Genomic DNA, 57671 nt, shown 5'->3' on the forward strand with positions numbered 1-57671 from the left:
TAGAGACTATTAAACTTATGCATCTTCACAGTCCTGCGTTTTTGACAGGGAACAGCATTCCGTCCCAATACACTTGCGATGGTGACAATCTCTCTCCTCCTCTGAGTTGGGATAGTCCACCAAATGGTACTGTCAGTTTTGCTCTCATTATGGAAGACCCTGATGCACCCAAGGAAACATTTACTCACTGGGTTGTATATAATTTACCAGCTCATATTAAGCATTTGCCGGAAGGTGTTGTCAATCATGCCACATTGCCTGGTGGTGGTGTGCAAGGGAAAAATGATTTTGGTCAATTGGGATTTGGTGGTCCTTGTCCACCTAGCGGTACTCATCGCTACTTCTTCAAACTCTATGCGCTGGATCAAATACTAGATTTGCCACCGGGAGCTAGCAAGGCAGACGTGATCGCAGCTATGGAAGGTCACGTCTTGGAGGCTGCTGAATTAATGGGACGCTACGCTCGACAGAGCTAGTTTCACCTTTAGCCCTATTCAGTAGGAGAGTAATAATGGCTACCATTGAACAATTGCAAGCATGGCATGATTTGGCACAACAATTGCGGGTTGATAGTATTCGTGCCACCACAGCAGCTGGATCGGGTCATCCTACTTCCTCTATGTCCGCCGCAGACCTGATGGCAGTGCTGCTTGCCAAGTATCTCCGTTATGACTTCAACAATCCGCACGACCCCAACAACGACCACCTGGTTTTCTCAAAAGGCCATGCATCACCGCTATTGTACGCGATGTATCGCGCAGCAGGGGTAATTGACGATCGCGAATTGATGTCCCTCCGCAAGTTTGGCAGCCGCCTAGAAGGACATCCTACAACTGTACTGCCTTGGGTAGAAGTAGCAACGGGTTCACTGGGGCAGGGTTTACCGATCGCTGTTGGTATTGCTTTGGCTGGTGAATATTTAGACCAGCTACCTTACCACACTTGGGTTTTGTTAGGGGATAGTGAAATGGCGGAAGGTTCAATATGGGAGGCTTTTGAACACGCAAGTCATTACAAACTGGCAAATTTGATTGCGATCATTGATGTCAACCGCTTGGGGCAGCGAGGGCAAACCATGTTAGGTTGGAACACTCAGGTGTACTGCGATCGCGCCAGAGCTTTTGGCTGGAGAGCAATTGAAATCGACGGTCACAATTTAGAAGAGATTGATCAAGCATACTCAGCAGCCATACATAACCTTGACTATCCTACAGTCATTGTGGCTCGGACAAAGAAGGGCAAGGGTGTTGCACATTTAGAAGACCTTGGCGGTTGGCATGGTCAGGCATTGAAACCCGATGATGCTAAGGCAGCGATCGCCCAACTGGGTGGTGAACGTCACATCACTATTGCCGTCGAGAAGCCTGAGGAGCAGCCTCTAACAGCTACAACTGGGCAGCAAGCTCAAACTCTTCAACTTCCCGTCTACCAAGAAGGTGATTTAGTGGCAACTCGTAAAGCGTACGGAGATGCCTTGAAAGCTTTAGGAGGATCTCGACCAGATGTGGTTGCTCTTGATGCAGAGGTAAGTAACTCTACTTATGCTGAAGATTTTGCTAAGGCTTACCCTGACCATTACTTTGAAATGTATATTGCTGAGCAGCAAATGGTTGCGGCAGCAGTGGGTTTGCAAGTGCGGCAGTATAAACCCTTTGCTTCTACTTTTGCAGCGTTCTTAAGTCGGGCTTACGATTTTATCCGTATGGCTGCCATCTCTCGCGCCAATATCAAACTTGTTGGTTCTCACGCAGGAGTTTCGATTGGTCAAGATGGTCCTTCCCAAATGGCACTGGAAGATTTGGCTGCTTTGCGGGCAGTGTGGAGTAGTACTGTACTCTACCCTTGCGATGCCAATCAAACTGCTAAACTTGTCGCTGAAATGGTAGATCGTGATGGCATTGTCTATCTGCGGACAACTCGGGAAAAGACACCTGTTCTCTATGAAGTTGATGAAGACTTTCCCATTGGTGGCAGCAAGGTCATCCGCAGTTCCGATGACGATCAAGTAGCAGTCATTGCAGCAGGTATTACGGTACATGAAGCACTCAAAGCTTATGATCGCCTCAAACAAGAAGGAATTACAGTGCGTGTCATCGATGCTTACTCAGTCAAGCCAATTGATGCTGCAACCCTGCATCAGGCTGCCCGTGATACTGCTGGCAAACTTGTCGTAGTAGAAGACCACTGGAGTGAGGGTGGACTGGGTGCTGCTGTCCTTGATGCTTTTGTGGGTATAGGTACTGCTCCAGCTTATGGTGAGTTGGGGCTGAATCTAGTAAAACTGGCAGTACGGAATATGCCAGGATCAGGCACTCCAGAAGAACTACTTCATGCAGCACAAATTGACGCAGATGCTATTGTCAAGGCAGTGCGATCGCTAGTCAAACAAGCAGCTTGGATGCCAACAGAGTAATAACAAACGCTTCCCTGCTTCAGAATTATTTGTTTATATCGGTTCCCAAGTATTCGGCGCAATTCTAGCTGCTGGCATTCTCTATCTAATTGCTAGCGGTAAACCAGGATTTGATGTGATTAGTAGTGGTTTGGCAGCTAATGGCTATGGAGAACACTCTCCTGGAAATTTTTCACTGCTGGCTTGTTTTCTTGCTGAACTAGTTCTTACTTTCATGTTTTTGGTGATTATCTTGGGTGCTACTGATCGCCGTGCGCCTCAAGGATTCGCACCAATTGCCATTGGTTTGGCATTAACACTAATTCACTTGATTAGCATTCCTGTTACCAATACGTCAGTAAATCCTGCCCGTAGCCTTGGGCCAGCAGTTTTCGTTGGTGGTTGGGCACTTCAACAGTTATGGTTGTTCTGGGTAGCACCACTTTTGGGAGGATTATTAGCTGGGTTTTTCTACTCACAAGTACTAGAAGTGACTACGCCAGAAAGACAATTATCGGAAGTAAGTTAATTAATACAGATCAATTTTGATGCGATCGTTCAAAGTTTGAAACCAGGTTCTGCCTGGTTTTATTTCTATGTAGTTCATTCGACAGCAATTAATACAATCTCATTTTATCGAGATTTTGGGTCTAAACGGACGTGGAGAGATTGTAAGACTACCTAGTAGCAAGTTTCTGTGAAGCGTCAGGGAATCCTTGCTCCTTTAGGACGAGGAGGTATGTCAACACGCTACATTTAAATCACATGTAGAGACGTGCCATAGCACGTCTTTATATCTCCTATTTTCACATCCATCCCGAGTTCTACAATAAATCTATTCTGGCAAAACTAAATACTCTGTCAAAATCATATGTTTACTACTTTAGTTAGTTTTGAGACTGTGATTTCAATCGCAGGCGGGATTTTTGAACATTTGGGATGCTCCCACTATGAATGAAATATGACTGTGATTAAGGGCAGTAAGGCTAATAGAAAACTGTGCCAGGATAGCAGGTGAGATTCTGATGTGGGTTCGCTTTGTTCTAGCAAAGCTTCTATTCTCTGTTCTAAACGAGCTACGCTACTAGAACCCAATGCTGCACAGCAGATTTCTGAGGTTACAGGCGGAGTACTGATTACTAATACTAGTGATTCCGCTAGTAGTAAGGGATCTACTTGGGAAGCAGCATGAGCATCAGCACGTAGTTCGCGTAATATTAGTAGTTCTTGCCATAAAGCATCAGTATTTGGCAACCAAGCAGTACAGGAACGTACCCAACCCAGCCAAAAAAACCAGAATGTGTCTCGGTAATGATAATGGCCTTGCTCGTGTGCTAGAACTGTCTCTAAGTGAGCAGGTGAAAGAGTTTCCAGTAATCCTTGGCTGAGAACGAGCTCGGGTTGCCAAAAACCAATTTGCCCTGCAAATAATGCTCCTGTATCCAGTAGTCGGACTTGTCTACCCGCAAGGTTGACAACTGGACACTCACGTGCGGATTTTACTGATCGCCACCCTTGCCATGCTAGTTTTATGCATAGTGCTGCAAAAAAAGCAAGTAAAATTAATGCTAATACATAGCCAAACCAGCCTGCTTGCAAACCACCCATTTTACCTTGGGGTCCCATACACAGCAGGGCGATCGCTGTCATGATGATCAATAAGGGGGGAAAGAGAAAGAAAAATAGCGTTCTTTGCCACCGTTGCTTCCAGGTAGCTTGGCAATCACTCCAAGAGTGTCTGAGCCACCAAGAAATTGCTAAAGCCATCAAAATCATCAGCAGATGCATCACTATTCCTCCCTTGCTTGCCGTGCAGCTTGAATGCGTTTGGCGATCGCTTGTATTTTCTCACTAGCTGCTTCATCAAGACTATCTGCAAAAGCAGCAACAACATCGGGGTTGCCTACCGCTAAAAATCGCTGTAATTGTTCATGGGCTTTGATGACTTCGGCTTGTTGTTTTGTGAGCAACGGTCGCCAGTAAAATGCTCGTCCTTTTTTGTCGCAGACAAGCCAACCTTTTTCAGTTAGACGGCGCAACACAGTAGTTACAGAAGTATAAGCTAGTTCTCGATTCGGATCAGCCAGAATGCGATCGTGTACATCTTTGACTGTAGCGGAACCAAGTTCCCAGATGATATTCAAGATTTCTGCTTCTAACGGGCCTAGAGATAGCTGTTTTGGGTGATAGTCAGGTAAAGGTGCCATATTGATTTGGTTAGTAGCTTAGTAGTTAGTGGTTGGTAGGGGTACAAAACCTTATGCTCTACTAATTGAGTGGTTCAAACAATAAACTACTTAATTAACAAATTACTTATCACTGCTATAACTTTATTTAATAGCAAGAACAAATACACTTTATCGGTATTTGTTCTTTTTTTAGATTACCGTTGATTTCACAACTAAATTGGCTGCCATTCCAACAAGAAGATTTTTTATGTAATCACATTTGTTAAAACCAGTGGTAAGAAACTACTACTATGGTTGGTGACATCCAACTGGGTAGAATGTGATATCGGCAGTCTCAAATCAGGTGTAACCCAGCGCGTGAAGCTATTCATTTACCATACTCCGGAATTAACTCCAGTGGATAAAGTGCCAGAATGCGCGATCGCAGTTGATGTGCTGCGAGCCACTTCTACAATGGCAACAGTTTTGGCTGCTGGTGGTGAAGCAGTCCAAGTCTTCAGCGATTTAGAGCAACTTATACAAGTCAGTCAATCTTGGCCCGCTGAAAAACGGCTACTAGCTGGAGAACGCGGCGGGGCGAAAGTTCCTGGCTTCGATTTAGGTAATTCTCCTCTCGACTGTACTCCAGACAGAGTAGAAGGAAGGCGGTTGTTTATTAGTACTACCAATGGTACTCGGACTTTACAACGAGTCCAAAATGCTCAAACTGTAATTGCAGCAGCTTTTATTAATCGTGGTGCAGTGGTGAAATACCTTTTGGAGATGCAACCACAAACAGTATGGATTATAGGTTCTGGCTGGGAAGGTAGTTTTTCTTTAGAAGATACCGCCTGTGCAGGTGCGATCGCTCATGCTGTTGTAGAGCAAACTGGCTTACCAACTGATGAAATTGCTGGTAACGATGAAGTTATCAATGCGATCGCTCTTTATTGTCAATGGCAAGATAATTTATTAGGACTATTTCACCACGCCAGTCACGGTAAACGTTTGTTACGTCTGCAATGTTATGAAGACCTGAAATATTGTTCTCAAGCTGATACTTTAGATGTTTTGCCTGTGCAGAAAGAACCAGGCGTTTTAAAAAGGTATTAAGTAGAAGGATGAAGGATGAAGGATGAAGTATTAATTTTAATCCTTCTGGCTTCTGCCTTCTACCTTCTGCCCTCTGCCTTTAATTAAGATTTTGGTTGTAACAGCGGATACACACCAACAGCAAGGCTAATAAATCCAATCACTATCCACCATGTGTCACTTTGCTCGACCTGCAAATATGACTGTTTGTTATTTCTGACGAAGTTATTGATTTGGGATGCGATCGCTCGCTGCTGATTTTCATCGCTATAGCTTGTGAAGGAAGAAAATGGTACTTCACTATTACTAGTTTGGATCACAACTTTTGAGGATTCGTTATCCTTAGGACTATAAAATCTAGCTCCCTGTAATTTATTAACTGGCAATTCTTTTTCTTCAGACCAAAGAAAACCCGAACGTGCTAGTTTACAAGATGCTTGCTGCTCAGTTCGACTACAAGTCAGCTTATTTGATTGTGCAAACGAAATTAAAATAATCCCCAGTATGATAAAGCCGAGTCTCAGTTTCAATTTGACCTCCCAACATTTAAGTCAGTGATACCTCTATGCACAGAGAACACCGTTGTTTACCAGTGGTAAACTAAAATTCCATAGCAATTTTCTAGAGAAAAATAAGTAGTTTTTCTCCAAGCAAATATTGTTCAGTGGTTAGCAATAACCACTGATAAAAAGTTTAATGAGATAGCTTATTAGCTATATTTTATGTTTTAAAATCTTTGTTGTCAGCCCGAAATTATACCATTTCGATGATCAATTGTAAGGTATTGCTAATATCATTCATTCACAAAATATTACAAGAGGCAAAACCCAGAAACTAAAAGCTGGAAAGAAAATAAACTTTTATTTTCTCTTGCCATCATTTAAAACAAATACTCAATTCTTATATAATTCCTCAGTATTTTTCCTGATGATAAAGAAAATTATGTCAAGTTGTTAATTATTATTCATTTTTATTCATATTCTTACATTTTAAAAAAGAATTTATTTTTTAAAAATTTTTTTCACTTAACAAATATGCCTGCAAATTAGTTAAGAATAAAATCATCAGACTTAATTTATGAAAAATCTCATATGTATTTCTTATTTGCTCTAGTCTAGTTACTATCTGACGCCATTGCTAAACCAGCTAGATAGGCTGTTGTCCAAGCACTTTGAAAATTAAAGCCACCAGTTACACCATCGATATCTAAAATTTCTCCTGCAAAGTAAAGACCCCCAACCAACTTACTCTCCATTGTCTTAAATTTGATTTCTTTTAAGTTTACACCTCCACAAGTTACAAACTCTTCTTTAAACGCTCCTTTACCATTAATCGAAGATTGAGCTTGTGTAAGTTCTTGCACTAATTTATTTAATGTTTTGTTTGATAATTCTGCCCAACGACTTTCAGAAGAAATTCCTACACAAGAAACAATATATTGCCAGAGGCGGTGAGGTAAGTCAACAACGCGATGAGATGCGATTAAACGCTTAGGTGAATCTTTCTTAGCTGCTAACAAGTGTTGACGTACTTGTTCTTGTTTGAGGTACGGTAGCCAATTAATAACTAAAGTGGCTTGATAATTACTTGAGTGCAGCATTCTTGCACCCCAAGCAGACAATTTCAACACGGCTGGACCACTTAAACCCCAATGGGTAATCAGTAATGGGCCTGTTTGTTCTAGATGGGGATATTCTGGTACAATTAGCCGTAATTTCACAGGATTAACACTTACACCAGCCAATTCTGTCAGCTCTTTATTTTTAATATTGAAGGTAAATAAAGATGGGACTGGTGGTTCAATAGTATGTCCTAGTTGTTGAGCGATTTTATAGCCTATGGGATTGCTACCTGTTGCTAATAGTAGGCGATCGCATTGTAATTTCTCGCCCGACTTCAGAGTAATCTCGAAGCGAGAAAGGGGGAAATTTGCCCCTCCTAGCCTAGCTCCCACCGCCGCACTTCCTGTGCGTAGTTCCACCCCAGCTGCTTTGGCTGTACTCATGAGACAGTTGACGATAGTTTCGGAGCTATCTGTGGTGGGAAACATTCTGCCATCAGCCTCAGTTTTCAACTTGACACCATGAGCCTGAAACCAGGTGATAGTATCTTGGGGTTGAAAGCGTGTAAAAGCGCCCAATAAGGCTTTACCACCTCTGGGGTAATTTTTTACTAACTCTTGGGGTTCAAAACAAGCATGAGTAACATTGCAGCGTCCACCACCGGAAATACTAACCTTCGCCAATGGTTGATGACTGGCTTCTAGTAAAATCACATGAGCGTAAGGATTAACTTTGGCAGCAGCGATCGCGCCAAAAAAACCAGCCGCGCCACCACCTATAACTATAATATTTGTCATTGGTCATTGGTCAATTGTTAGTGGTTAGTTGTTAGTGGTTAGTGGTTAATGGCTTACTACCCCTCACACCCTACCCTTGCGGGAAGCCGCCCAGGCGCGTCTACACACTCCCCACCTCACTCGTCTGGTTCAAAATCGTCTTTTTTTGCCCCACATACTGGGCATACCCAGTCTTCAGGTAAATCTGCAAAAGCTGTGCCTGCTGGTATGCCAGCATCTAAATCACCTTCTGCTGGGTTATATAAGTAACCACAGACTGTACATACATATTTTTCCATTTTTCTGTTTTCTCAATTACATTTTTATATTGTTTTCATATTAATTCTATTTACTCAAAGTAGCGGCTGTTTGATTTTTACCATAATCAGAGATTAGTTTATTGATCAATGTAAACGTTTGAAAAATTATAAAATATGATTAATGAAGCAGTGATTTCCGCAGAGATTTTTATGAGAGTTTGTAAGTCTGTTTGCTTTGATGATGATAGTTTTGATTAGCTCATCTTATGCTGAATTTAGTTCAAAAATTATGCAAATATACCATTTGTTATACCAAGTGTTTAATCTTATTCTGAATATTTAAGAGAGAAAAGAGTACACAAAAGTGACCGCAAAGCCAAAGTTTCCGAATCTCATTTGTGAGTTGAGAAAAAGGCTAGGAATCTCACAGGAGCAACTAGCTCGTCAGTTGGGGGTTTCGTTTCAGACGGTCAACCGTTGGGAAAACGGTCGTGCCAATCCCTCGCCGATGGGGATAAAGCTAGTTGAGCAACTGCTGATGGAAATGCCTACTCAAGATCAAGAATTATGGGAGCAGTATTTTTCAGACCAAGACCCGAACAGATGAGAGTTTGAGGAAGGAGTCATGCCAGGAAATGAGCGGGAAAAAATACGCCACCTGTTAGTTCTCCGAGACTTGCAAGGACAGCGAACTATTCCCTTGAAAGAGGCTACATATTCTCTGGGACGGGATGTCAGAAATGCGATCGTTCTTCGTTCTCGATCTGTCTCTAGACAGCACGCCATTTTATTACGGGTAACTCTGCCAGAGACAGAGCAGTATGGCTTTCGGATCATTGATGGCAGTTTTAAAGGCAAAAGGAGTACAAACGGGCTATTTGTAAATGGTATGAAATGCTTCTCTCATGATCTCAAGCATGGAGATGTAATTGAATTTGGCAATAATCAAGTGAAAGCCAAATATTATGCGATCTCAAATTTATCAGAGCAAGCTTTTTCGGAATCTTGTGTTGCTGAAGACATATCTGGCTTCCTATCGGAACAAGCGAGTCCTGTTAATCCCTTTGAAACTTTAATTGTTCCTACAGATGGTGTCGAAGGTGCTAGTGAAGTTGCCCTTGCTCGGTTGGCTTCTTTCCCTGAATTGATTCCTAATCCAATTATTGAAGTCGATATAGGAGGAACAGTAACTTATCTTAATCCTGCTGCGGCTTTTCCCGACATTAGAAAATTAGGTGTACAGCACACAATTTTGGCAGGACTTACTAGTGCTGTTCAAAATTGCCCAGGGAATTCTTTTATTCGAGAAGTAGAAATTGGGGAAGAAGTATTTGAACAATCAGTGCACTATCTTCCAGAAAGCGATTTAATTAGAACTTTTATTGTCAGAGATATTACAGAGCAAAAGCAGGCTGAGATTGAATTACGCCAACGCGATCGCCTGCTCCAAGCAGTAGCAGAAGCTACTAATTCTTTACTCACAGAAATGAACTATGAAAAAGCCATTGATAAAGCATTAGCAGTTCTGGGTGAAGCTGCTCAAGTAGATCGAGTTTATTTGTTTGAGAACCATCCCCACCCTGTCACCGCAGAAATGGTAATGACGCTCCGATTTGAATGGAGAAGCGATTCTGTCCTATCCGAAGGTAATAAGCAAAATCCATCCTATCAAGTTTCTGAATTAGGCCACTGGTATACTGCCCTCTCTCAAGGAAAATCTATTCAGAGTTTGACTCAAGAATTAAATGCCATTGACCAAGAAATTCTCCATCGTGAAGGCATTTTATCCCTATTACTTGTACCTTTGCATCTAGATGAAAATTTCTGGGGTGTCCTTGGTTTAGCAGATTGTTGTAAGCAGCGCCAGTGGTTGAGGCACGAAGAATCTACTCTCTTGACAATGGCTGCTAGTATCAGTGGCGCTCGACGGCGACAACAGGTGGAAGAGATGATTCGTTACCAGGCTCTCCACGATTTACTAACAGGATTACCTAATCGTCTGTTATTTAAAGAGCAACTAACGAGAACTTTACCGAATGCGGCTCGTAGGAAAGAGAGCTTAGCTGTCATGTTTCTGGATTTAGATCGATTCAAAACGATTAATGATACTCTGGGACATACACTTGGTGATCAATTGCTACAAAATGTCGCCCAAAGATTACGGGAATCCCTTAGATCTGGTGATGTTGTTGCTCGTTGGGGAGGCGATGAATTCATCATCCTCTTGCCCCAAGTTAATTATGTGGAAGAGGTCGCCCAGGTAGCTCAAAGAATCCTGCAAGAACTAGAAAAAGCTTTTCATATAGAGGGACATGAACTTTATGTCAGTGCTAGCCTTGGCATTGCCCTGTTTGACGAGCATAGTCCTGATGTTGAAACTCTGATCCAACATGCGGATGTGGCTTTGTATCATGCCAAAGACGAGGGTAGGAATAATTTTCAATTTTATACAACTTCTATCAGTTCCAAAACTCCTGAAATATTGACTTTAGAAAGGAGCTTGCGCCATGCCCTAGAACGAGAAGAGTTTGTAGTTCACTACCAACCCCGGGTAAATATTGACACAGGAAAAATTACTGGTATGGAAGCGCTGCTGCGTTGGGAACATCCAGATATGGGATTAGTAGCTCCCAGTAAATTTATTCCCTTGGCAGAGGAAAGCGGATTAATTATCCCTATTGGAGAATGGGTGTTGCGGACAGCTTGTAGGCAGAATAAAGCTTGGCAGGAGGAAGGGTTACCTGCTATTACTATGGCTGTCAATCTTTCTCTCAAGCAATTCCGCCAACCAGGACTGGTGGAGACAGTGGCTAAGATTTTGGATGAGACGGGTTTAGAAGCAAATTTCTTGGAATTAGAAATTACAGAAACAACTGCTATTGAAGATTTGGAATTTACCAGAACTGTGTTGCAACAGTTAGAGGAGATGGGAGTTCACCTTTCTATTGATGATTTTGGGACGGGTCATTCTTCTCTATCACGTCTACAGCTATTACCACTCCACAATTTGAAAATTGATGGTTCTTTCATTCGTGATTTGACGAAGGATGTGAAAGTGGCTCACATCGTCAAGGCGATTGTTGGGTTGGGGAGAAGTTTGGGGTTGAGGCTGACTGCTGAAGGAGTAGAAAAGCAAGAAGAACTGGAATTTTTAAAATCTATCAACTGCGAGGATGTTCAAGGCTTCCTCTTTTTCCGTCCGCTTTCTGCTCAAAAAGCAACAGAAATTCTTTGGGATGAAGGAGTGAAGGAGGCTGTGGAGAATGATGCAGTTTTACTATGAGTTTGATGTAAAGGAGCAGGTTGTGTAGGATGGTGGACAAATAAATGCCCACACAACTACGATACAAGTACGACTAAGCCTACCGCAGATTTGCCAGCGATGCATCCAACCACCTGTCAAAGTTCTGTTTCTGTGTGGCAGAGGGATTAACTACAGGTTGCACGTGGTATTTGCTTGCAGGTGGAGAAGCCAAGGTGACAGGGTAAATGCGAAGTTCATCTTGATGGAAAACCGCAATTTGGATAATGTCTTGGGGTTGGTAATCTTTCAGGCGATCGCTTAATTGATTTGCTGTCACCTTGATCCCATCGATTGCCAGCAGTTCATCACCAGGATCAATCCCAGCCAATTGGGCTGGGGAATCGGCTTCGACAAATTTAATTATGTCCCGTCCATTTTCGCTACCTACTCTCACACCTAAGTAAGGTTCTGTTTCTGTCTGTGCTACCAATTGCAAGCCAAAAGGTTCTAGGTACTGATTGAAAGGCAATTCTTCAGTACCATCTATGTAGCGTTTAAAGAAATCAGATAAATCGACTCCTGCTACAGATGCTATTACTTCTTGCAACTGTTCTGAAGTATAACCAATTTCGTTTTTGCCAAATTTGTGCCACATTTGCAGCATGACATCATCAAGCGATCGCTTGTTGTTATGCCGGGAACGAATCAGCAAATCTAGCAATAACGATACCATTTCTCCTTTCAAATAATAGGACATCTGAGAATTACCACTGTTGGCATCCTGACGGTACAGTTTAATCCAAGCATCAAAACTAGATTCAGACAGGGGTTGCACTTTTCGCCCTGGAGTTGTCAGATACCTGGTAATTTCTTTACCCCAATTATTCAAAAATGATTTGACATCGTAAATGCCAGCCCGTAAAGGAATTAGTAAATCGTAGTAACTAGTTGTTCCCTCACAGAACCACAAACAAGAGGTATAGTTTTCTTGGTCGTAATCAAAAACTTCCAGTTCCTTAGGACGAATGCGCTTGACATTCCACAAATGGAAAAATTCGTGGGCTACCAATTGCATGAAGCGATCATATTTTTCGCGATCGCGAAATCCAAACCGCTGATAAATCAATGAGCAACTGTTTTTATGCTCTAAACCCCCATAAGCTTGGGCGAATAAATGCACCAGAAACACATATCTTTCATAAGGTAAGCCACCAAACATTTGTGCTTCGACTTCAATAATTTTGCTGATATCAGCAATCATCTGCTGCACTTGGCAATTACCACGTCCCCAGATAGCTAGTTCGTGGGGTTTATCTAGTACCTGAAAGTGATAGAGCTGATGAGAACCAATCTCAAAAGGACTATCTACAAGGGTGTCGAAATCCAAAGCACAAAAAGTGTTGGCTTGTCCGGGGACAGGTGGTAGTGCTGTAGTTACCCGCCATTCTGACCGTGGTGTCACAATAGTCACAAAAATTGGTTGCTTGTCAAATTTTGGTAGTCTAAAAAACAGCGCCGCACCATTAAAATAACCGTGCGTAGAATCTAAATGATTTGTCCGTACGGTGAGTTCATTAGCAAAAATGCGGTATTTTATAGTAATTTCTGATACATCGTTTGTTTCTACCTGCCAATGATTTTTACTAATTTTTCGCCAATTTAAGGGTTTATTATTGCTGAAAGCAGTAAATCCCTGTAGATGCTTAGCATACTCCCGCACTAAGTAGGAACCAGGAGTCCAAACTGGTAATTTTAAATCAAGAATGGAAAAAGGGTAGCCCACAAGGTGTAAGGTCACCTCAAACAGATGGTTTTCTGGTTGAGGCATTGCCACTTGGTAATGAATGGTTGGTAATTTTTTTTGAAGGCGCGTATCGGTACAAGGTGCTATTGTTTCATTCATCTGAACTTAAGAGTAAACATTACGGAATAATGAGTCAAAAGATTAATTTAACTCATAACTCCTAACTCATAACTCTTGTATGAACAAACAGTCAGAATGATCTGAAAGTATTAAACTTTGCCAGCCAAGTTCATCAATTGGCGAAAGTTGACGAGATGAACCACTTGATTAGCATTGTCAATTTTTATCCAACCTTTTTCGTCTAATTTTTCCATAATTTTAGTGGTTTCTTCAACCCCAATTTCTGTAACATCTGCTAAATCTTTGAAAGAGATGTTAAAAATTTCTCTGCCTTTGCTTGATTCTTCACTATAGCTTTCGCCCAAGCTGACAAGAGTGTGAGCTAGTTTAACCGCTGGCGGAGCAGAGCGCATTTGCAAGCGTACGTTCGCGTGTCGCAGTCGCCGCACCATTAATTGCAGCATTCGGTGGTGTAACTGCGGGTCTTTAAATAGTATATGAATAAATCTTTCTCTAGAGATACTCAGTAATTTTACTGTTGAAAGAGCAATTACATCGGTTGAGCGAGGAGATTCATCTAAAATTGCCATTTCTCCAAAAAAATCGCCTCTACCTAAAATTGCCAAAGCAACAGAATCTTCCCCTATAGTGCGTCGAACTTTTACCCAACCAGAAACTACAAAGTAAACTGCATTACCCCAGGCATCTTCCATCAAAACAGCTCGTCCGGCTGGGTATTCGTGTTCAACAGCAACCGAAAGCAACCATTCCAGAGTTTGTGGATTGGCTGTACTCATTAAAGGGAAAAGTTCACTAAAAACCTCTGTATGCATGAAATGCAAGAATAATTGTTGTTAGTATAAGGAGGCGGAAGGCAGAAGAACCACTGCGGTGGACGGGTTTCCCGGCATAAAGCACGTGGCGCGGCAGAAGGATTAAGATAAATACTTCATCTTTCACACCTCACACTTCACCCTTCACACTTCATAAGCTTTTCAACCGTAATTTTACTGTGCACAAAATTGCAAAATTACTATATGTATAACCGCAACCATCTAGTTAATCGGTCTAGAGTTTTATTACAGCACAAAGATTATGTGATCGAAATCAGCGGTTTTACCTAAAAGGAGAGGTGGGGGATGGGGAACTCGGGGCCCCTGGTGGGGATTAGGGGCAGTGGGGAGATAGGGAGATGGGGAGTGTAGGAATAACCATTAACCACTAACTACTAACAATTGACAATTGACCAAAATTCATTTTGTGGGTGGTTCAGAGGTTTCAATTGTAAGTCTTTTTATATGCTGATCTAAATTTTGTAACAGGTTGTTGAGGGCATTGAAAGTTTCTAGCTGACTAGAATTAATGTTGCGGTTAACTAAAAGTCTCTCTTGTAATTCATGCAATTTATAGCTGAGTTGCCGAGAAATGCCCAAAGCATCACGACTAAGGCGTGTTAACTGTTGTTGTTGATAAAACTTTAACGCTGCTCCTCGCAGTACCTGAAGGGTTGCCTCTTCACCGTACATGCCAGGCATGACTCGCAAGCGCAATAACAAACGGTCTTGTTGATACAGGCATTCTCTTTCAACTTGTTTGGGTTCTGCAAGTGTGATCACAGGCAGAGAACCAAATCTTTTTAATTCATTCATTACTCCCTGAAACACCGATAAAGGTACTTTCTCTAATACAGATTGCAAAACTCCATTTTCACTCCATAGAATCCTGCCTGTGTAGGGGAGTCTTTCTAAGTAGAGCCGACCGATTCCCCCTGCTAAAACCCTACCTAATAATTCTTCTAGTAATTTTTTTGGTGGTAAGGTTAACAGTATCTCTACAGGAGAGAATTCTGTTGCTACTGGAACTGATAAAACAGGTAAGTTACCTGTGGTTGCTAAGCTAATATTATGATTTCCTTGTTCTGTTTGTTGTGCTTCTGTGGTGTTGGGATTGGTAACAACCATGGGATGAGAGTGAGGAGTATTTTGACTTACAGTTTCTGGCTGTGGGTTAGCAGAAGCATCTAATTGGAGGACGGTGTTTTCAGTTTGATTCGGAGTTGAGTTTGTTGGTTGGTGATTAGAGTCTTGTTGAGTCGCTGAGGGGGATGTATTTTTGTAGTTTAGATAGGCTGAAAGTATTTTCCGGTGAATATCGCCTGTAATCGGTTCAGATACTAATGTACATTTTATGTAAGACAATATACGACGAACGTAATCTAAGGCTGCACTATCTTCTTGATTGACCATGCCCAATAACAAGCTGTTGTCTTGCATTTTTAGTGGTACAACTTGATGATAAAGGCAGGCTTCAAAGGACAGAAAGCTTTCAATCAGCTGGAATACTTGCTCGCGTTCTATTCCTTGCTCCCATAATATGTGTGTGTCAGATGGCACTTCTTGCTGATTGCTAGCTTCGGTATCAATTGCTTTGCCCTTTGAAGACAACATAGACTTAGATTACTTGATATTTCTATATATCCTATTCTGCCCAGAATTTTTTTGGCAGTAAACAAATCATGACGTTTAGATAAATAAAAGTTAAATTAACTACAAAATAAGCAAGTGCTTTATTTTGAATTTAACGTCGTAAATAGCTAGCAGTTGCTAGTTGTTTGTTACTTGTGTTGGGAGCAACTAACCCTCCTGTTTTGTAGTTGCTCGTAGGAAATTTCGTTGTGGTGCAAGTAACAACCAAAAATTCTGCATACCCTACTCCCTTACTCTTCGCTTCTCAAAGTCTGGGCGCTCAGGTAGACTTTAGTCCATTCACCCATTGCTTGATGGGTTTTGAGTTTTAATTTTTGGGCTACTTCTTCTATGCTATTGCCTGCTCGTCGCAATTCTAGAACTTGTCTTTGAGTTGGGGTCAATTTTTCATGCAATTGCTGAAGTTGACTTGGTGTCAGCCCCAGATTATGCTCTTTCAATGATGTTTGTAGCCAAGATTCAACCAATTCTGGTTTGTCTTTGAGGGCGAAAACACGCACAGCGTGGTAGCTAACTTTTTCCCGCAGTCTATAAATGACATTGATCGGCTTGCCTAATTTTTTGGCGATCGCATCTTGGGATTGACCTTGTAAGTACAACCGCAACCAATCTACTGCTTCTTGTCCGAGATTTTCTAGTAAGTAATTTTCAAATTCATCCTTGACTGATTGTCGCAGTGTCTGTTGTTCTTCTTGTTCTTGCGCTTCTTGATATTCGGCGATCGCTTGGGTGTCTACTAAGTTGACTCGATTATCGCTATCGTCGCTAAGGATCTCTTCTGAGACTAGCCTCACCATGTCGCTACCAGGTACTTGGGTCAAGCCACCACGTTGGGTACGACGCAAATAATTTACAAATCTGTAAACTAGCAGGGGTTGATTGCGTACTGGTCGCAGGCAATATTCTTCTACACTGGCAAACAGCAGAGCGTTCCGTAAGCGGGGATCGGTGGTAAATTCGGAAATCAGAGCCATTTGTTGCTGCATGTAGTTGTCGCTTTGCAACAGTTCTTGAATGACTTCTTGTAAGACATCCAAAACTGAACGTTGGCGATCGCGACTTAGAGCAACCCATGTCTGAATTCTATTCCGTAATGTTACTAGACTTCCCAAGCGAGCCAGTAAATTTTTATAAGCAGCTTCTCTTGATTTGCCTAAGTAGCGTTGATTCAAAATCTTCCAACGATATTCCATCGCTTGCTTAGCAATATCTAATTGTTTTGGGTCTTCAAATCGCTCTTGATTGCTGCCTAGCAGCCAGCGAACGATACTCTCTTTATTCGCTGTGGTTTGTCCTGGACACTCATTTTCTAGCCGCTTGTGCCAGAACTGTGCCACCTTATCCGCCTCAGAAGCCATAGTGAGATTGCGCTCCTCGAAACCCTGTTTTAAAGTTTGCTGCATCACAACCTCCATTTTTCACCTCACTCAAGTTTTTGACTGGCAGTTGCTCCCAATTGCATGATGTCCTGATGGAACATCTACGTGATTCTACTTTTATTACGTTTTGACTCACGGGTTTTATGCAGTTACTTCTACTTTCTCATCATATTTTCATGTTCATCTTCCCGAAAATCATGTTTTTTGAGCAATTTCCCCAATTAAACCAAATATTTAATTTTGTAAACTAAATTAGTTCTTCTACTCAGACAGATAAAAAGTTATCAAAGGCTGAGTTTTAGCCTTTTTTACCATTGTTAGACTATGAAATTGCCCTCAAATTCTAGACGTCGTTTCTACGCTTTTAGTTTCACTTCTGTGAAGTATGCCCTAGTGTTTCTGAGTATTAGAAATTTTACTTTACCAAAAACCCGTAAGTTAATGTATTTTTAGTAACCATAATTAAGTATAATTACACAAATATAGCCAAAGCAGCTTTTGTTAATCACTCAAAATCTTCTGAGAGAAAATACCACACAAGATTATTCTGAAAAAGTGACAAAAAGTTTTACAGTACCCTCTAGGGTACTTTAATTGAGGGGGCAAAACTTAAAATCACTGAATGTCTTTATAAAAACTTTGAACTTTTGTAGCGAAGATAAGGATATTCATAAACTATACAATTGGTCAACAGTAAAACCAAAAGTTATAGAATCTTGAATTGTAGAGTCTTGATTCTCAGTGCTGAACTTTCAAACAATTTGTCATTTGTTGTAAAAATCAACAAACTGTCAAAATGGACAAAAAGTTGATGAACTAGCAAAGACCCTCAGAGCGGAGAACCGCTTTCTGAGGATAAATTATAGAAGTGCGAAGAAGTGTTTGCCTTTGCGCTGACCTGTGATAGGCGCTTTGTATTTACTGCACTACTGGCTTCGGCACTGATTAACGATTATTGGGTCTAGATACAATTGGATTTTCCACAGCCTGCCTATACTGTTCGACTTCTTGTGTATAGCCAATTGGCAAAACAGCTTCCACGTTTTCGTGAGGGCGGGGAATAATGACCCAAGTTTCTAGGACACCGCCGTAAACATTCTCTACAGCTTCTACACCGGCTGCAACAGCCGTTTTTACCTCTTGTATATCACCTCGGACGTTCACAGTAAAGCGAGCGCTACCAGCTCTTATATAACCTACGAGGGTGACTCGACCTGCTTTCACCATCGCATCTGCCGCAGCTAGTACGGCAGGAAAACCCTTAGTTTCTATTGATCCAACTGCCTGTAGTGGCATTGGTTGTCTCCTATATCAGTAAAAGTTATGTGGCGCTACCAATTAATTGTACGAAGGTTGCTACATATTTTATAGAGTTAAATCTATCATCTTTATTTATTATTCCGGGAAGCAAGTACACAGGATGATTTGACAACCAAATTTAGAAAATGCGAAATGGCTCTGATTTTTTAGTGAAATGTATAGGTAGAACAGATTCTACATTCTCTGGTGGGTTGGGAACAATATAATGGGTGATCAGTTGACCGCCATCACCTTGGGCTTGGTTGCAAGCTTCTATACCTGCTGCAACTGCTCTTTTGACTTCAGCAACCTGTCCTCGCACAGCGACTAAAAAACGAGCGCTTTCTGCTAAACCGTAGTATACAAGGGTAACTTCAGCAGTTTTGACCATTGCGTCTGCTGCTGCTAATACAGGGGGAAAACCTAAAGTTTCTATAACTCCAACTGCTAGTGGCATGGCTTGACTCTCCAAAAAGTTAGGGCAAATGTGATATTTATTCTACGATGTGTGGGGAGGTGGGGAGTATGGGAGTGTGGGGCAATGGGGAGAAAACAATTCAAAATTAACGTATTTGCAAGAGAGTTGAGGGGTGTGTAGACACCTTCGGCTTAAGGTAAGGATGGAGTCAATAACTAGCTACTAATTACTAACTACCCCGAAACAGATAGGATCAATACTGTGAGAATCTAAACCTCTAAAAATTCACAGGGGAAAACGCTTTATGAATTTGCTTCAACTCCAAAATTGGCTAGACAATACTTCCTTTGCCGTCCTTTTTACCACAATGCTGATTTATTGGAGTGGGGCGGCTTTTCCCAACTTGCCCTACTTGCCAGCATTAGGAACCGCAGGAATGGCGATCGCAAATTTGTGTATTGCCACAATGTTAGGGGCGCGATGGCTAGAGGCTGGTTATTTCCCTCTCAGCAATTTGTATGAATCTCTGTTTTTCCTCGCTTGGGGAATCACTACCATCCATTTGATTGCAGAAAACAACAGCCGCAGTCGTTTGGTGGGAGTTGTTACCGCCCCTGTTGCCATGAGTATTACTGCTTTTGCTACCCTCACATTACCATCCCAAATGCAAGTAGCAGAACCTTTAGTACCTGCATTGAAATCAAATTGGCTGATGATGCACGTTAGCGTCATGATGTTAAGTTATGCCGCTTTAATGGTAGGTTCATTGTTGGCGATCGCTTTTTTAATTGTCACTCGTGGGCAGGAGATTAGACTCCAGGGTAGCTCTGTCGGGACTGGTGGCTATCGCAGCAACGGCTACCGCTTGCAAAAAGCAGGTGAATTAATTTCTCAATCATCAGCAATGATTGCAGACAATAATGGTAATGGTGTTGCCCGTTATGAATCCACCAACAATGGTAAAACCGCCGTTTTGGATACCGTATTAGCACCTACAATTCAAAATCTAAAATCCGACACCCAAGATTCTCAACCTCTTTCTCCCCAACGTCTTAGCCTGGCTGAAACCCTAGATAACATCAGCTATCGGATCATTGGACTCGGATTTCCTCTGCTGACAATTGGTATTATTGCTGGTGCAGTTTGGGCTAACGAAGCTTGGGGTTCTTACTGGAGTTGGGACCCCAAGGAAACTTGGGCGCTAATTACCTGGTTAGTATTTGCAGCATACCTCCACGCCCGTATTACTCGTGGTTGGCAAGGACGTCGCCCAGCTATTTTAGCTGCTAGTGGTTTTGTCGTTGTCTGGGTTTGCTATTTGGGTGTGAATTTGTTGGGTAAGGGTTTACACTCTTATGGCTGGTTCTTTTAGAAATCTCGCCCTTCAACTCCTCTTTATGAAGGTTGCGACGTTAAAGAGTCCGTAAATTATCCTTGCTCAGGATGGATAATTTGAAATTAACTGCAATCTCCTGGGAACTATAAATTTAGTTCTAGGAGATTGATTATGAATGATAAGTGGGAAGCGTTAAATCCAGAAGATGATGTTTTGTATTTTCGTCAACCTCTGTTTGAAGATTCAAATCACACCCAGTTATTATTTGAACTAATAAATAAAATTAAGACTGCTTCTTGTGAAGGTGTTTCACTAAGAGCATTTTTTGAAGAGGGATTAGATTGTCACGTTCTAATCCCTGGTAAAAAGTGGCGAGAAGGTAAAATTAGATTATGTGTAGAATTTTGTTCTGATGATTCGGAAAAATTAGATAAGAATCAGCAAGAATCAGACATAGACAACAATCGTCAATTTAAAGACTTTACGTATTATAAAGAGTTTAATAACTAATGTTTTATATTTTTGATTAAACGCACCAGGGGCCCAAAGTTAGTAATGAAGGGACACAGAGTTTTTTTGAGGATAATTCGTGCTGCAAAATTCAAAATATGATAATTTTTTTGATGGTACAAGCCCTCAAATAAATCTTGTGGAACCAATCCAAAATCCAAAATCTCAAATCCAAAATCGGGTGACATGGACTCCCCTACATGCAAAAATCCATCGCACTATCCGATCACGTCACCTGTTTGAACGTAAGGAGCATTTGCTAGTTGCAGTTTCTGGTGGACAAGATTCTCTTTGTTTAATTAAATTATTGTTAGATTTACAACCCAAATGGGAATGGAAGTTAGGTATTGCCCACTGTGATCATCGCTGGCGGACTGACTCACAGGCTAATGCCCAGCACATAGAAAATTTGGCTAAAAATTGGGGTATATCTTTTTACTTGCAAACTGTAGAGACGCGAGATCTCGCGTCTCTACAAAGTGAGGCTGCTGCAAGGGAATGGCGGTATCAAGTTTTGAGTGCGATCGCCCAGGAGCATAATTATAAATATGTAGTTACAGGTCACACAGCAAGCGATCGGGCAGAAACATTACTTTATAACTTAATTCGTGGTGCTGGTGCTGATGGTCTGCAAGCTTTGACTTGGAAACGTTCACTTGTTGATGGCATTATACTGGTGCGTCCACTTTTAGAAATTACCCGCACAGAAACTGGGCTATTTTGCCAAGATTTGCAACTGCCTATCTGGGAAGATTTTACAAATCAAGATTTAAAGTACGCCCGTAACCGAATTCGCCAAGAAGTCATACCATATTTGTCAGAAAATTTCAACCCGAAAGTAGAATTAGCTTTAGCTCAAACAGCAGAACTACTGCAAGCGGAAGTGGAGTATTTAGAAAAAGCTGCCCAAGCTTTGCGAGAAGAGGCGATGGTAGGAAGAACAATTATCCCATCAGAAACTCCCGACCAACTTCTCAGACTCAATCGTCGTGTATTACAGAAAGCCCCAATTGCTCTACAAAGACGTGTAATGCGGCAAGTTTTACAACAAATCCTTCCTGTAGCTCCCACATTTGAGCAAATCGAAAAACTCACAGCTTTAATTACAGCACCAAATAAATCGCAAACTGATCCATTTCCCAGTGGTGCGACAGCGATAGTAGAAAGTGATTGGATCACGATTAAATCTTAAACAATTGTGAATTTATAAAAGTCGATAATGCACAACGACGCGAGTGTTAAGTTATCCATTACAAACAGCTAACTATTGACTGATTCCCAATTAGTCTATCTGTGTTTATCTGTGTGTATCGGTGGTCGATTTCCAAAACATGATTTTGGTCAAGGCTTAACTCACATTAGCCATAATTCATAATTTTTCATATTGCTGACAATTCTGGTTGAGAAATTAAACTCAGGATAACCTGACGCATCTGGTTAATAGCCTGGAGTTGAGAATCACCAATTTGTTGAACTTCCGCTAAAGATTCAGAAACACCTTGTAGTTTTTGTCGCAACCCATCCAAGGAATCTTGAATTGGTTGTAAAGCTTGTTGATATAAATTGAGCTGACCTTGGGATTGGGCAGTTGTTGTTCGCAAAGACAGCAAATTTTGCTCCATTGTTTGCAGTTCCTCGCGTTTCATTGCCTGTGCTTGAGTTTGTTGCTCAATATCTGCTTGTATCTGATTAATGCTAGCTTGTACCTGCTCAATCTCTGTTTCTAGATTTTGTAGGGTTTCTGACAGTTGTTGTCGTTGTTTTTGGATTTGTTCGAGTACCGGATTTAAATCCAATTTTTCATCTTCATTCGCGACGGTTTGTCCTTGTCGCCGCAGTAGTACTATTTTGTGCTGCTTGAGCAGTGCTTGACGCTCAAGTAAATGGCGACGTTGTCCTACCAAAGTTTCATTTAGCATCTGGTAGTGGTCTTTTTCATCAGCTAGTTCCGTTTCTAATTGACTTCGTTCACTTGCCGATGCTTGATTTATTTTTTGTTGGATTTCTTCTATAGCTTCTTGTTTATATTTCAGCTCTTGTTCTTGATCGTTGACAAAGCTAGAGTCTATGTTTAATTTTTCTTGCAAGTCTTGTACTATTTTTTGCAGTTCTTCTAGAGGCATTTTTTCCAAAGTTTCCAAATCAAACTCTGGAGAGGGAACAACATCACTATAATTTGTAGCTAAAGAGTAAATTTGTTGGTATAACTGTTCCTGATATCGCAGTTGCTCTTTCAGTATCCGAACATACTCTTGTTTGCTATGGAGAGTAGTTGTGTTCACCTGCAACTGAGCTGTTTGTTGTTCTAGAGAATTTTGAGTTTGCTGCCATTCATTTTGGCGTTCCGAGAAAAGTTGCGACAAACGTTCAATTTCAGCCTGTTGTTTCTCAATTAATATTCTTTGTTGTTCTAGTTGTTGCCAGTGGGGATTGAGCAAAGCTTGCTGTTTTTCCACCATTTCAAATGCTAGATGCAGATTTTCCCGCACTATTTCTGTCGGAGCAACACTACTAGAAAGCTGATCCAGTAACTCTTGTAATACCCGAGTTTGTTCTTCATCCATCACAGTCGGTGGCTGCAACTGTGCTTGATGTTCTTCTAGGCGACGCTGCTCACCCCGTAAATGCTCCCAAGCTCCTTCTAGTTCTTGGCGGTTACGCTCTATTTCTTGTTGCAACCTTTCAATTTCAGCACGGCAAGTTTCAACTTCCTGTTTTTCTGCATCTAAGCGTTGAAACTCATCTTCCATCTGTTGCAGCTGTTCTAAGCGTGTTTCCATTTCTATTTCCCGGCGGTTAAGTTCCTGCGCTTGAAATGTTAGCGACTCTTTCCACTGGTCAATTTCTTCTTCTTTCAGTTTAAATTTTTCTAGTTGGCGAGAAAAATTCTGCAAAATGTTCACTAGCGGTCGTCCCGCTTCTTGTATTCGCTGTACTTGGCGCTGAGGATTCAATTCTACCAGTACCAGCGCACCATCATTTAATTTACTGGCTTCTTCAACTGCAATGACTTCTTCTGACCCAGTACTCCAACTCTGGTCTGTCCGTTGACAAGCCAGAAGTTTCAGTTCCGTTTTGCCACCACCACCAAGCAAACCGCCTTTTTGTTTTTGTACTTCTGCTAAATACAGCACACCTTTAATCCTTTTGATGCACTTAATAAATTTGTTTTTGGTTATACATGAGATAATTACGTTAACCTGCCTTGTTTAACCCAAGTCGGAGGTAAACAAGACAGGCAAAATTTATGTATAGACAAGAAATATCACGTCTGGTTATTCAGACAACTAAATTGTTGTTTCTTCAATATTTTGTACTGTTGTGAGTTATGATGACTACCGTGTTATCACTCACTTAATCTAGGTATATTAAAAAATATTAAACTTTATTGGTTAGTAGTTGGTGGTTGTTGGTTGATGGTTAGTAGTTATTTTTCTTCCTTGTTTCCCATGTCTTTCTTGTCTCCCCCTTTCCAGTTCCCAAAAAAGGAGTGCCTTTTCACTAAATGCAGGGAAATTTATATGAGATAGATATCCGCAGTATCCTGCAATTAATAGAGTTGGGGCAGCGTACTGGACAACTATTTGTAGAAGCCCATAGCTTTCACAAAAGTCCCCAACTTGGGAGAAATCACACTGGCAAGAATTTATCTTGGTTCGTATTTTTTCTGAACGGTGAGATTGTTTATGCAACCGATAGTGATAATAGTTTGTTGCGCCTGAGTGATTATTTACGTCATTATCAAGTCAAGGTACAGGTGACAGAAGAAGAACGAGCCTGCTTAGAAGTCTTGAATGCACCGGAATACGCCTATTTGTGGACACTATTAGAGCAGAACATCATTGATCCAATCCAGGCTCGCAGTATTATTTATAACTTAGTACAGGAGACTCTCTTTGATCTGCTGAATTTACAGCAGGGTAGCTTCGTTTTTGCAGTGGGTTCTGCACTGACACCACAATTAACAACTTTAGAAATCACACCTTTACTGAGCAAAATCGTGAAGCAGGTGCAACAGTGGAAACAACTGTACCCTTACATTCAGTCTCCCGAACAATTTCCCATACTCACTGATATAGTCAATCTACGCTCTTCACTACCAGCAGTGACAGTTAATAAACTACAGCATTGGGCTAGTGGTCAAACATCCCTACGCCAATTAGCTCGTTATCTCAATCGCAATATTGTAACTGTCGCTAAAGCTATATACCCGTATGTTCAACAGGGCTGGGTGCATTTAGTAGACTCAGACACAACTGAATTATTAACAAATCAACAAGATAAAACACTTAGCTTACAAGAAAACCACAAGCAACGCATATTGTGTATTGATGATACACTCAGCATCTGTACACATATAGAGAAGATTTTGCAAACCCAAGGTTATGAAGCGATCGCCATAACTAATCCCCTAGAAGCACTCACTCGGGTTTTTCAATTCCAACCCGATTTAATTTTTTGTGATATTGCCATGCCAGAGTTGACTGGATACGAGATTTGTGAAATGCTGCGACACTCCCAAGCGTTTCGGAATATACCTGTTATTATGCTTACCGCTAAGGAAGGCTTTTTTGATCGAGTCAGAGCCACAATGGTGGGAGCTACCGATTATTTAACCAAGCCATTTGGGCATACTGAATTAGTAATCCTCGTAGAGAGATATTTAAACTACAGTAGAGGTGAAGTAATAAAACAAACACAACACTTGTTGATTTGATAAAAGATAGAGTAAAAAATAATATCTACAGAACCAGCCAGCCAAAGAAAAACCTCATTACCTAGTAAAAGTGAAAAACATATTTATTTTATACAGTAAATGCTTACGGGGAAATCAGGGCATGTTCCCAGTAGGGACGTCTACATCAGGAGGTAGATAGGGGCATTTATGAGTACAGTTCTGATTGTGGAAGACAGTATCGCACAAAGGGAGATGATCACAGACCTCCTGAAAGCAAGTGGCTTAACAGTAACCCATGCCACTGATGGAGTAGAAGCGTTGGAAGCAATTCAAATAGCTCCTCCTGATTTAGTGGTATTAGATATTGTCATGCCCCGAATGAATGGCTACGAAGTTTGCCGCCGACTAAAGTCCGACCCCAAAACCCAAAATGTCCCCGTCGTCATGTGTTCTTCCAAAGGAGAAGAATTTGATCGTTATTGGGGGATGAAACAAGGTGCAGACGCCTACATAGCCAAACCATTCCAACCAACTGAGTTGGTGGGAACAGTCAAACAACTACTGCGAGGATAAGGATGAGCAGAACATGGTTAACAAACCGGACTTTTTAGGAGGCAGTGGACAAGATCACTTTCGTCCTGAATTACAAGTAGAAAGTCCTGAAGGTGAGTTACATTTGCGGTTTTTTATTCCTTCGCGTCAGGAGTTTGCACTACCAGCAACTGGTATTCGCGAAGTCATCGAACTGAGTCCTGATCGAATCACCCCAATCCCTAATGCTTCTCCTTTACTTTTGGGTACTCTAAATTTACGAGGTCGAGTAATCTGGGTGGCTGATTTGGGTCAATTTCTGGGAGAAGCAACAGCATTAAACACAGACCGCGCCGAAATTTCGGTGATCGCCATAGAAGAACAAGACACAATTGTGGGCTTAGCAGTAGAAGAAATTGGCGGTATGCATTGGCTAGACACACAGCATCTTATAGCACCAACAAATGTACCGGATACTATGGCTCCTTTTTTGCGGGGAGAGTGGTTAATAGATGCTCAAAACAAACAGTATCTCCGACTACTAGATCAAACAGCAATTTTACGTAGTGCGCGTTGGGCAGGATGAAATAGGGAGGCAATACATGGCAGCGAGTATAGAAAATTACGTGCAGACATACCAACAGGCTCTAACAGCCTACGCGCAACAAGACTACCAAGGAGCAGCCACCCTGATTGACGAGGTGGTGCAAAATCTACCCAATGACCCCAATACCCATTTGTTGCGTGGTCATGTCTACTATGTTTTACAGCAGTATGATGTGGCGAAAGCAGAATATCAAAAAGTATTAGAATTAACTCAAGACCCAGAAATCACTGTTTTTGCCGAAAGTGGTCTGGATAACATCAATCAATATCAACAGGAATTAAATGCTTTTGTTGATGAGGATGATAACTCTCAGCAATCTTCACAAGAAGCTTCTATTTTTGCAGCAGCAAAACCAGCAGAACAAGAATTAGAAAAGTTAGAAATTTTAGGAGACTTAGATAGTAATAGCTTTGACTTCAATGCGATCGCAAGTCACGAAGAATCACCAAAAGATATAGACAACCCATTTGGACTATCTACAGATAGTAGCTTTGATCCAGGTGTAGACTCCTGTGAAACTTTCTACGATAATCCTTTTGCCTCATCTCAAGCAGAAGCGGGGCCAACTTCACAAGCCAATATCTGGGAAGGAGCAGAGTTAGAATTACCTGCTTTTTTACAAGATGATCTTTCATCCTCTACGGAAAAAACAGAAATTAATGGCAATTTAGAAAGAAGTGATTCAAGTAATACTCACCAAAATTTAGAGAAAAATCAGCCAAACATTCGTGATCCAGATTTTGCCAAAATTACTTTAACACCTAATCATAGATTTAATAGTCAGGAAAATGATTCTGCTGAGCAAATCTCACAAAAATATAGTGACGATAGTTTACAGAACATCAACACAAGGAATTTTGACCAAGAAACTTTACTGGTAGAAGAAACAGGAACAGATATTGAAATCACAGAAATTAATAGTGTGGAATACAAAAGTAAAGAAAAATTTTCCTCAACAGCTTCTGTTAACAGCACTTTTACTATAGAAGACAAACAACTAAACTCCAATTTCTCAACAAAGCAAAACCAGAACTTTGATGAGGACAGTTTTGATCTAGAGGCATTTGAATCAGCTTTTGGTTCCCAGTCATTCTCGGAAAACGAACATGAGAATACAAACGGTAAATTAAATGGCCAGGTTTCTCAAGGTAGCAACATTGAGTTTTTAGATGACTTTGATGAATTTGACGATCTGGGAAATATTCAAGCAGAATTTGATTTTGTGACTAATTCTGGTTTCGGTGACTCGCAACTAAATTCTGGCTCACTGACATCAAACAGCAGGAGTTTCAGTCAAGCCTTTGAAAATTCTGGGATTGCTGAAAAAAGGAAGGAAACTGCGGATAACTCCACACAAAGCGATCGCGATGATGAATTGTTTAGTATCACTGGTTCCCAAGAAGCAGTCCCAGTCTTTACCCAAACAGACGTTACTAACATCGAACCCCAAGTCAGCGTTGAACAAGGGATTCTCGCACCCCTAGAAAATGCCCCACTAGCCAAAAAGCAATGGATCGTTGCTGGCTGCGTGGGTGTAGTTTCCGCAGTGGTTGTAGCTGTAGTTAGTTTCGCTGCGACGACAGTTTCTCCACCCCAACAACGGGAGTCTGTACGCAATACTGGTTGGGCAATGTCATTAGCAGCAGGGCTTGTCAGTTTTGCGACTACGGGTATCATGGGCAATCTCACTCTCAAGCAAATCCGTCGCACAACCAAAGATTTGCAAAACCAATTTGATGCCGTACGCAAAGGTAATCTCAGCGTCCAAGCTACCGTCTACTCAGAAGATGAGCTAGGACAGTTAGCTGCTGGCTTCAATGAAATGACACGGGTAATATTTACAACTACTCACGAAGCCACACGTAAAGCCCAGGAACAGGAAGAAGCCAAAGAGAACTTGCAACGGCAAGTGATTCGTCTCTTGGACGACGTGGAAGGAGCCGCTAGGGGAGATTTGACTGTCCAAGCTGAGGTGACAGCCGATGTTTTAGGAGCAGTTGCTGATGCTTTTAACTTAACAATTCAAAACCTGCGGGATATCGTCCAACAGGTAAAAGTCGCCGCACGGGAAGTAACCAAAGGTGCAACTAACTCAGAAACCTTTGCCAGAGCATTATCTAGCGATGCTTTACGCCAAGCCGAAGAGTTAGCAGTCACCCTCAATTCGGTACAAGTAATGACCGATTCTATCCAAAGGGTAGCAGAAGCAGCACGGGAAGCAGAAACAGTTGCCCGAGAAGCCAGCGCGATCGCTCTCAAAGGAGGGGAAGCGGTCGAAAATACCGTAGCGGGGATTTTAGAAATTCGGGAAACCGTCGCTGAAACCACCCGCAAAGTGAAGCGGCTAGCAGAATCATCCCAAGAAATTTCTAAAATTGTGGCGTTGATTTCGCAAATTGCTTCTAGAACCAACTTGCTAGCTCTCAACGCCAGTATTGAAGCAGCCAGAGCTGGAGAAGCGGGACGGGGTTTTGCGATCGTTGCAGATGAGGTACGCCAGCTAGCTGATAAATCTGCCAAGTCTCTGAAAGAAATTGAACAAATAGTCATGCAAATTCAGAGCGAAACAGGCTCAGTAATGACAGCGATGGAAGAAGGTACGCAGCAGGTAATTCAAGGTACAAAACTGGCAGAAGAAGCCAAGCGATCGCTAGAAAATATTATTCAAGTAGCAAATCGCATTGATATTCTCGTACGTTCCATCACTTCCGATACCGTCGAACAAACAGAAACTTCCCGCGCTGTCGCTCAAGTTATGCAATCTGTAGAACTCACAGCCCAAGAAACATCCCAGGAAGCACAACGGGTTTCCGGCGCACTGCAAAACTTGGTAGGCGTTTCCCGTGATTTAATCGCCTCCGTAGAAAGATTCCGAGTAGAAACAACTGAAACTAGATAAAAAGGATGAAGTATGAAGTATGAAGTGTGAAGTATGAAGTGTTAATCATCCTTCATCATCCATCCTTAATATTCTATGTTTTTCATTCTTTATCCTTTATCCTTCATCCTTGACTATGCTGCCAGAACAACAACAGCGCATTCTCGGTTACTTTATTGAAGAAGCAAAAGAACATCTGACCACAATCGAGCAGGGGTTGCTGAATCTGCAAAGTACGATTAAAGACCCAGAAATGCTCAATGAAGTCTTCCGGGCGGCTCACTCCATCAAAGGAGGAGCGGCGATGCTTGGTCTGAGCAGTATTCAGCGCACTGCTCACCGCTTAGAAGACTGTTTTAAAGTCTTAAAAGAGTACCCGGTGCAGGTTGATCAAAAACTGGAGTCTTTGTTTCTGGGTGTATCTGATACCCTGAAAGCGCTGTTAGAAAATTTAACCGGGCCATTTGGTCTGACAGAAGAAACTGCCAGTCATATCATGTCAGAAGCAGAACCGGTGTTTGGGTGGCTAAACGAACATCTGGATTTGCTGGTCAAACAAGTAAATACAAAAGTAGCAACCGCAGATACCGAACGCTGGCAACAGCGCCAAAACCAGGTATTGCAAAAACTTCGGGAAATGTTGCAGCTATTTAAGCAATCGGCAACACCCGAAACGCGACAGAGTTTGCAAGAGTGCTGTCGGCAATTAGTCGAACTTGGTGAACAATTAAATTGTGCGTCTTGGTGTAATTTGTGTCAAGCCGCAGGTCAAGCGATCGCTAATCAAGAAAATAGCTATTTGACATTAGCAAAAATCGTTATTACAGATATCAAGCAAGCTTTAGAATTAGTCCTAACAGGTAGAGAAGCTGAAATTATTGTCAGTCAGCAACTAGGAGCATTAATTCCACCTCAAATAGAACTATTAGATATCACAACTGATTTGCAGGAAGAGGCTGACATAGAACCAGTTCCATCAACAGCAGCAGAGGAAACTGTATTCGCCACACCTGTTGAAAATGCCAGTACTGAAGACAGTGACACATCAACTACAGATAATTTAACTGAGTTAACAACTTCATCAGAATCAATAGAAATTAAACAAGAAGATAGTATCAAAAGCCTATCAGAAGTTTCTGAACCACTGGGTATTAATATAGATAATTTAGTTGAATTTACAACACAATCAGAGTCATTAAAATTTGCCCAAAATAGTATCAGTAATCTGTTAGATTTATCTGAGCAAACTCAGGAAAACACAGATAATTTTGATGAATTTATTATCCAAAATCCAGCAGAAGATATAGAATTAGAAAATAATATTACTAGTTTATCTGAACTATCAAATGCTTTTGAGACAGAGAATGAAGAAAACGAAGATTTAGATATTGAAAGTTTAGAAATTAATGGGCCAGAAGTGGGAATAGCAGAGTTGAATACTCTTGCCCAATTATTTGAAAGTGAAACTCCTGACTTTAATGAAACTTGGGATATTGAAGAAGAAATTATCGAACCAGATGCCGCAAATGATGAAATTGCAGCCCAGAGCAATGATAGCCAAACTGAAGATACTAGCAACGATTTAGCAGAATTATTATCTTTGGAAGGAAACACAAATATTTATGATAGCCATACAAGTAACGCCAAAGAAGAATTAACTCTCGTACAACTGTTTGGCGATGAATTTTTAGAAGAAAATTTAGAATCAAATATAGATAGTTCAGCAAAGCCTACACTTAATGAAAATATTCAAAAGCAACAAAAAATATCTATAGTTCAACCAATTGGGATAGAATCATCTCAGACTTTGGACAATAAACCTGAGGATTTCTTTGCAGAATCTGAAAATCAGGATTTAGTTGAAGAAGTTAGTTTAGAAATTACACAACCAACAGAAGAAAACTGGAATTTAGATAGTCTATTTACTGAAACACAAGAAGATCATAGTCCGACTATTAGCATTGATGCACCAGGATTTGATGATTTATTTGATCACCTCAGCACTACAAAGGCAGAGTTTTCTCCAGCCACAGAAGATGTAGGTTTATGGACACAGATAGAGACAGAAAAAGTAGGGTTAGATTTAGAATTTTCTGGTGAACAAGACGCAGCCAAAGCTTTAGAAGAAATTTTGTTTGCAGCCGCAGCTGATGATATTTTTAGCGATCGTCAACAGCTAATACCAGAGTCTGTGACAGATTTTGAACTGCAAGATTTAGATTTAGATTTTCCACAGGAATTAATTCTCTCAACAGATGCTAGCGATGATGATTTCTTTGCGGAATTAATGGCAAATGAATCTCAGAATTCATATCCTGTTGATAAAAAGTTGTCTCCTCAAGAAATTCGTAATATTTCGCAATCACCAGAAGCTCTAGAATTCACTCCGGAATTTACTAATTTTCCCGCAGAAATACAAGCTTTAGATTTACCTAATCTAAGTAATGAGCAAGAAAATGACTGGTTAGATGCAATCAACCTAGAAGAGGATAGCAACGAAAATCTGGAAGTTTTATTTAATGATTTGCAAATTGATAGTATAGATAATCCTTTTGTCTTCCCACAACAAAATATAACGGAGGATGGATCATCTACAACAGATTCAGCAGATGTAAGCATTGTCAATATAAGTACATCTGCCGTATTACAGGCAGATTCAGAAATGAATTTGCTAAATAATTTGGTAGATGAAAATCAAGACACTATAGCAAAATCTAGTGAATCACTGTTAAATTTCCACCCCGAAGAAATTAACCAGAAAGATGGCCAAAATTATTCGCAACAGGGAATCACAGATTCTGAATTACTAGTACAAGCTCCCAGTATTGAGCATGAGGAAATAATTGCAGATTCTGGAGACACGGGGCAATCTCAAGAGGCATTTTTTGTTGCTAATTCAATTGAAGAAACAGAATTAGAAGTAGATGCTTTTGCAGAAGATGAATTTGCTGATTTGGATGATTTACTTAAACAAGAAATATCATCAAAGGCTGATACTTCCAAAATTCCAGATAGCGAATTTGCTGCCTTAGAAGAAATGCTAGCTTGGGATCAAGATGAAAAAGTAGTACCTGAACAATCTACTCCAGTTTATTCTACAAAAGATAGCAGAAACCAAACTTTATCCCCAGAGATTGAGAATGAATTTAAAGAATTAGAAGGGATGGTAGGGGGAGCAGTCACACCTAGTACAGTCAATTTATCGGGTGGACGCAACTCTGGTTGGAATGCTTCCAGATTTGAGCAATTAATGAAAGTACCTGTCAAACATCTGGATGATCTGAGTAATTTGGTTGGGGAGTTGGTAGTTAATCGCAATACCCTAGAGCAGGATCAGGAACGTTTACGCCAGTCATTAGATAATTTACTGCATCAGGTACAACAACTTTCGGATGTGGGAGCAAGAATGCAGGAATTGTATGAGCGATCGCTATTAGAAGCATCTTTGTTAGCTAGTCGCAAAAACAGCAATTTTAGTCATTCGGATACAGATAGGGGTTTTAGCGAACTAGAAATGGATCGCTTCACACCTTTCCACACCCTGTCTCAAGAAATGATTGAACTGATCGTGCGGGTGCGGGAGTCTGCAAGTGATATTGATTTTGTCACCGAAGAAACCGAACGTGTCGCACGACAATTTCGCCAGGTAACAGGACAGCTGCAAGAAGGACTGACAAGAGCGCGAATGGAGCCTTTTTCCCAGGCTACCGATTTATTACCGCGAGGTGTGCGCGACAACTCTATCAAGTATGGTAAGCAAGTAGAGTTAGTTATTCAAGGTCGAGACACCTTGATTGACAAGATGATTTTAGAACACCTCAAAACACCCCTAACGCACTTGCTCAACAATGCGATCGCTCACGGAATTGAAACGCCAGAGGAACGCCAAGCAAAAGGCAAATCCGCTGTGGGAACCATCACCGTTTGTGCTTTTCATCAAGGTAATCAAACTGTCATTTCCGTTAGTGATGACGGTGCTGGGATTAATTCAAATGGGGTGAAAGCAAAGGCGATCAAAGTCGGTTTAATCACTCCAAGCGAAGCCCAAACAATCTCCCGCGCTGATGTTTATGACCTATTGTTTCAACCAGGTTTTAGCACCAAAGACCAAGCTGATGATTTAGCTGGTCGTGGTGTCGGCTTAGACGTAGTTCGGACAAAAATAAGTGAAATCCGAGGCGTAATTTCTGTTGATTCTGAGATTGACAAAGGTACTACCTTTACTATTCGGCTACCATTAACCCTCAGTATTTGCAAGGCTTTGTGCTGTGTTTCTGATAAAGCCAGAATTGCCTTTCCCATGGATGGCGTGGAAGATACCCTAGATATACCCGTAAAAAATATTCAAGAGGGTGATGCAGGTGAAAAACTGATTCCTTGGCGGGATAGAACGCTGCCATTCAAACCTTTAAAAGAACTTTTAACTTTCAATCGTCAACTCAGCCGGGGTAATGTTTATGGCGGTAATCGAGACGATGATATGATTTCCGTAGTTGTAGTGCGCTCGGCAAATACCCTAGTCGCCTTACAGGTTGACCAAGTGCTGAGCGAACAAGAAATAGTGATTAAACAATTTGAAGGTCCCGCCCCCAAACCAATTGGCGTAGCTGGTGCTACCGTCTTGGGTGATGGTCGAATTATGCCGATTGCTGATGTCCTAGAAATTATCGATATCTTCCAAGGAAGAACTTCTAAACAAAATACAGTCAGCATTTTGAGTCAAAAAGCAGTTCCGCATCAGCCAGATACAACTGCAACTACTGTTGATCCAACAGTACTAATTGTCGATGACTCAATTACGGTTCGAGAGTTACTTTCTTTAACCTTTAATAAAGCGGGTTATCGAGTAGAACAGGCACGTGATGGACAAGAAGCTTGGGATAAACTTCGTTCCGGTTTACCTTGTGACCTCGTATTCTGTGACATTGAAATGCCGCGTTGCGATGGTCTAGAATTACTTTCTCGTATTCAAAAAGACCCAAGCCTCAATCATTTGCCGATTGCTATGCTCACCTCCCGAGGTGCAGACAAGCATCGACAGATGGCTATCAGCTTGGGAGCAAGTGGTTACTTCACCAAACCCTATCTGGAAGAAGCGCTACTAGAAGCAGCATCGCGGATGCTTAAAGGTGAGAAACTAGTGGCTAGTTAGCTTAAAAAAGTAGATATTTTTCTTCCTAGCGGTGGAAACTTGATTGCTGCATTGTCTAACACCAGTATCCAATCATTGCCTCGTCCTTTGGTTGGCGGTTGGACGCTGGAAAGATGTTACAGTCATGGCAATGAGGAAGAGATATCCTAAGATTGCCAAAGGTTCAAATTTAGGGTAAGCACCAGTAAGTAACAAACCATAAACCAGTGCAAGCGATCGCATGATAAGTATGGGAAACCGCAAAAGATAATCCTAAATAACGACGATTTTGCAACAGCCATGCACTGATTGAATTAGACCAAATTCTGCGAAGTGCGGAAGCAACAAAAGCACAGAGAAATAAAATACATGATGTCCGAGCAGTTCCTCCTATTGTCATCCGCATCCCTTGCTCATCTATGCCATGCACAAGCCAGATGACAGCAACCATCGTACCAATTTCCAACGCAGACAAACCAACAATCCGCGATCCTTGTATACTTTTCATGCTTTGCTACTGCTTAAACAACATTGCTGATAGGTACAAAATTTAGCGATCGCTCTTAAGGTGCGTCTTACCTAAGCTTCCGAAAAATGTTCTGATTTTCCGAAAATCTTAGAGTTTGTCTCTATAATACTTGGTGTCTTTGTGCCTTGGTGGTTCAAGATATTAAACCACAAAGTCACCAAGACACAAAGCTTTTTTGGAATTGAGTGTATATTCATTTTCTAACAATTATTTAGAAAAGTTCGGTTCTTTAATTTCAGGCCAACTATCAAAATTTCGTCTTATCCAATCCATCCCAACTTCGTTATTCAGCTTGATTTTTTGAGGAGTATGTTGATAAGCTGAGTTCAGAAATGGTTGAAAAATATATTCAAGAAGCAATTAATTTAATTTTGGCAGGAGTGAGAGTTGAGATGGAAGATGAGGGAGTGCGGGGAGAATAATTTAATGACAATTGACTGTTGACCAATGAGCAAAACCATCGTTGTTAAAATCGGCACTTCTAGTCTGACTCAACCAGAAACTGGACAATTAGCAATTTCCACCATTGCAATCTTGGCGGAAACTCTGTCACATCTGCGGCGACAGGGACATCAGGTAATTTTGGTTTCTTCTGGTGCTGTGGGAGTGGGTTGTGCGCGCTTGGGTTTAACAGAAAGACCGAAAGCGATCGCCCTCAAACAAGCAGTAGCAGCAGTTGGACAAGGGCGGTTGATCCGCGTCTATGATGATTTATTTACCACTCTGCAACAACCAATTGCTCAAGTATTACTGACTCGCAGTGACTTGGTAGAACGCAGCCGCTATCTTAATATTTATAACACTTTCAAGGAATTGCTGGAACTAGGTGTGATTCCTGTGGTGAACGAAAATGATACTGTAGCAGTGGAGGAACTAAAATTTGGTGACAATGACACTCTTTCGGCTTTAGTTGCTAGCTTAGTACATGCAGATTGGCTATTTTTGCTCACTGATGTAGATCGACTTTATTCTGCCGATCCTCGTTTTGTACCTGATGCCCAACCAATTGCTTTAGTAAGTAGTATCAAAGAATTAGAAGAACTACAAGTGCAAACAGGTACTCAAGGTTCCCAATGGGGTACAGGTGGCATGGTAACAAAAATTTCCGCAGCGCGAATTGCCACTGCTGCTGGTGTTCGTACCGTAATTACCGAAGGTAAGTGCCCTCAAAATATTGAAAAAATTTTACAAGGAGAGCCAATTGGGACTCATTTTGAACCCCATTTAGAACCAACATCCGCCCGTAAACGCTGGATCGCCTATGGTCTAGTTCCTTCTGGAAAATTGTATTTAGACGAAGGCGCTGTAGTCGCAATTTCCCAAGCTGGCAAATCTCTATTAGCTGCTGGTATTACTGCTTTAGCAGGTGAATTTGATGCTCAAGATGCTGTACTTTTGTGTGACTCTAAAGGTAATGAAATTGCAAGAGGAATTGTCAATTACAGCAAAGCAGAATTACAACAGATTTGCGGGCGTCACTCCAGCGAAATTCCGGTCATTTTAGGATATGAAGGTGCAGAAACTGTAGTTCACCGGGATAATTTGGTTTTGACTTAGTACCAATCTGGAACTCTGCTATCTGGTGTGCCAAATTTTGCGTACCTAAAAAGCATCATAGCTTTTTTAAACTCTCCAGGAGAGTATTAGGGGCGAAGCATTTGTGCAAATATTTATAGCTAAAATTATCATCTTTATACACAAATGCTTCGTTGTCGGTCATTCGTTTTTCCCATTACCTATTACCAGCCTAAGCGATAGTCTAGGTATTCAAGCGAACATGATATTTAGATGTGCTTAACCTATGCAACTTTTATAATTAACACCACGATATTTAAGTTGAAAACATTGTTGACTTGTGGTATTTTTAACTTGGTGAATGTTGTAAGGAATTCCTCGGTAATTGCCTTTTTGACTATTATATAATACTGGTAATTGAGTAGTCTGAGATTGATAACAAATGCCACGATAAGATAGATGCATATTTCCTCTAGAAATTAGCGAATTTTTGAATAGTTGCTATATAACTAATCAAGTTCTTCTGAGGCTTTTACGAAAAAATATTTATGAATTTATGTAAACTAATAGAGGAGTTCAGTTATCAACTGGTAACTGTTAACTGATAACTGTCTTACCTTGTCAGCAACTTCCGTCGCAGTTGATCCAAAGCACTGCAAGTGCTGAGGTGACGAATTAAAGACCTACTTCGTCCTGTACCCCAACGATATTCAAAACTCTCCACTTCGCCGTTTGGTTTTGCTAGACCAATGTAAACCAAACCTACTGGCTTAGTCTCAGTCCCACCAGTCGGCCCAGCAATACCAGTGATACTCAGTCCCCAACTAGTGCCAAGACGCGATCGCACTCCCAATGCCATTTGCTCTGCTACTGTAGCACTAACCGCCCCACATTTTGCTAAATCTTCGGCGTTGACATCCAAGAGATTGATTTTGACTGAGTTATTATAAGAAATTACTCCACCCCAAAAGTAATCAGAACTACCAGAAGTTTCTGTTAACATCTGTCCTAGTCCGCCACCAGTGCAGGATTCTGCTACAGAGAGGGTTTCTTTCTCTCTACGCAATAACTCACCAACTACGGAAGCAAGGGTGTCATCATCAGCACCGTAATAATCCAGTCCTGCAATATCTTGGAGTTGCTTGTGTACAGGTGCAATCAATTCCTGTGCTGCGGCTTCAGTAGCAGCTTTTGCTGAAATCCGTAATTTGACTTCTCCCTTGCTAGCGTAAGGGGCTACGGTGGGATTGGTTAAATTTAGATAAGCAGCAACTTTTTCCGCTAAAGCAGATTCAGGAATACCCCAAAACTTTAACATGCGACTGTAAATAGTTTCCTTACCCCAACCAAGGTTTCGCAAGTAGGGTACTGCGGTTTCTTCCCACATCCGTTGCATTTCGCTTGGTACACCAGGGAAGGTAAATATTGTTAATCCCGGTTGGGGTTGCCAGATGATACCTGGTGCTGTACCAGTAGGATTAGGTAATATTTCTGCGCCTTTAGGTATCAAAGCTTGCTTGCGGTTGCTGGGTGTCATTTGCCGGCCACGCTGAGCGTATTTACGGGCAATATCTTCGATAATTTCAGGACGTTCTACTAAAGGAGTGTTAAAAAAATCGGCTATAGTTTCACAGGTAAGGTCATCTGGTGTCGGGCCAAGACCGCCTGTAAAAATTAATATTTCTGACCTTTGACTAGCTATTTCAATAACATGCTTGAGTCTTTCAGGGTTATCTCCTACGACTGTTTGGTAGTAGTGAGGAATCCCTAATTTTGCTAATTGAATTGCCAAATATTGAGCATTGCTGTTAAGGATATTTCCCAACAGCATTTCAGTACCAACACAAATAATTTCTGCACTCATGAGAGGGATTAGGGATTGAGAACTAGGGATTGGGGATTAGGAGGACAAGGGGGACAAGGCAGACAGGGAAGAATTTCTCCCTTTTCCCCAATCCCGATCCCCGATCCCCTATTTTAGGCTAATGCTGGTACGGGAACTACCAAGTGCGGGTACAAGGGGAAGCGATCGCACAGTGCTGCTACCCGTCGCCGACAATCAACAGCAACACTTTCGGAATCTGGATTTAACAAGCGATCGGCAATAATATTACCAATCTCTGTAAAGTCTGCCACTTCTAGACCTCGTGTGGTCATAGCTGGAGAACCCAATCTCAAGCCACTGGTAACAAACGGTGACTCTGGATCGAAGGGAACTGTATTTTTATTAGTGGTGACATTTACATTACTTAGATACTGTTCCGCTTGTTTTCCAGTCATGCTTATACTACGTAAATCTACGAGCATGACATGATTATCTGTACCATTAGATACTAGTTTCAAGCCACGATTTTGGAGTTGCGTTGCCAATGCGCGGGCGTTGTCAATCACTTGAGCAGAATAAGTTTTAAATTCTGGTTTTAGCGCTTCTCCAAAAGCTACCGCCTTAGCAGCAATGACGTGTTCTAATGGTCCACCTTGAGTACCAGGGAAAACAGCTTTATCTAGTTTTTTACCCAATTCTGGGTCACGGGTCATAATTAAACCACCTCTTGGTCCCCGTAGAGTTTTGTGGGTAGTTGTTGTTACTACATCACAATAAGGGATGGGGTTGGGGTGTAAACCCGTAGCAACCAAACCAGCGATATGGGCAATATCTGCTAGTAAGTATGCACCAACTTCATCAGCAATACTGCGGAACTTTTCAAAATCGATGACACGGGGATAGGCAGAATAACCACAAATCAAGAGCTTAGGACGCTCCCTTAGCGCCAGCTCTCGAACTTGGTCATAGTCTAGTTGTTCTGTTTCCTGACTAACACCGTAATGAACAACCTTAAACCATTTGCCCGACACATTCACCGGTGAACCATGGGTGAGGTGTCCGCCGTGAGACAAGTCCATCCCCATGATTGTGTCTCCTGGTTCTAGGAGACTCAGAAACACAGCAAAATTTGCCTGTGCGCCAGAGTGGGGTTGTACGTTTGCATGAGCAGCACTAAACAGTTGTTTAGCACGATCAATTGCAATTTGCTCTATTTGATCTATGAATTCACAACCGCCATAGTAACGTTTACCAGGCAAACCTTCAGCATATTTATTTGTCAGTACTGAACCCTGCGCAGCTAGTACAGCCGCAGAGGTAAAGTTTTCGCTTGCAATCAACTCCAAATGGTCACGTTGACGCTGTAGTTCTTTGTTGATCAAATCCGCAACAACAGGATCACAGGAGGTCAAAAAATCTGAATTAGTCAGAGTCACTTTTAGCTATCCTTAATGGCAATTTGTATCTAAGTTGGTTGTTGGTAGTTAATAGTTAGTAGTTAATAGTTAGTAGTTAGTAGTTGACCACTAACCACTATCTACTAACCACTCACCACCCACCACGAGTAACATGTTTATTTACGCCAACCTATTTATCAAGTATGAACCATTGCTGGTATTTATTGGTTCTCATGAATTTATGTATTAGTTTTTACTACAAAAAAGATTATCCAACATACAATAAACTTAAATCCTACTAAAACTAGTTTTACTGGATTGTTATCAACTGCATATTTTCAAATTGGTTTGAAAACTGAGCAATAGATTTCTGAGCGATTTAACAGATAAGTTAGCTCGCAAGTGTAGGGGTCGATAGTTAAGTACAACTGCTACTAAATTAGAATCTACAATCCGAAATATCAACCTTAGAGGAAATACAGGGAACTATTGAGGAGTTATAGGAGGGATTGGATGCTAGTAATTTTAATGGAAGATCAGATCCTTGCCCCTCAGCAAGTTTGTCAGTCTTGTTTGCTCGCTGATAGTAGTGGTCAACCTCGTTGGCGCCAAGGTCAGCTACGCTGTGGTCATACAGTTAGTAAAATGTCTGAGCGTCAACCAGTTCAGTATGAGTGTATGATGGGTTTCCGCATTGTTAATATTGAATAAAGCTAATTTAGTGGAAATAATCAACAGATCAACTGCGTTATTCTAGGTTCATGTGACTATTGAATTTTAACCATAGGAGAGCGCAGTATGACTTGGCGTGGGTCTACAACAGTTAAAGACAGGATTTTTGCTTGCTTGCCTTATTTGCTTCCTGTTGTTGAAGTTTTTGCATTTGGTCAATTTTTTCTCACCCAGTTTCCACCCGTGCAATATTTATTTTTGCCCTTGCTGCCATTATTGAGAATTTACTATGGCGTTCGCTATGCTGGATTGATTATTTTCTTTGCTTTATTTATCTTTGTGGTGCGAAACGAAAAAATCAGTCATTTTATTCGTTTCAACACTATGCAGGCAATTCTACTGGACATTATAGTTTTCTTGTTTGGTGTCCTCACTGATGTTGTTGGACTGCTTCCAGCTGGAGGTTTTGCTGTCCAGACCTTATACACTACTGTTTTTCTAGGCATAGTGGCAGCATGTGTATATTCTATGATCCAGTCGCTGTTAGGGCGTTACGCAGAAATTCCCGCCATTTCTGATGCAGTATACATGCAACTGCCACGCTAGGTATCAACTACCACTACTGTGTTTTCCAGACGACCAATGCCTTCGATTTCTATACGGACGCGATCGCCTACATTCAGAGGCCCAACTCCCACAGGTGTACCTGTCAGTATAATATCCCCCGGTAATAGTGTCATGATCTGACTGATGTAGGACACAAGGTAGTCTGGAGGAAAAACCATTTGATCTATAGTGGCAGATTGTACAGGAGTCGGCTCTTCATTTAAGAAAGTCTGTAATCTAGCTCCTGGGCTTAATTCCCGGACAATCCACGGGCCAAGGGGACAGAACGAATCAAAACCTTTTGCTCGTGTCCATTGACTATCTTTTTTTTGTAAGTCCCGCGCCGTGACATCATTGGCGATTGTGTAACCCCAAATTTTCATTTGGGCTTCTTTAGGTGTGCAATTAAAAGCGCGATCGCCAATAACTAATGCCAGTTCTCCTTCATAGTCTACTCGTTGTGACTGTGGTGGATAATGAATTTTTCCTAACGAAGCAATTACAGATGTGGGTGGTTTGAGAAAAATCAGTGGTTCAGCAGGCACCTCAGTTCCCATTTCCGCCGCATGTTCCGCATAATTTTTGCCGACAGCTATGATTTTTGAAGGCGCACAGGGAGCTAAAATTTCATAATCATCTGGCTCTAAAATCAAATCCGTAGGTTGACCTTGTAACCAGGGTGGAGCATCCAGCACCTGCACTTTCATGGAAAGTTGTAGCAAACCATAGTAAATCTGCCCTTCTGGATTTTGAACTCGCACAAAGCGCTGCGCCATAACCTTGATGAATACCTCTATTTGTAATCAAATCGCTTCTCGAGTCAATTGTCTACAGTCCAAAGTCTATAAACTCATGACTAACTTTACCAGTATCAGAAGTGGTGTGCCGAATCACCTAATTACCTAATTAGCAAGGGCAAACATAAAGTGGGTTGAAGCTGTATGCAGTTCCAGCTTGCTCGTTTTGCCAATGCATGTCAACTGAACACCAACTAGGTATAAGCAGTTGAACCCAAAAGACGCGTGGACAGGAGATGGTTTTTCCAAGAGTAGGGCTTCTCGCACGCAAAATCCAAAATTGTTACTACTCACCTCCTTGTTGAATCATATTTTAATTTCAGTCTTAAAAACGCTACACTCAGAAATTGTGTAAAACTCCTAAATATTGACAAATGGGATTTCACACTGTACAACTTTCCTGTATGATCATAATTCCTTGTTGCTGTATATATAAATAGGTTTTTGTATAAATTTTTACAATTAATTCCTATTGACATCAGCAGCCACATAGTCCAAAAGGAGATCAAAACCATGCAAACAGTTTATGAAACAATGTACATCCTGCGTCCTGATTTAGGGGATGAACAGGTAGAGCAAATTATTTCTAAGTATGAGAACTTGTTGCGGGAACAAGGAGCTGACAACATCCAAAGTCAGAATCGAGGCAAGCGTCGTTTAGCTTATGAAATTAAAAAGCAAAGAGATGGCATCTATATCCAACTCAACTATACTGGTCCAGGCAAAGTGATTGCGGTGCTAGAACGCGCCATGCGTCTGAGCGAGGAAGTGATTCGCTACCTAACAATTAACCAACAAGTAAAAGAGCCAAAAGCTTCTACAGAAGCAGCATAGTTAGATAGTAGTTAGTGGTTAGTAGTTAGTGTTAACAACTAACAACTAACAACTAAAAATTTATATTTCAAAAAAAGTAAAAAAAATCGTTTTTCCACTTGCCAATTTCTCCGGGAATGCTAAATTAACTAGTACTTGGAAGTACTAGCTAAAAGCAGTACAACCGCGTTTATACCTAAAAGGGGAAAGATTATTCACCGGAGCTAGTTGCCACTGTGAGCCAAACTGATCACTCCAATATTCAAGCTCTCTCTACAGAAGTATCGAAGTTGCGTCAAGAATTGCAACTTCGCGATCAATTAGTGCAACAGCTGTCTCAAGAACTGTTCCGACTGGTCAAGGGTAACACTAACTTTATGCCCCAGCCAGATATGTCTGAGCGTTATCAAAGTCAGCTTCAAACTTTGCGAGAACAACTACAAGCAGTTGAACAACAAGTAACTTTTTATCAAGAACAAATTGCAACTCGAGACGCCGAAATTTATCAGTTGCGTCAGTCGGTGCAAGAACTAACCGATCGCAGCCGGATGTTAGAGCAAGTAGTACAGGAGTTACCACAAATTTATCGTCGTAAGTTTGAAGAGCGTATGGCTCCTGTCAGAGAAAAAGTAGCAATGCTACAACGAGAAAATCGCCGGTTACAGGCTGAGCTGCAAAGTGTGAGTTATCGTTTGGCGCTGAAAACTCGTACCACTTCTCACAGTGGTATAGATTTACCAAATTTCCCGCCGATGGCATCCGACGCAAGCAATATTTCTACTGTGCAAAATGCCTAAATTTTTATTTTGGCTACGTCAGCATGTGGCAGGGCAGCCTTTATGATTTATTAGTACTCACAGCCAAAACACCAGTTGTTTAGAGAATTAACAGCTCTAGCCAAAAAGATTATAGGAAAATTTGTTCCCACGCTAGCTATTTCGGGTAGTTTATGAAGTGCGAAAGCCATACTGCAAAGCCACTGCTTGACCGTGCCAATTTTAGATTTTGGATTTTGGATTTTGGATTGAGGTTTTTCGGTTAATACCGCGTTTTAACAAGGGTTGTACAAATCTAAATTCCCAAATCTAAAATCTTCAAGCTGCATTTCCTTATCGGTGCAGTCAATCTAGAATTTTAAATCGCCAATCTAAAATCGAAAATTGATTGACCTAACCATGAGTTTTCATTTGTGAAATGGCACTTTTAACATATCGGCTGCAAACTACTTTTGTTCACAAAACCCGATTTTCCTCTGGATTGTGAACAATTTCAAATACTGAATCCAGTTGAGTGAGTTCCAAAACTAACCTCACAGGTGTTTGTACATTGCACAGCACTAGACGACAACCATTTTGTCGTGCAGCCTTAAAACCATTAACTAAAGCTACTAAGCCGGAACTATCCATAAAATCCACCTCAGCTAAGTCAATTACCCAGAGTTGATCACGTTTAGGTAATATTTCAGCCATCTTTTTGCTTAAAGCCACACCACCCTCTAAGTCCATGCGTCCTTGAGGCTTAAACAGGATAATTTGGCGTTCTGATATGAGAGTCATAAATTTTCTTGGGGTAATTGAATCGATAAAAAACAAAAAATGAGCATAAAAACTGCTTCATGTACAACCGTAAAAATACTGATTTATCCTAAAAGCTGGTAACTTACAGTAGTACGGTTGAGACGAATATTTTCAGTATTCATGCCGTATAATTTGTCTTAACTTTCCCCAATATAGGCATAAGCATCTGAGAATTTCAGTAGTATCCGTATCTTTTACAAAATTTTTATATTTATCCCAGATGTTTATAAACTTTTAATAAAAAAATTTTGCTTAATATCAGTAGGTGTTCCGATGTGGTATATAGTTAATCTACAGAAATTGTGTCAATTTGCGTCAAAAATGATACTAAATATATTCTTAGGTAAAGGATAAATATTCCAAAAACTCCGACTAATTAATGAGTTGAAGCAGACTCTTTCAAAAAATGTCGTCGTTACTTTGTAACATTTCTACTCTGTGATTTAGTTAACATTTGGATATTATATGCGTCTAAACTGATGATTTTGATAAAGTTTTTTTTAAGTTCTTACAGATACTTGACCAACTATCCCTTGATGCTGCAAGAAAGCGGATTTATCCGTGGAATAAATCGAAAATCCAAAATCCGGCGGATTGATCGGTAGGGTCAATCCAAACAAAATTGTCTGACTTTGGTTCATGTTTCTCTCAAAGGCTTGATTGACACACCATCAGAGAACAAGCCAAGATATAGTGAAGGTAAACATTTGTAAAGGCTGCGGTGCTGAATGTCTTTGGAATTTATCTCGTTAGAAAATATCCAAAGGATTGCCCATGAATATGGATACTGGGCAATTTTTTTCGGAATATTGTTAGAGAACTTGGGCATTCCCATTCCTGGTGAAACCGTAACCCTAGTCGGTGGGTTCCTAGCTGGTAGTCATGAATTAAATTACTGGCTAGTTCTAGGTGATGCTGTTACGGGAGCAGTGATTGGTGGTATTTGCGGTTATTGGATTGGTAGAACTGGCGGTTGGTCAATGTTAGTGCGATTTGGCAGCCTGTTTAGATTCTCTGAAGCCCGGCTGTTGAGTATAAAAGAGCAATTTAGCGAAAATGCGGCAAAAGCAGTATTTTTTGGGCGTTTCTTTGCCCTGTTGAGAATTTTTGCCGCCCCTATGGCTGGTATAGCTGAAATGCCTTTTGGAAAATTCTGTTTTTATAACATATTAGGTGCAACTGTGTGGGCTAGTGTGATGGTGACACTATCATTCTTTGCTGGCACAATCGTCTCTCTGGAGCAGTTAGTTGCTTGGGTAAGTAAATTCGCGATCGCTGCGTTATTAATCCTTGCAGCTTTTATCATTATTCCCTTGTGGTTAGAGGCTAGACAAGCTAATAACCCAGCAGGAGAGTGATAGGGAGATGGGGTGATGGGGGCTAGGGGTCCCCACTTTGTGGGGTTGGGGGGTGATGGGGAGTGTGAGGAGTAATAATACTCTCTATATTGTCTTCCTTGTCCTCTTTGTCCCCTTTCTTTTTCCGATCTCTGATCCCCTATCCCCTTCTATGCTCTGCCCAAATCCGAGTCGGTAGACCCCAAACGTAAATGAAGCCTTCCGCTGCTTTATGATCAAATTTGTCATCAGCTCCGTAGGTTGCCAAGTCAGGAGTGTACAAAGAATTTTCCGAATGACGCCCAACGATGGTAGCGTTACCCTTAAATAACTTCACCCGAATTGTTCCAGAGACTTGCTCTTGGGTTTTTTGAATAAAAGCATCTAGGGCTGCTTTCAGGGGACTGTACCACAAGCCGTTGTAAATCATTTGGCTGTAAGTTTCTTCAATACCCCGCTTGTAATGGGTAACATCTGCTGTGAGAGTCAGGCTTTCTAAATCACGATGGGCTTGAATTAATATCACCATTGCGGGAGATTCGTAAATTTCCCGCGATTTAATCCCCACCAAACGATTTTCGATCATGTCGATGCGCCCAACACCGTGATTTCCTGCAACTTGGTTAAGTTGTTCGATTAACTCAATGGGCCTTTTTGTTTCACCGTTGAGGCTGGTAGGAATACCTCTAGTAAAACCAATTTCAATGTATTCTGGTTCGTTGGGAGTGTCAGCGATCGCTTTTGTCAATAAATAAATTTCTTCTGGTGGTTCCACTGTGGGATCTTCCAGAATACCTGCTTCGATACTCCGACCAAGTAAATTGCGGTCAATACTGTAAGGAGAAGACTTTTTCACGGGTGCAGGAATGCCAAACTTTTCTCCGTAAGCAATTGTTTCCTCACGACTCATACCCCATTCCCGTGCAGGTGCGAGAATTTTCAGATTTGGGTTCAGGGCTGCAACAGATACATCAAAACGCACCTGATCGTTACCTTTACCAGTGCAGCCGTGAGCGATCGCATCAGCACCGTATATTTCTGCTGTTTCTACCAAAACCTTAGCAATCAACGGACGGGCTAAGGCTGTTGCCAGAGGATAACGATTTTCGTAAAGCGCGTTGGCTTGAATGGCAGGAAATGCATAATCTTTGACAAACGTGTCTTTGACATCTGCCACTAATGACTTACTCGCACCTGATTTTAGGGCTTTCTCTCGGACTGGTTCTAATTCATCTCCCTGTCCCAAGTCTGCTGCTAGGGCAATTACTTCTTCTACACCCCACTCATTCTTGAGGTAGGGAATGCACACCGATGTATCTACTCCGCCAGAATATGCCAGGACAACCTTTTTGGCGCGACCCATTAGCTTCTCCAGTCAAAAAACAAAGAATCGAGTCAATATTATATCCAAATAGGCCTTGCATATTTTGTTCATTTAAAGATATTGGGTAGCAAATTATCCCAAAATCCAAAATCATATTACCCACTCCGGGGTATACGCTCAATCTCCGCATATCCACTGAAAATTAATCGTTTTCCTTCGGTTTCTAAACGATTCAGCCGCATCTTGACTCCATCCAAGTCAAAGCGATCCAAATCAACCATGTTATCTAGAATTTCGACTAAGGCCAAACTCAAGTTTTGGGAAAGTTCTCGTTGTGCTTCTGGTACTTGTTCAAGGTCAATTTCTGGATTGGTAAAAGAAATACGCCGTCGCCTTTCAATACCCACAGCTACAGTCATACTCATTGGCACGAGTTCACCGTTATTTAAATCTGCTTTTGCCAAAATTCGTAGGCGATTTTCCGGCAATAGTTCTACTTGAACGTCATTGAAAGAGACTGGCTTACCACCAGAGAATACAGTCAAAGCAGGTAAGGATTGGTTCAACAATCGCTTGGTGACTAGCTCTGCTTTAAATGCCTGGTTGATACCATCTTCTGTCAATACAACTTGAGCGATCGCTTGTGTCGGTTGTCTCAGACGCAGTTTGCCACTTAAAACAGAGCTAAAGTCAATGGCGACAGCATCGGTTTCTATAAAAATTTCTTCAGCAGCAAAATCTCTACGGATAACCAAGCCACGGCCTTTCATTGTGAAACTATCAATGCTGCCTTGCAATAGCTTGCTGGAAGGGTGACAGCGGACAAAGACTTCTACTGACTCGCTTTTGGTGAACAGGTGGCGAATTGTTTGGGTAACAACAGTGTTGAGTATCTGTTCTCCCCAGTCTGTGCCTTTTGGATTTGTTAAACCAGTAAGTCCGCCGAACATTGGGTTGATGTCTCTAGAAGTTCTTTGTATTTTTGTAACAAATTGTGAAGAGAACAGCAACCATCTAGTGATTGGTTGTGCTGATGGTTATGTGTGACTGAAACAATCCTGGCAAATCACTAATGGCTTTTGCTACAAGTGCGATCGCTAAGCATAATTGGTGTAGGTGCGTGACGCTGTTGCTAACCACCTATCGAATCAAAAATACGGTAGAAAGAGTAAAATAAATGGTACGACCGCGCAAAGTATTTGCTCAGCATTGGCTCAAAAGTGAAAAGGCACTTGCAGAAATTATTCAAGCTGCAAAATTGGAACAGGGCGATCGTATCTTAGAAATAGGACCTGGCACTGGCATTTTGACTCGCCGTATATTACCCTTAGTACAATCTTTAGTTGCAGTTGAAATTGACCGCGACTTGTGCGAGCATTTGGCTAAAGAATTGGGTAAGCGCGAAAATTTCTTACTTCTACAGGGAGATTTTTTAGAGTTGGATGTACCATCTTTGCTAGAAGGTTATCCAGCTTTCCAAAACCCCAATAAAGTTGTTGCTAATATTCCCTACAATATCACCGGGCCAATTATCGAAAAAATCCTGGGTACAATTGCTAACCCTAACCCAGAACTATATGATTTAATTGTGCTGTTGGTACAAAAAGAAGTAGCAGAAAGACTTGTAGCAAAACCAGGGTCAAAAGCATGTGGGGCATTGACAGTGCGGGTACAATATTTAGCCGAGTGTGAATTAATCAGTATTGTGCCAGCAAAAGCATTTTACCCACCGCCTAAGGTAGACTCTGCGGTAGTGCGATTAATACCCCGAAAAATCGAACCCGCAGCCCAAGATCCTCGGAAACTAGAGACTCTGGTAAAATTGGGTTTTGCAGCAAAGCGTAAAATGTTACGAAATAATTTGCAATCGGTAGTAAAACGCGATCGCTTGACCCAATTACTGGAACAATTAGAAGTAAATCCTCAGGCTCGTGCTGAAGAACTTAGCATCGGGCAATGGGTTGCCTTAAGTAATCAATTAGAGGTTAATAGTTAGTGGTTAGTAGTTGGTTGTTGATGGTTAGTAGTTAGTAGTTATGATTCTATTTATCACACTCGCCATACTCTTTCCATCTCCCCATATCCAAAAATGCGTTCTTACACCCTGATTGCTCCTGCAAAAATCAACTTATATTTGGAAATCATAGGCGATCGCCCTGACGGTTACCACGAGTTAGCAATGATACTGCAAAGTATTAGCCTTGCTGATCAAATTGAGATCCATGCAGGTAGCACTGACAACCTTCGCGTTCGCTGCAATCATCCGCAAGTACCGACAGATAAAAGTAATTTAGCATACCGTGCTGCTGAACTCATGGCAGCAGAATTTCCCGATGCTTATGCTAAGTATGGTGGTATAGATATTACCATTACCAAACGTATTCCTGTTGCTGCTGGGTTGGCTGGAGGTTCAACAAATGCAGCAGCGGTTTTGGTAGGTATAGACTTGTTGTGGAACTTAGGACTCACTCAATCGGAATTAGAAGAACTGGGAGCGATTTTAGGTTCCGATGTACCGTTTTGTGTAGCTGGTGGTACTGCGATCGCTACAGGTAGAGGTGAGCAACTTTCTACTCTAGCTGGTTTAAACAATATATATATAGTATTGGCAAAGTACCGTAGTTTAGAAGTATCGACTGCTTGGGCTTATAAAGCCTACCGCGCCTCATTTGGTAGTTCGTATATCAAGGATAAAGAAAGTTTGGCTGCGCGTGCTGATGCTGTACATTCTGGGGGAATGGTGAAAGCGATTTTGCATCAAGATGTCAAAGAAATCGCCGAGAGATTGCACAATGATTTAGAAAAGGTAGTACTACCAGCTTATCCGCAAGTTATGCAACTACGTGAGATATTTGCTAGTCAGGAGAATGTTTTAGGTACAATGATGTCTGGTTCTGGACCGAGTGTGTTTGCACTGTGCGAGTCAAAGCAGCAAGCAGAACAAGTTAAGCAGCGTGTCAGGGAAGCAATACCTGATGAAGATTTAGAATTGTTTGTGACTGAGTTTGTCACACACGGCATTAAGATAGCATCTTAACAGTTATCAGTCGGGTAATTTTTATGAGTGAACCAGAAGAGACTCAAACGCAAGCTAAAGCCACCCCCTTACGTAGTTTAATCGGCGCTGTGATTTCCGGAAGTTTAGCATTTGCTGCTTATTTTCTGATGAGTGCGATCGCTACTAGTTTTGCTGCCAAGCCGCTTCATTCTGATAATGTAATTGTGCTGAGAATTTCCTCTGCTGTGCGTACTTTAGTTTTGGGTATAGCTGCTTTGGGTTCTGGAGTATTTGCCATTGTTGCTATTGGTTTAGTAGCTTTGGCTATTCAGCTATTTTTCCAGCAACTAGTAAAGCGTGAGTCTTAAGTCCTAAAAATCGACCAGCGTGCAAGGCGGTAAATACTTTACAATTCTCTTTAGCAAACACTCTGTGTTCCTGGTGCGTTTAAAAATACTAATACTGCTTGTTGTTTAGTTCAGGGTGATGCTAAATTGTTACGGTTCACCTCAATCACTTCTGTATACTCAAATTCATTGGGGCTTTGTTTAACAAGAGGATATTTTTCTCCTCCTAACTCTATATAATCTTGTTCACAATCAGGTTTAGAAGAATAGTAAACTAAGATATATTCTCTACCAATTCTCTCGGCTATTTCTGCTTCTACTTCACCTCGCCATTGGGTTTTAGTTACTAACACAACTAATTGATTTGCTAATTTAGGAATTATCTTCGCAATCTGACGGCGATTAATTACATCCAAACTACCAAAAGGTGAATCCATGACTATCGGTAAGGTGCTAGTATCTGGAACCATTAACATTTTTCTTTGACTCCACTCCCTTACCCTATCGATAATTCCGCCAATAAAAGATAAACTGAGAATTTGATTTTCGCCAGTGGAAGCAGCGACTGGTGCTTCTGTACCCGCTGTCTTTTCTACTAGCATCAGCTCGTATTTGTCGCTGATTTTAGGAATGTAAGGCGTAAATGAGATTTCGCTAAATATTTCTTGGACTCGCTTTTCTAGTTGCAAGCGAAATTGTTGTTCTTGGCGTGCTTTGACTAAATTTAATCTATCAATTGCATCTTGGGTAGCAACAATTCGGCGCTGTGCTAGTGCTTGGCGTTCTTCATTAAATTTTTGTCTAGTAATTTGTTTATTTAAGCTTTCAATTTCGGTTTTGTAGTTGGCTATTTGCTGTTGATTTGCACCTTGTTCTAAGGTTAAATCAGTAATTTTTTCTTCTATCTCATCCAAGCGTTTTTGTAAGTTGCGAATTTCTTCACTAGGGTCTTTTCGTAACCTTTCTTGGATGTTATCTAAATCTGCTTCAATTTGAGATATGCTTTGTCGTAACTGATTAATTCCTGCTTGTTCTCGATCAACTTCTTCCCAAAATCCTGTTGCTTGTTTATCAATTTCATCAACTTGAGCATTCATCCGAATAGCAGTTTCTTCTACTATTGATGAGCCTGCTTTTTCTAACAAGCTTTTAATATTTGTGTGTGCATGGGTTCCTTCATGTAAGGGAGTACCACAAATGCAACGTTGAGAATCAAGTAAATTATGTATAAATTCCCGCGAGATTCCAGAGGTTAATTCACCTCGTTGCTTGAAATCTGCAATGATGTCTCGAAATTGAACTGTAGTTTCTGAAAGAAAGACTGTATAACCACGTGTGGAAATCGTTTTTTTCAGCGCATTCCACTTTTTTTTTAGTTCTTCTTGATTTAAAGATTTTTGTGATTCTAAATCCTGTCGTCTTTCTTGTAATTCTTTGGCAGCACTGAGTTCTCGCAAACGATTATTAGTTTCTTTTTTAATAGTTTGTTGATATTCTAATTCTTGCTTAATCTCCGTTTGCCGTTTGTTAATTCGCTCAATTTCTTGCTCAATTTTGGCTTGTTGTTTGAGAAGCTGTTTAGTTTCGGAATCACCAATAATTTTTAACTCATTTTCTAGCGTTTTTTTAGCTTCGCTCAAATGTCTAATAGAGCGATTAATTACTTCAACTCCCAACAAAATTTTTGTAGCTTCAGCAATTTCAGCTTTTTTATCAGAACGGACAATATGTTCTATACGCTCTCCATCAAAGAAGAAATACTGGTGTAAGCTGCTAGGCAATATTTGATTAATAATATCTTCTAAGTTTTGATTGGGTGGGACAAAATACCAAGAACCATCATCTCTACCTACCCACATACTCAATTCTGTTTTTCCGGGTTCAAAGTAACTTTCATTTTTATAAACCCGACAAGCACGTTTAATGCGGTAGCATTTATTATCATGCTCCCAGATAATTTCTACCCAACATTCTATAGGTTGCCCAATTTTTGCTTCAGCGATCGCCCGCTTATTTACTAACTGTTCTGCTGAGGCAAAAGCAGCACTAAATTTCTCGTACAATACCCAAGTAAATGCGTTCAAAAAATTAGTTTTACCTGCGCCGTTATTACCATGAATTACTGTCGTGTTGCGAATATCTCCATGAGCAAATATAATTTCTGGGGTTTTTCCATAGAAGGAGCGAAAGTTACACAGCTTAATGGAAATGAGCTTCATCGCACAGCATCCTTCACAATCCTTAAAATATCATCATTGATATGGCTGTTACTTTTTTTATCTAACCTGCTTTTTTCTAATTGCCATACTTGTTCGATGATTTGCCGTACTTCTGGAGGAGCAGTTACTATTGGTTCTTGAACATCATCTATGTTGGGCTGATGATTCATTACTTGCTTATTTAGATAAGAATGTGATTTTTTATATTTTAATCACGGATAAGATTGCGATCGCATCCGTAGAGGTACTGTCTCTTTTACATCATTGTTAGTGGTTGTTGATTGTTAGTAGTTGTAGAGACGTACCATGGCACGTCTGTAAAGTGGTGAGTAGTTGGTTCTAGGTAAGAGGGAACTCTTAACAGGAAATAGGTAATTTCTTCCTTGTCCCCCTTGTCTCCCCATCTCTTCCTTCAAACATCCAATAACCCATATCGCTTTTGCAAATCAAGCAACTTAATTCTTGCTTCACCAGCATTGTCTGCTAAATCAGCAAATTCTACAAAGCGCCGTAATTCTTTTCTTAATAAATTGCGTTCTACTTCTAAAGTTTTTCTGTCTAAATCTGGTGGTAAAACAATCATGTCAAAAATTGTTGCCCTTTCTTTGCCTGGATGAGGACGCAAAACTCGTCCACGTCTCTGGATAAATTGCCGAGGATTACCAGAACTTGCCAAAATTACAGCTGTTTGAATTGCAGGGATATCTACACCTTCGTCTAAACAGCGAATTGCTACTAAACCTTGTAATTCACCACTTTCAAATTGGCGCCGTAAAATCTCTCTTTCTTCTAAAGAAGTCTGGGCAGTGTAGGTATTAATTCTGTAACCTAATTCTACTCCTAATATTTTGGCAACTTCTTTAAGTTGATGTAAATTATAACCCCGTCCTACTTCTTGAGAACCATCACCACAATAAAAAAGCGTGTGACTTGTTTCACGACGAGTTGCCATTAATTCACGCAACGCTTTTAGTTTATTTGCTGCTGCACCAATTAATCTGGCTCTTTGCATTAATAATGGTTTTAAATCTTCAATATCTTCAAAATAATTTGATTCTCCAATTTCTTTTTCCTTGTATAGTAAAGCCTTACCAATTTTTTGGGTAATTTTTGCATAGGCACGGCTTTCTGCTTCAGTTAATTCGACTAAAATTGGATAATAAAGATAATGTACTAAAGCACCTTGATGAATAGCATCTTTTAAAGTAAATTCTGGTTGGAGAACCGAACCAAAATAATTAAAAATAGATTGAGTCCCAGTTTCGTCAAAATATCTTTCTGGTGTTGCAGATAAAGCTAAGCGCAAACCTACACGACGTGGCAAACTTTCTTCCAATTTAGGCGCGCCTAAATTATGGGCTTCATCACCAATAATTAAAGTTTTCTCAGGAAAATATTTCAGTTGAGATTGGAAACCATCACCAATTAAGGTGGAATTGGTGGTGATTACTGTGATGAATGGTTGTGATCCAGAATGTACGTTGTAGAGTTGACTAGACAGTTGACTCTGCCAACTGCGTAAATTCTCAAAAGCCAAAATGGGTTGCAAATTAAATTTTTCACATTCTCTTGCCCATTGAGCGACAAGATGACGGTAAGGACACACTACCAATAATGCTTGTAAGTGAATTTGTTTATATAACTCGCAAGCAACAGCAAGTGCAGTAATTGTTTTACCACTACCCGTTGCCATTTTTAGTGTACCTCTGCCGTTGTTGGCAAACCAGTTATTGATGGCTTGACGCTGATATTGCCGCAATTGCAAAGATGCTGGCATTTGCGGACATCCTGGTAATGATGGCTGAGTTTGATAATTACCCTTACTTTCACCTGCAAATGGTAATTTCAGGCGATAGTTTCCCGAAGGTTTACTAACTGTGGTTGAAAAACTGGGTATTGGGCGGACTTTTTGCTGTGTCAGATACATTGATGGGGGATTGGGGATTGGGGATTAGGAGGTGGTGGGGTGGGGCGATGGGGTGGTGGGGTGGTGGGGTGATGGGGTGAAATCTTTCTCCCAATCTCCCCACCATCAAGTTTTCCCTTTTCCCTCTAACTATAAATACGCCAGATACCAACAAGGGAACCTTGTACTTGTACCTGCATGGCTGGTACTTCGATGGGGTTGTATTTAGGATTGGCAGGTTTGAGAATAATGCGATCGCCGTTTCTGTAAAATCGTTTTAATGTCGTACCGTATCCGTCTACTCTAGCAGCGATAATTGTGCCATTTTTAAGTTGGTCTGGTTCTGGTACGGGACGCAAAAAAACCAAATCTCCATCAACAATTGAATCTTCGATCATGCTGTCGCCTGCTACCCGCAAAGCATAGGTTTGGGGTGGTAAAGGCATATTTGAAAAGTCGAAATGTTCGACAGCATCGGTGAAGGGTTCTATTAAACCGCCAGCAGCAATTGTGCCTAAAATCGGTATACCTTGCTTTAATGGATGTAAAATTCTAATTGTTCTTGCCTTACCCTCACTCCATTCAATGTATCCTTTGGCGCGCAGATGTTCTAAACGACTTTGAATTGGTGCTGGCGATTTTAAATTCATCGCTTCCATCATCTGTCGAATCGAAGGAGAATGCTGATGTTCTCGGATAAATTCTGCTAACCAATCGTAAAGTTCTTGTTGCGCTTCCGTTAGTCTTTCCATAAATTTGTAGGGAGGTAAAAATAAATGTTCCTTAGAACATTAGTACTACAAAAAACCCCCCTATGTCACAGTTATGAATTATTAATTATAAATTATGAAATTAGGAGACAGTATTTTTACTTAAACTTTATCATTTCCTATTCACAATTCATCATTTATTCTGACTCTGCTCCTAAAATACTAGCAAGCAAAGCTTTTTGTACGTGCATACGATTTTCCGCTTGATCCCAAACTCTTGATTGTGAACCTTCAATCACTGCATTAGTAATTTCTTCGCCACGATGGGCTGGTAAACAGTGTAAAACGATCGCTTGTGGATCGGCAAGGCTCAATAGCTGCTCGTTGATTTGGTAGGGTTGAAAAATGGGCAGACGGTCATTTGCTTCTGATTCTTGACCCATGCTTGCCCATACATCAGTGTAAAGTATATGAGCTCCTTTGGTTGCTGTTTCAGGATCGTTGGTGATAATTACTTGAGTTTTATTATTAGCGATCGCTCGTGCTTTTTCAATAATTGTTGCATTTGGTTCAAATCCATTTGGTGTGGCAACTTTTACATTCATCCCTACCAAAGCACAACCTAGCATTAAAGAATTGGCGACATTATTACCGTCACCGACATAAGTCAAGGTTAGCCCAGATAAACTGCCAAAACACTCTTGAATTGTTAATAAATCTGCTAAAACCTGACATGGATGTTCCAAGTCAGTCAAAGCATTAATAACAGGAATTTTGGCATAATGGGCAAAAATATCTAATTCCTGCTGTGCAAAAGTGCGAATTGCTAAAATATCCAAATATCTATCCAAAACCCTAGCAGTATCTTGCACAGGTTCGCCGCGACTCACTTGCGTCACATTTGGATTTAAATCTATTACCTGTCCACCCAGTTGATACATCGCCACGGAAAAACTCACCCGTGTGCGAGTGGAAGCTTTGGAAAATAACAGCCCCAAAACTTTATTACATCGTAAATTTAACTGTTGAGATTTCAAATGGATTGCCATTTGCAGGAGTTCTTGAACTTCCTGGGAACTGAGGTCTGCCAGACTTAATAAATCTCGTCCGCTCAACAATGCCATGCTTCTCGTTTGTAAAGAAAAACTACATTTTCCCGGTTCTGCACACTGCCGTGCAAGAAGTAGCGCTCTAAAACTCTACCAAATATTTATCTATCTAACCTATAGTTTGAGACGGCTGTGATAGTTAGATTTGTTTATCAATTTATCAGTGAGAAACAACATTATTTTTGGAAATTTTCATCATTCTTTGGACATAAAAATTGAGTAACCGAACTAAGTAAATTATCATTCTACCCCCATAAAGTTGATAGTTGACAGTTAATTAGCTTATGGTATAATTGTAAATTAGTGCAATGCTTGAAGTAAATCAGATCACCAAAGCCATGCCAGCATAGCACAGTGGTAGTGCATCCGACTTGTAATCGGAAGGTCGTCGGTTCAAATCCGACTGCTGGCTTTAGAGACCATCACTGACCAGAAAGCACCGATACACAAGCATTGACCAAAGGTAACAACGGGCCTAATTGCTCTTGTCCATTCACGGCTAAATCGCTGTGACACAAATAAACTCTCTTGGACACACGGGAGAGCAAATCTGCCAAAATTCTGCGTAGCCGCTTTTCTTCAGCTAATTGTTCATCTTCTACTGTCCAAGGTTTACCTAACCTCTCTCGCAGAAAGAAAGGCGCACCAAACAAAGTTGCTGCACCACCCTTTGCCCACAGTGGTGAACTCGCATCTAACCAGAAATGCCAGCGATGAGAACGCCGACTTGAACGATATTGGAAGATAGTAGCTAAAGTTACAGCCTTAGCTGCTGCCCCCATCGGACTGATGGGGTAAGGATTAGCGGTGATTGTACCGCGCTGGAGTAATTGAATAAATTCGGCAATTGTAGCTTGAGGAGATGATGCAGTGGAGGTGAGACGCGATGTTTTATTTTTCCCCGCTTCTTCAGCTTGGGGAATCTGCCGCAGTCTTGTATCAATTTCCCAGTAATGTTGGGCAGTTTCCAGTAATTCCCGCAGCGCTGCCAGTTGATCGTAAGCTAGATTGCTACCATCCCACAAAAAGCGCTGAATAGCCCTATCCAACAAAGAAATGGGACTAGGGATTAAACGTAATTCCTGTTGCGATCGCTGTTCCTCTAGCCACTTTAAAATCTCACTGTAGGCTGTAGTCGCTGCATAACCAAGTCGATCCCAACGATCAAATGATGTCACGGGCAACAAATTCGGATTTTCTGGATGGGGTTGAAAACAGTAATCTGCAATTAAACCAGCACGTACCGGATCAATTTTTGGTTGATGGGATGCTGGAGTGGTGGGGTGGTGGGGTGGTAGGATGAAATCTTTCTCCCCATCTCCCCGACTCAACACCACCAACATTTCCGCTACAGCATCTCGATCCACCAAACGTCCTAA

At 41.1% G+C, this 57671-nt stretch carries 48 protein-coding genes, 1 tRNA gene and 1 pseudogene (1 of these 50 running past the window's edge); 24 read left to right on the top strand and 26 right to left on the bottom strand.

Annotated features, from left to right (window positions below):
* Positions 1-17 precede the first annotated feature (17 nt).
* From UYK_RS0114560 to UYK_RS24280, 3 genes and pseudogenes are all read left to right on the top strand, one after another.
* The gene (locus tag UYK_RS0114560; RefSeq protein WP_009454451.1) at positions 18-476 is read left to right on the top strand and encodes a YbhB/YbcL family Raf kinase inhibitor-like protein; all 459 of its coding nucleotides are present in this window, start codon (positions 18-20) and stop codon (positions 474-476) included.
* 35 nt (positions 477-511) lie between these two features.
* Positions 512-2413: a transketolase gene (locus tag UYK_RS0114565; RefSeq protein WP_009454453.1), complete on the top strand. Its 1902-nt coding sequence runs from the start codon at positions 512-514 to the stop codon at positions 2411-2413.
* A gap of 4 nt (positions 2414-2417) precedes the next feature.
* Positions 2418-2921 (top strand): annotated as a pseudogene (locus tag UYK_RS24280) (aquaporin); the annotation flags it as partial.
* Positions 2922-3340: 419 nt separating this feature from the next.
* Here UYK_RS24280 and UYK_RS0114575 read toward each other — a convergent pair.
* Positions 3341-4180 (bottom strand): M56 family metallopeptidase, encoded by an 840-nt coding sequence (locus UYK_RS0114575; RefSeq protein WP_009454456.1) that lies wholly within the window; start codon positions 4178-4180, stop codon positions 3341-3343.
* A gap of 2 nt (positions 4181-4182) precedes the next feature.
* Complete coding sequence (locus tag UYK_RS0114580; RefSeq protein WP_009454457.1) at positions 4183-4599, bottom strand: BlaI/MecI/CopY family transcriptional regulator; 417 nt, start codon at positions 4597-4599, stop codon at positions 4183-4185.
* 339 nt (positions 4600-4938) lie between these two features.
* Between UYK_RS0114580 and UYK_RS0114585 the strand changes: the two genes are divergently transcribed.
* Positions 4939-5673, top strand: coding sequence for a 2-phosphosulfolactate phosphatase family protein (locus tag UYK_RS0114585; RefSeq protein ID WP_026086476.1), 735 nt, complete (start codon positions 4939-4941; stop codon positions 5671-5673).
* An 83-nt stretch (positions 5674-5756) separates the two neighbouring features.
* Here UYK_RS0114585 and UYK_RS0114590 read toward each other — a convergent pair whose 3' ends face one another.
* From UYK_RS0114590 to rd, 3 genes are all read right to left on the bottom strand, one after another.
* Positions 5757-6182, bottom strand: a complete 426-nt coding sequence (locus UYK_RS0114590; RefSeq protein WP_009454460.1) for a hypothetical protein — start codon at positions 6180-6182, stop codon at positions 5757-5759.
* A 584-nt stretch (positions 6183-6766) separates the two neighbouring features.
* The gene (locus UYK_RS0114595; RefSeq protein ID WP_016871651.1) at positions 6767-8011 is read right to left on the bottom strand and encodes a BaiN/RdsA family NAD(P)/FAD-dependent oxidoreductase; all 1245 of its coding nucleotides are present in this window, start codon (positions 8009-8011) and stop codon (positions 6767-6769) included.
* Positions 8012-8127: 116 nt separating this feature from the next.
* Positions 8128-8289, bottom strand: coding sequence for a rubredoxin (rd, locus tag UYK_RS0114600; RefSeq protein ID WP_009454463.1), 162 nt, complete (start codon positions 8287-8289; stop codon positions 8128-8130).
* 325 nt (positions 8290-8614) lie between these two features.
* Between rd and UYK_RS0114605 the strand changes: the two genes are divergently transcribed.
* Positions 8615-8857: a helix-turn-helix domain-containing protein gene (locus UYK_RS0114605; protein ID WP_016871652.1), complete on the top strand. Its 243-nt coding sequence runs from the start codon at positions 8615-8617 to the stop codon at positions 8855-8857.
* 18 nt (positions 8858-8875) lie between these two features.
* The gene (locus tag UYK_RS0114610; RefSeq protein ID WP_016871653.1) at positions 8876-11533 is read left to right on the top strand and encodes an EAL domain-containing protein; all 2658 of its coding nucleotides are present in this window, start codon (positions 8876-8878) and stop codon (positions 11531-11533) included.
* A gap of 79 nt (positions 11534-11612) precedes the next feature.
* On the opposite strand, the gene UYK_RS0114615 is transcribed toward UYK_RS0114610, so the two are convergent.
* The 6 genes from UYK_RS0114615 to UYK_RS0114640 all read right to left on the bottom strand — a co-directional run bounded on the left by UYK_RS0114615 (position 11613) and on the right by UYK_RS0114640 (position 18979).
* Complete coding sequence (locus tag UYK_RS0114615; RefSeq protein WP_016871654.1) at positions 11613-13397, bottom strand: M61 family metallopeptidase; 1785 nt, start codon at positions 13395-13397, stop codon at positions 11613-11615.
* Positions 13398-13507: 110 nt separating this feature from the next.
* Positions 13508-14191: a Crp/Fnr family transcriptional regulator gene (locus tag UYK_RS0114620; RefSeq protein WP_009454467.1), complete on the bottom strand. Its 684-nt coding sequence runs from the start codon at positions 14189-14191 to the stop codon at positions 13508-13510.
* Positions 14192-14611: 420 nt separating this feature from the next.
* Entirely contained in the window at positions 14612-15805 is a 1194-nt protein-coding gene (locus tag UYK_RS0114625) for a GspE/PulE/PilB domain-containing protein (RefSeq protein WP_016871656.1), read from the bottom strand.
* Between the two features lie 269 nt (positions 15806-16074).
* Positions 16075-17259 (bottom strand): HetZ-related protein 2, encoded by a 1185-nt coding sequence (locus UYK_RS0114630; RefSeq protein WP_016871657.1) that lies wholly within the window; start codon positions 17257-17259, stop codon positions 16075-16077.
* A 909-nt stretch (positions 17260-18168) separates the two neighbouring features.
* Positions 18169-18519 (bottom strand): carbon dioxide-concentrating mechanism protein CcmK, encoded by a 351-nt coding sequence (locus tag UYK_RS0114635; protein ID WP_009454471.1) that lies wholly within the window; start codon positions 18517-18519, stop codon positions 18169-18171.
* A gap of 142 nt (positions 18520-18661) precedes the next feature.
* Entirely contained in the window at positions 18662-18979 is a 318-nt protein-coding gene (locus UYK_RS0114640; RefSeq protein ID WP_009454472.1) for a carbon dioxide-concentrating mechanism protein CcmK, read from the bottom strand.
* 265 nt (positions 18980-19244) lie between these two features.
* Here UYK_RS0114640 and ccsB point away from each other — a divergent pair, with 265 nt between their 5' ends.
* The 3 genes from ccsB to tilS all read left to right on the top strand — a co-directional run bounded on the left by ccsB (position 19245) and on the right by tilS (position 21978).
* On the top strand, positions 19245-20312 hold the full coding sequence (gene ccsB, locus UYK_RS0114645) for a c-type cytochrome biogenesis protein CcsB (RefSeq protein WP_009454473.1): 1068 nt from the start codon (positions 19245-19247) through the stop codon (positions 20310-20312).
* Positions 20313-20447: 135 nt separating this feature from the next.
* Positions 20448-20786 carry a KGK domain-containing protein gene (locus tag UYK_RS0114650; RefSeq protein WP_009454474.1) on the top strand — a complete coding sequence of 113 codons (339 nt, stop codon included), beginning with the start codon at positions 20448-20450 and terminating at the stop codon, positions 20784-20786.
* Between the two features lie 181 nt (positions 20787-20967).
* Positions 20968-21978: a tRNA lysidine(34) synthetase TilS gene (gene tilS / locus UYK_RS0114660; protein WP_026086478.1), complete on the top strand. Its 1011-nt coding sequence runs from the start codon at positions 20968-20970 to the stop codon at positions 21976-21978.
* 187 nt (positions 21979-22165) lie between these two features.
* Here tilS and hmpF read toward each other — a convergent pair whose 3' ends face one another.
* Complete coding sequence (gene hmpF, locus UYK_RS0114665) at positions 22166-23920, bottom strand: pilus motility taxis protein HmpF (RefSeq protein ID WP_009454477.1); 1755 nt, start codon at positions 23918-23920, stop codon at positions 22166-22168.
* A gap of 371 nt (positions 23921-24291) precedes the next feature.
* Between hmpF and UYK_RS0114670 the strand changes: the two genes are divergently transcribed.
* The 5 genes from UYK_RS0114670 (at position 24292) to UYK_RS0114690 (ending at position 34632) form a co-directional block, all read left to right on the top strand.
* On the top strand, positions 24292-25503 hold the full coding sequence (locus tag UYK_RS0114670) for a response regulator (protein WP_009454478.1): 1212 nt from the start codon (positions 24292-24294) through the stop codon (positions 25501-25503).
* Positions 25504-25671: 168 nt separating this feature from the next.
* On the top strand, positions 25672-26037 hold the full coding sequence (locus UYK_RS0114675) for a response regulator transcription factor (protein WP_009454479.1): 366 nt from the start codon (positions 25672-25674) through the stop codon (positions 26035-26037).
* A gap of 13 nt (positions 26038-26050) precedes the next feature.
* Positions 26051-26581, top strand: a complete 531-nt coding sequence (locus UYK_RS0114680) for a chemotaxis protein CheW (protein ID WP_009454480.1) — start codon at positions 26051-26053, stop codon at positions 26579-26581.
* Positions 26582-26597: 16 nt separating this feature from the next.
* Positions 26598-29501, top strand: coding sequence for a methyl-accepting chemotaxis protein (locus tag UYK_RS0114685; RefSeq protein ID WP_009454481.1), 2904 nt, complete (start codon positions 26598-26600; stop codon positions 29499-29501).
* Between the two features lie 115 nt (positions 29502-29616).
* Entirely contained in the window at positions 29617-34632 is a 5016-nt protein-coding gene (locus UYK_RS0114690; RefSeq protein ID WP_016871659.1) for a hybrid sensor histidine kinase/response regulator, read from the top strand.
* 169 nt (positions 34633-34801) lie between these two features.
* Here UYK_RS0114690 and UYK_RS0114695 read toward each other — a convergent pair whose 3' ends face one another.
* A complete protein-coding gene (locus UYK_RS0114695) occupies positions 34802-35119 on the bottom strand; it encodes a hypothetical protein (protein ID WP_009454483.1) in 318 nt (105 codons plus the stop codon).
* Positions 35120-35587: 468 nt separating this feature from the next.
* Between UYK_RS0114695 and proB the strand changes: the two genes are divergently transcribed.
* Entirely contained in the window at positions 35588-36697 is a 1110-nt protein-coding gene (gene proB / locus UYK_RS0114705) for a glutamate 5-kinase (RefSeq protein ID WP_009454485.1), read from the top strand.
* Positions 36698-36934: 237 nt separating this feature from the next.
* Here the strand turns inward: proB and UYK_RS25145 are convergent, their stop codons facing one another.
* The 3 genes from UYK_RS25145 to glyA form a co-directional block, all read right to left on the bottom strand.
* The gene (locus tag UYK_RS25145) at positions 36935-37120 is read right to left on the bottom strand and encodes a DUF4278 domain-containing protein (RefSeq protein WP_009454487.1); all 186 of its coding nucleotides are present in this window, start codon (positions 37118-37120) and stop codon (positions 36935-36937) included.
* 148 nt (positions 37121-37268) lie between these two features.
* Positions 37269-38519 (bottom strand): competence/damage-inducible protein A, encoded by a 1251-nt coding sequence (locus UYK_RS0114710; RefSeq protein WP_016871661.1) that lies wholly within the window; start codon positions 38517-38519, stop codon positions 37269-37271.
* Positions 38520-38632: 113 nt separating this feature from the next.
* Positions 38633-39916: a serine hydroxymethyltransferase gene (glyA, locus tag UYK_RS0114715; protein WP_009454495.1), complete on the bottom strand. Its 1284-nt coding sequence runs from the start codon at positions 39914-39916 to the stop codon at positions 38633-38635.
* 474 nt (positions 39917-40390) lie between these two features.
* On the opposite strand from glyA, the gene UYK_RS0114720 reads away from it, so the two are divergent.
* Together UYK_RS0114720 and UYK_RS0114725 are read left to right on the top strand one after the other, a co-directional pair.
* The gene (locus UYK_RS0114720) at positions 40391-40588 is read left to right on the top strand and encodes a hypothetical protein (protein WP_009454497.1); all 198 of its coding nucleotides are present in this window, start codon (positions 40391-40393) and stop codon (positions 40586-40588) included.
* An 87-nt stretch (positions 40589-40675) separates the two neighbouring features.
* Positions 40676-41155, top strand: coding sequence for a Tic20 family protein (locus UYK_RS0114725; protein WP_009454499.1), 480 nt, complete (start codon positions 40676-40678; stop codon positions 41153-41155).
* On the opposite strand, the gene UYK_RS0114730 is transcribed toward UYK_RS0114725, so the two are convergent.
* Positions 41152-41931 carry a fumarylacetoacetate hydrolase family protein gene (locus UYK_RS0114730; protein ID WP_016871662.1) on the bottom strand — a complete coding sequence of 260 codons (780 nt, stop codon included), beginning with the start codon at positions 41929-41931 and terminating at the stop codon, positions 41152-41154. The genes UYK_RS0114725 and UYK_RS0114730 overlap by 4 nt on opposite strands.
* A 534-nt stretch (positions 41932-42465) precedes the next feature.
* On the opposite strand from UYK_RS0114730, the gene rpsF reads away from it, so the two are divergent.
* Together rpsF and UYK_RS0114740 are read left to right on the top strand one after the other, a co-directional pair.
* Complete coding sequence (rpsF, locus tag UYK_RS0114735; protein ID WP_009454503.1) at positions 42466-42786, top strand: 30S ribosomal protein S6; 321 nt, start codon at positions 42466-42468, stop codon at positions 42784-42786.
* Between the two features lie 215 nt (positions 42787-43001).
* Positions 43002-43562 carry an Npun_F5560 family protein gene (locus tag UYK_RS0114740; protein WP_009454505.1) on the top strand — a complete coding sequence of 187 codons (561 nt, stop codon included), beginning with the start codon at positions 43002-43004 and terminating at the stop codon, positions 43560-43562.
* A gap of 435 nt (positions 43563-43997) precedes the next feature.
* Here UYK_RS0114740 and UYK_RS0114745 read toward each other — a convergent pair whose 3' ends face one another.
* Entirely contained in the window at positions 43998-44321 is a 324-nt protein-coding gene (locus UYK_RS0114745) for an STAS domain-containing protein (protein ID WP_009454507.1), read from the bottom strand.
* A 749-nt stretch (positions 44322-45070) separates the two neighbouring features.
* Here UYK_RS0114745 and UYK_RS0114750 point away from each other — a divergent pair.
* Positions 45071-45700, top strand: a complete 630-nt coding sequence (locus UYK_RS0114750) for a DedA family protein (protein ID WP_009454509.1) — start codon at positions 45071-45073, stop codon at positions 45698-45700.
* A gap of 139 nt (positions 45701-45839) precedes the next feature.
* Here the strand turns inward: UYK_RS0114750 and UYK_RS0114755 are convergent, their stop codons facing one another.
* Both UYK_RS0114755 and UYK_RS0114760 read right to left on the bottom strand, forming a co-directional pair.
* Entirely contained in the window at positions 45840-47042 is a 1203-nt protein-coding gene (locus tag UYK_RS0114755) for an argininosuccinate synthase (RefSeq protein WP_009454510.1), read from the bottom strand.
* A 116-nt stretch (positions 47043-47158) separates the two neighbouring features.
* Positions 47159-47953: an LmeA family phospholipid-binding protein gene (locus UYK_RS0114760; protein ID WP_009454512.1), complete on the bottom strand. Its 795-nt coding sequence runs from the start codon at positions 47951-47953 to the stop codon at positions 47159-47161.
* Positions 47954-48180: 227 nt separating this feature from the next.
* Between UYK_RS0114760 and rsmA the strand changes: the two genes are divergently transcribed.
* The 3 genes from rsmA (at position 48181) to UYK_RS0114775 (ending at position 50369) form a co-directional block, all read left to right on the top strand.
* A complete protein-coding gene (gene rsmA / locus UYK_RS0114765; RefSeq protein WP_016871663.1) occupies positions 48181-48999 on the top strand; it encodes a 16S rRNA (adenine(1518)-N(6)/adenine(1519)-N(6))-dimethyltransferase RsmA in 819 nt (272 codons plus the stop codon).
* Between the two features lie 93 nt (positions 49000-49092).
* Entirely contained in the window at positions 49093-50040 is a 948-nt protein-coding gene (gene ispE / locus UYK_RS0114770) for a 4-(cytidine 5'-diphospho)-2-C-methyl-D-erythritol kinase (protein WP_009454516.1), read from the top strand.
* A gap of 23 nt (positions 50041-50063) precedes the next feature.
* Positions 50064-50369 (top strand): DUF3082 domain-containing protein, encoded by a 306-nt coding sequence (locus UYK_RS0114775; RefSeq protein ID WP_016871664.1) that lies wholly within the window; start codon positions 50064-50066, stop codon positions 50367-50369.
* Positions 50370-50479: 110 nt separating this feature from the next.
* Here UYK_RS0114775 and UYK_RS0114780 read toward each other — a convergent pair whose 3' ends face one another.
* The 5 genes from UYK_RS0114780 to argF form a co-directional block, all read right to left on the bottom strand.
* Positions 50480-52567, bottom strand: coding sequence for an AAA family ATPase (locus UYK_RS0114780; RefSeq protein WP_016871665.1), 2088 nt, complete (start codon positions 52565-52567; stop codon positions 50480-50482).
* Complete coding sequence (locus tag UYK_RS26795) at positions 52564-52737, bottom strand: hypothetical protein (protein WP_009454522.1); 174 nt, start codon at positions 52735-52737, stop codon at positions 52564-52566. Before UYK_RS26795 ends, UYK_RS0114780 begins: the two co-directional genes overlap by 4 nt.
* Before the next feature lie 242 nt (positions 52738-52979).
* Entirely contained in the window at positions 52980-54494 is a 1515-nt protein-coding gene (locus tag UYK_RS0114790; protein WP_009454523.1) for a DNA phosphorothioation system restriction enzyme, read from the bottom strand.
* Between the two features lie 125 nt (positions 54495-54619).
* Positions 54620-55225 carry a transcriptional repressor LexA gene (gene lexA, locus UYK_RS0114795; protein ID WP_009454525.1) on the bottom strand — a complete coding sequence of 202 codons (606 nt, stop codon included), beginning with the start codon at positions 55223-55225 and terminating at the stop codon, positions 54620-54622.
* A gap of 155 nt (positions 55226-55380) precedes the next feature.
* Positions 55381-56307 (bottom strand): ornithine carbamoyltransferase, encoded by a 927-nt coding sequence (gene argF / locus UYK_RS0114800; protein WP_009454528.1) that lies wholly within the window; start codon positions 56305-56307, stop codon positions 55381-55383.
* Positions 56308-56632: 325 nt separating this feature from the next.
* On the opposite strand from argF, the gene UYK_RS0114805 reads away from it, so the two are divergent.
* A tRNA-Thr gene (locus tag UYK_RS0114805) sits at positions 56633-56704 on the top strand.
* Positions 56705-56714: 10 nt separating this feature from the next.
* Here the strand turns inward: UYK_RS0114805 and UYK_RS0114810 are convergent.
* A protein-coding gene (locus tag UYK_RS0114810; RefSeq protein WP_009454530.1) for a PD-(D/E)XK nuclease family protein crosses the window boundary here: on the bottom strand, positions 56715-57671 show its 3' portion. 1290 nt of this gene lie beyond the right edge of the window; 957 of the gene's 2247 nt are visible here — the last part of the coding sequence; its start codon lies beyond the right edge, outside the window; the stop codon is at positions 56715-56717.

Origin of the sequence: Fischerella thermalis PCC 7521 (assembly GCF_000317225.1) — a bacterium.
GTDB classification, from domain to species: domain Bacteria; phylum Cyanobacteriota; class Cyanobacteriia; order Cyanobacteriales; family Nostocaceae; genus Fischerella; species Fischerella thermalis.

Bases quoted from the DNA above. Each gene is read 5' to 3' on its own strand.
- proB (WP_009454485.1), top strand. From the start codon at position 35,588: ATGAGCAAAACCATCGTTGTTAAAATCGGCACTTCTAGTCTGACTCAA.
- UYK_RS0114595 (WP_016871651.1), bottom strand. From the start codon at position 8,011: ATGACAAATATTATAGTTATAGGTGGTGGCGCGGCTGGTTTTTTTGGC.
- UYK_RS0114790 (WP_009454523.1), bottom strand. From the start codon at position 54,494: ATGTATCTGACACAGCAAAAAGTCCGCCCAATACCCAGTTTTTCAACC.
- UYK_RS0114730 (WP_016871662.1), bottom strand. From the start codon at position 41,931: ATGGCGCAGCGCTTTGTGCGAGTTCAAAATCCAGAAGGGCAGATTTAC.
- UYK_RS0114625 (WP_016871656.1), bottom strand. From the start codon at position 15,805: ATGTTGTCTTCAAAGGGCAAAGCAATTGATACCGAAGCTAGCAATCAG.
- UYK_RS0114745 (WP_009454507.1), bottom strand. From the start codon at position 44,321: ATGACTCTCATATCAGAACGCCAAATTATCCTGTTTAAGCCTCAAGGA.
- UYK_RS0114675 (WP_009454479.1), top strand. From the start codon at position 25,672: ATGAGTACAGTTCTGATTGTGGAAGACAGTATCGCACAAAGGGAGATG.
- rsmA (WP_016871663.1), top strand. From the start codon at position 48,181: ATGGTACGACCGCGCAAAGTATTTGCTCAGCATTGGCTCAAAAGTGAA.
- UYK_RS0114650 (WP_009454474.1), top strand. From the start codon at position 20,448: ATGAATGATAAGTGGGAAGCGTTAAATCCAGAAGATGATGTTTTGTAT.
- UYK_RS0114725 (WP_009454499.1), top strand. From the start codon at position 40,676: ATGACTTGGCGTGGGTCTACAACAGTTAAAGACAGGATTTTTGCTTGC.
- UYK_RS0114685 (WP_009454481.1), top strand. From the start codon at position 26,598: ATGGCAGCGAGTATAGAAAATTACGTGCAGACATACCAACAGGCTCTA.
- UYK_RS0114755 (WP_009454510.1), bottom strand. From the start codon at position 47,042: ATGGGTCGCGCCAAAAAGGTTGTCCTGGCATATTCTGGCGGAGTAGAT.
- ispE (WP_009454516.1), top strand. From the start codon at position 49,093: ATGCGTTCTTACACCCTGATTGCTCCTGCAAAAATCAACTTATATTTG.
- UYK_RS0114670 (WP_009454478.1), top strand. From the start codon at position 24,292: ATGCAGGGAAATTTATATGAGATAGATATCCGCAGTATCCTGCAATTA.
- UYK_RS26795 (WP_009454522.1), bottom strand. From the start codon at position 52,737: ATGAATCATCAGCCCAACATAGATGATGTTCAAGAACCAATAGTAACT.
- UYK_RS0114680 (WP_009454480.1), top strand. From the start codon at position 26,051: ATGGTTAACAAACCGGACTTTTTAGGAGGCAGTGGACAAGATCACTTT.
- UYK_RS0114710 (WP_016871661.1), bottom strand. From the start codon at position 38,519: ATGAGTGCAGAAATTATTTGTGTTGGTACTGAAATGCTGTTGGGAAAT.
- UYK_RS0114575 (WP_009454456.1), bottom strand. From the start codon at position 4,180: ATGCATCTGCTGATGATTTTGATGGCTTTAGCAATTTCTTGGTGGCTC.
- lexA (WP_009454525.1), bottom strand. From the start codon at position 55,225: ATGGAAAGACTAACGGAAGCGCAACAAGAACTTTACGATTGGTTAGCA.
- rpsF (WP_009454503.1), top strand. From the start codon at position 42,466: ATGCAAACAGTTTATGAAACAATGTACATCCTGCGTCCTGATTTAGGG.
- UYK_RS0114565 (WP_009454453.1), top strand. From the start codon at position 512: ATGGCTACCATTGAACAATTGCAAGCATGGCATGATTTGGCACAACAA.
- UYK_RS0114690 (WP_016871659.1), top strand. From the start codon at position 29,617: ATGCTGCCAGAACAACAACAGCGCATTCTCGGTTACTTTATTGAAGAA.
- UYK_RS0114620 (WP_009454467.1), bottom strand. From the start codon at position 14,191: ATGCATACAGAGGTTTTTAGTGAACTTTTCCCTTTAATGAGTACAGCC.
- UYK_RS0114615 (WP_016871654.1), bottom strand. From the start codon at position 13,397: ATGAATGAAACAATAGCACCTTGTACCGATACGCGCCTTCAAAAAAAA.
- UYK_RS0114580 (WP_009454457.1), bottom strand. From the start codon at position 4,599: ATGGCACCTTTACCTGACTATCACCCAAAACAGCTATCTCTAGGCCCG.
- UYK_RS0114760 (WP_009454512.1), bottom strand. From the start codon at position 47,953: ATGTTCGGCGGACTTACTGGTTTAACAAATCCAAAAGGCACAGACTGG.
- UYK_RS0114635 (WP_009454471.1), bottom strand. From the start codon at position 18,519: ATGCCACTACAGGCAGTTGGATCAATAGAAACTAAGGGTTTTCCTGCC.
- UYK_RS0114775 (WP_016871664.1), top strand. From the start codon at position 50,064: ATGAGTGAACCAGAAGAGACTCAAACGCAAGCTAAAGCCACCCCCTTA.
- UYK_RS0114610 (WP_016871653.1), top strand. From the start codon at position 8,876: ATGCCAGGAAATGAGCGGGAAAAAATACGCCACCTGTTAGTTCTCCGA.
- UYK_RS0114560 (WP_009454451.1), top strand. From the start codon at position 18: ATGCATCTTCACAGTCCTGCGTTTTTGACAGGGAACAGCATTCCGTCC.
- UYK_RS0114720 (WP_009454497.1), top strand. From the start codon at position 40,391: ATGCTAGTAATTTTAATGGAAGATCAGATCCTTGCCCCTCAGCAAGTT.
- UYK_RS0114695 (WP_009454483.1), bottom strand. From the start codon at position 35,119: ATGAAAAGTATACAAGGATCGCGGATTGTTGGTTTGTCTGCGTTGGAA.
- argF (WP_009454528.1), bottom strand. From the start codon at position 56,307: ATGGCATTGTTGAGCGGACGAGATTTATTAAGTCTGGCAGACCTCAGT.
- UYK_RS0114640 (WP_009454472.1), bottom strand. From the start codon at position 18,979: ATGCCACTAGCAGTTGGAGTTATAGAAACTTTAGGTTTTCCCCCTGTA.
- UYK_RS25145 (WP_009454487.1), bottom strand. From the start codon at position 37,120: ATGCATCTATCTTATCGTGGCATTTGTTATCAATCTCAGACTACTCAA.
- UYK_RS0114630 (WP_016871657.1), bottom strand. From the start codon at position 17,259: ATGGAGGTTGTGATGCAGCAAACTTTAAAACAGGGTTTCGAGGAGCGC.
- UYK_RS0114780 (WP_016871665.1), bottom strand. From the start codon at position 52,567: ATGAAGCTCATTTCCATTAAGCTGTGTAACTTTCGCTCCTTCTATGGA.
- ccsB (WP_009454473.1), top strand. From the start codon at position 19,245: ATGAATTTGCTTCAACTCCAAAATTGGCTAGACAATACTTCCTTTGCC.
- UYK_RS0114750 (WP_009454509.1), top strand. From the start codon at position 45,071: ATGTCTTTGGAATTTATCTCGTTAGAAAATATCCAAAGGATTGCCCAT.
- rd (WP_009454463.1), bottom strand. From the start codon at position 8,289: ATGGAAAAATATGTATGTACAGTCTGTGGTTACTTATATAACCCAGCA.